The sequence below is a fragment of the Roseimaritima sediminicola genome (genome assembly GCF_009618275.1).
GTDB classification, from domain to species: domain Bacteria; phylum Planctomycetota; class Planctomycetia; order Pirellulales; family Pirellulaceae; genus Roseimaritima; species Roseimaritima sediminicola.
In genome coordinates this window covers 230,685-288,355 of sequence record NZ_WIAD01000001.1, presented here as the reverse complement: position 1 = coordinate 288,355, position 57,671 = coordinate 230,685, and the positions used below count along the sequence as shown (strand labels likewise).

Below are 57,671 nucleotides of genomic sequence, written 5' to 3'. Positions count from 1 at the left end.
GGCCTGGATCATGCGGTCCGCGTCGAGGTGGCGGGACCTTTGGGAGATCATGCCTGTGCCTACAACCGCCAAGCCGAGGTGCGGATTCGTGGCCCCGTCGGGTCGGCCGTCGCCGAAGGCATGCGCAGCGGCGCGGTGCGCGTTTACGGCGGCGCCGGACATGGCGCCGGCGTGGCGATCCGCGGCGGAACGCTGGCCGTCTATGGTCATGCCGGCGACCGGTGTGGCGCAGGACTGGCCGGCGGCGAGATCTTTGTCCGCGGCAACGTCGGCACCGCGGCCGGTGTGGGAGCGTTGGGAGGCACGATCGTGATCGGTGGCAACGCGGGACCGGGGCTGGGGGCGGCGATGAGCGGAGCGACGATCTTTGTGCGGGGAACGGTGGCGTCCCTGGCGCCCGATGTCGTGGAGGCTCCGCTGCGCGAACGCGAACGGTTGCGATTGGGGCTGTTACTGATCAACGCCGCGATCCGTGGCGATGCAAAAGATTTTCGGCGGATCATTCCACGGGCGATGTTCCAGCAAGAAACGAATCGGCCTCGCGGCGAAATCGATCCCAGTTGGCGGTGAATGCAGTGACAGACAACGGAGGTGTCGCGCCGGTGAGTGTTTCACCGTTGCTGGACGAGATCGGATTACTGCCCCCGCCCCTGGCGACGCCATGGGAGGATGGGGCCGAGTCGGCTGAGGAAGAAGCCGTGCCCGAGCGATGGGCGGCCGCCCCGCCGTTGTTCTGGTACGACCCGCCCTGGCATTTTGTGCCGGCCCCTACGGCTCGTCAGATCGCTTCCACGGTCGATGCCGTGGGCATTCCGACGGCGGCGTTGGGATGCGAGTTGGGCGAGGAAGACATTGGCGATGTGATGCTAAGGCATTCCATTGCCGCGGTTCGTCCGGACCGTTATGGCCTGGCGATCGGTGATCTGAACGCTGCGGCCGTGGTGGATCTCCGCCTGGCTCGTTCGCGCGACGCTCACGGTCGGTTCGCCTACGGCCGGTCGCAGCTGCAGCGTTGGTTGGCCGAACCGACCGGCGAAGACGAAACCCTGGATCTACCCGACAGCGTTCCCGCCCCGGGCTGGCCGCCCGAACTGACCTCGCTGGGTGAGCTGGCGGGCAAGTTCCGGCAGTACCGGGCTTTCCAACGCCGTGTGCGCTGTGCCGTTTCGATCACGCCCTACCGGATCTTTGACGAGCTGGCCGCGGTGCTGGAAGCCAAACCCGATATCGTCATCCTGCGCATGGATGACAGCGACGAATTCTCCGGCATTCGACTGGCCAGCGTCATCGCCGCAGCGCTGGATGTGATCCGAACGCACCACCGGGCGACTCGGCTGTGGGTCGTGCCGCCGTGCGAGCCGACGCCGGACGACTGCGTCAAAATGCTGGCGTTGGGCGTCGAGGCGGTCGCCGTCGATTGGTGGTGTCAACCGTTGATCAACGCTGCGATCCAGCAGGGGGGAACGCTGACCGATGCGCCGGCTCAGCTTCGCGAGCACGTGCTGGACATCCTGAGCGAGCGGATGGAGCGGATGGTTGGATTGATCCATTCGTGCGGGGCCAGCGGTCCGGCCGAGCTGCGTCCGAGCCATCTGTATTCGCCCAGCACGACCATCGCCCGACGCCTCGGGATCTCCAGCCAGACGTAGTGTCGCCTTTCGCTCCGCCGAAAGTAGCTTAAAAACCCAAGCTACTTTCGCGGAGCGAAAGGCGACACTTGGCTACTTTCGCGGAGCGAAAGGCGACACTTGGCTACTTTCGCGGAGCGAAAGGCGACACTCGGCTACTTTCGCGGAGCGAAAGGCGACACTTGGCTACTTTCGGCGGAGCGAAAGGCGACACTTGGCTACTTTCGCGGAGCGAAAGGCGACACTTGGCTACTTTCGGCGGAGCGAAAGGCGACACTTGGCTACTTTCGCGGAGCGAAAGGCGACACTTGGCTGCTTTCGCGGAGCGAAAGGCGACACTTGGCTGCTTTCGCGGAGCGAAAGGCGACACTTGGCTGCTTTCGCGGAGCGAAAGGCGACACTTGGCTACTTTCGCGGAGCGAAAGGCGACACTTGGCTACTTTCGCGGAGCGAAAGGCGACACTTGGCTGCTTTCGCGGAGCGAAAGGCGACACTCGGCTAGGACTGGTCGTCCCACCAGGCTTCGGGCGACTTCCAGTCGGCTTTCGGCTCGGCGGGTGTTTCGGCTTCCGCTTCGCCTTGGAACCAGAGCTCGCCCGGGGTGGCGGTTTCCGCGTGAGCCAGCACAGGACGCCGAGGTGCCGGCGCCGGCTGTTCGGGTTCGCGTTCGTACCACATCCAGTCGATCGAGGGAACTTCCCGGTCGGCTACCACACGCAGCGGGACCGGCTGAGGATGCCGGACCACCGGTTCCTCGTGAACCACCGGTTCGTTGGCAACGACCGGTTCTTTGGCGACGACCGGTTCTTTGGCGACGACTGGTTCTGGGCGAACGACGGGCGGCTCGACGACGGGCAGGGGCGCTGGACGTACCACTTCCCGCACCACAACCGGTTCGGGTTCGGGCTCGGGTTCGTGCTCGGGCTCGGGAGCTGGCTCCGGTTTGATTTCGGCGACTGGTTCTGGGGCAGGCTCCGGTTCCGGTTCCGGTTCCGGTTCGGCGACCGGTTCCGGTTCCGGTTCCGGTTCCATCTCAGCTTCGGGCTCGGGCTCGGGCTCGTACGAAACTTCTTCTTCGAATTCCTCTTCTTCGACTTCCTCTTCTTCGTAGAGCTCGGGTTCGAGGATGGTTGCGGCGCCGGGAGAGCCTTGTTCCGGTAGCAGACGCACTTCCTCGCCGATCTCGTGGAAGATTTCGGCGATGTGTTCGTGACAGGTGAACATCATCACCTGGTGTCCGAGTTCGGCGAAGGTCTGCAGGGTGCGGGCGGCGTGCAGGGCGCGTTGGCGGTCAAAGTTCACCAACACATCGTCCAGGACCAGCGGCAGCATGACGCCGCGCCGTGCATAGGCGGCGGCCAGCGACAATCGCAAGGCGATGAAGACGGCTTCGCGAGTGCCTCGGCTGAGCACCTCCAGGGGCAACGAATCGCCATCGGCTCCGTCGATGTTCAGACGGTTGGTGCCCAGCGGCGTCCAGATCCGCGTGTACTTGCCGTCGGTCAACTGAGTCAGGAACGTCGATGCTTCTCGCAGCGTCTCGGGTTGCCGTTCGTTCTCGACGGTCCGGCACACGTCCTCCAGCAGGCAACTGGTCATGGCCAGCGTTTGCCAACGTCGCGCGAGGTTTTCGATCTGGCGTTCCACGCAACCCAGTTCCAGTTGGGCGGTTGCCAGGCGATGATCCTCGGCCAACTGTTTCATTTCCTGAGACAATTCTCCCTGCTTGGTCCGCAGTTGGTCGATGCGGCCGTGGGCCTGCGAGATCTGCTGCGTGAGGCGATCCCAGCGGTCTTCCAGATCGGTCTGCTTGGCGCCGTCGAGCTGCTGCAGGACCTGGTCGTAGTCGACCTGGTTGCCGATCATTTTGCGGAACTGTTGCTGCAGTTTTTCCAGCTGGTCGTTCAACTGATCCAAGCGACTCTTTTGCTCGACCAACTGATCGAACTGTTCGGCGGTGGCCACGCCACAGCGGGCCCATAACGATCGCCGATTCTGTTCGCTTCGTTCGATCGATCGCTGCAGGGCCGCCTGTTGCCGCTTGTACTGATGATCCTGTTCGATCAATTCGCGGCGGCGTTTGATCCAGTGCTGTTGGCGAGCCAGTTCTTCATTCAACTGATTCAGCTGGCCCAGCGGATCCTTGCGCAGCGGCGCCGTGGCGGCCGCCGGCGGTGCGTCGTCCGTGTCGTGTGAGGCACGTCCGTTCCGCGCGTCCTTGGGCGCCCGAGCTTGCTCTGGTTCGTCCCCATCGGCCGCTGCGTCGGCCGCGCCGGTCTCGGGGCCGACGGCTTCCAAGTACAGGCCTTCGATGCGTTTGGCCAAGGCCTGCAGTTCACGCTGGCGTTGGGCGCGTTCGCTTTGCAGTTGTTGAACCCGCTGGCGGCTGGCCATCAGCGTTTCGTAACCCTCGCTCAACTTCCGCACGCTCGATGGCGACATCGATTCGCTCAGCCCCAGCTCTTCCAGGGTGCTCTGCCATTTGTTGCGGGCATCCTTCAGGGCGATGGAAGCCGATTCGGCGCGCTGGCGACTGGTCGCGGCGCGTTCGGTCGCGGCCAGATGTTTGTGATACACCGGTAGGGCGGCTTCCAGCTGGGCCAACAGCTCTTCGGCTTCGCGCAGCCGCGTCTCGAGCGTGCCGTTGCCCGGAGGCAGGCTTTGGTGCAGGTCGTTGCGTTCGGTTTCGACTTCGCGAATCTGCAGCCGCAGCGTATCGATCTGACGCTCGCAGTCCTCCAGATCCAACGCCGTACCGCGGTCGCCGCGTTCGCGGATAAAGTAGTACCAACCCAGCGCCAACACGCCGAACAGGATGCACAGCATGCCGGTGTTGTTGGAGGGTTGGGCCACCATGGCCGTAAAATTGAACAGGTGGAACAGGCCGTACAGGAAACTCATCCCGCCCAGCACGAAGGGCAGGAACAGCAGGATCGTCCGCTCCACCGGCAGGGCTTGGTCGGTGGCCAGGTCCAGCGATTCCTTTTCCAGGTCGCGGTAGTGGCGTTTGAGTTTCTCCAGGTGTTCGTCGGTCTGGATGCACTGGCGAATCAAGGCGATCGATTCGCCTTGACGCTTCAGTGCCTGCTGCAGGTCGGAGGCTTGGGCGTGCTGGAGGACGTCGCGGAGGCGGGCTTCCAGCTTTTCGGCTTCCTGTTTGTCGCGCAGCCCTTCGTTGCGAGTTTGCCGCAGGCGGAAGGTTTGTTCTTTGACTTCGCGGGCCGGTCCGGCCAGGGCGGACAGGGTGGCGCGAGAGAGATCCGGAACGGCCGACGATTTGCCGTCGAGCAGGGCTTGGCGTTGGTCTTCTTCCAGCCCCAGTTTCTCCGCATCGGCGGCCAGTTGTTGTTCCGCTTTGTTGATCTGGGTATCCAGCGAGTCGATCTGTTCCTGGATGGCTTCGATCCAGGTGCCCTGTTGGCTGGCCGCTTCGATGCGTCCCTGCAGGTCTGACATCCGGCGGCTGAGCGGCAGCTGGTCGGCCTTGTCGCGCAGATCGCGGCGGCGCTGTTTCAGTTCCGCCAGTTTCGCGGTGCGTTCCTCCAGTTGGGCATCCAACTGGGCGCGTTGCGACGGCGCATCGGAGGGCAGGTCCTGGGCGGTGGCCAGGGCTTGGATCTCGGCTTGCAGGTCGTTTTGCTGGGTCCACAGTTCGTGGACGGTGGTCGCCACTTCGACCGTTTTCGCGTCGCCCTCCCAGCGCTGGACGCGTTCGCCCAGCTGGGAGATTTCCTGTTGCTGGGCGCGGCGCTGGATGGCCAGCTCGCTCCAGCGGCGGCCGTTGCGGGTCAGCGTTTCGATCTCGTCACGCAATTTTTCGCGGCGCCGCATCCAACCGGCCATCCGGCCCAATTCTTCGTCGTCGGCGACCGTGGGCCCGATTAATTTTTGTCGGCCGGTCTTCAGGGTGCGAATGCAATCGACCAACGAGACGCGGTCCAGCCCCGAGGACAACTTGTAGAGTTCATCGGCGGCCGCCGTATCGTCCAGCGTGCTCAGCTCCTGCAATTCGCGCAGGCCGATGGCGAACACATTCTTGAAGATCGATTCATCGATCTGGCCCAATAGGCTGCCCAGGCGATGCTGGCCCTGGCTCAGACCGTCGGCACCGGTAACCGACAACTGGCCGATACTGTCGGGGTCGGTTAATTGGGCGCGGCGACGGATCTCGTAACCGCCGCCGGGACCGGTCACGCGGAGGGCTCCGCCGGGTTGGCCGCCGTGGATGGGCGGCAGGTAACGGCTGCGACGCTCGGGCGTAAAGCCGTACAGCATCGCGCGCACGAACTGCATCAGCGTGGTCTTGCCGGCTTCGTTGGGGCCGTAGAACAGCGTCATGCCTTCGGGCAGTGAGTCGACCGAAAGCCCGGTCCACACGCCAAAGCCATCAATTTGAATGTCTCGAATTTTCACCGGGGGATCCTCCCGTGCCGGTGGGTGGTTGCAGTCCGTTCGCTACATCGTGCAGCGAAACAGCAAGTCGGAATCACGATCAACTGAGGTTTACCTTTCCGCCCCGAAGCATTTCGACGCCCAACAGAGCGGCTTCATCCAGCAGTTCGCGGCGGGCGGCTGCCGTGGGTTCGGCCAGCAGGGTTTCCATGCTGGCGGTCAATTGGTGGTGCTCTTCGGTCATCGGTTTCAAGTTCAGTTCCGCCGCGTCGCTCTTGCGATGCTGGTCGGAGACCCGCAGGAAATCGCCCAGGATCGTGTCTTCTTCGTGCCAGCTGGTGGGATACTTGGCGGGCGGGCGAACGCGGAGGCCCACGGTCCAGGCGGCCGGTTTGCCGTGCCCGTGTTCCTGACGCAGCCATTTCAGCAGCTGGGCCGGATCGCCCACCGCTTGCAGGGCTTCGCCACCGGCCAGCGAGAGATCCCAACCGATCAACAGGTGGCGGTCGCCGTGTTCGTGCTGCAGCCGTGCCAGCCGCCCGCTCAGCACGCTGCGCAGATCGCTCGCACCGGCCAATTCGCTCGCGTCCAGTTTGACGTTGCAGTAGCGAAAGCTGTCGCAGTCGTGGTGATACACGCGGCCGTTACCATCGCTGTCGACATCGACCAAGGCGTAGCCATGGGCGCCGGGTTCACGCAGGCTGCGACCTTGAGGGCTGCCACAGTAGACCGCCCCGACCGCGGCGGCTTGGTCCAGTTCCTCGCGTTGGTGTCGACCGCCCAGAGCCCAGTAATCGAAACGGCCTTCGGCCAGGGCGTCGGGCATCGCGCCACCCACCGCTACGGCGACCGTAAACTCGTCGCTGGGGTCTACGCGATAGGACGGCACGTGGATGTTCGAGCGGCCCTCGCTGCTGCGGCCGACCACCGTGCAAATGGTCTGACCGCTGCGCACGACGGGAACCGCTTCGGTGCGGTCGCGGGGAAAGAGGGTGACGTTCTCGGGCAAGGCGATCGCTTCGGGCCATTTCTGCGGATCGTCCACTTCGCCGGCCGCCCAAAACACCGGAATCTGCTGTTCGTCCAGCTTCTCGAACTGCTCGACCAACAACGCGATGCCGCGCGGTCCGGCCAGGGTTGGGTGCAGCAGGTCGCCGGCGAGCACGACGAAGTCGACGTTTTCCAACAATGCCGCTTCGAATACCGATTCCGCGGCCCGCCAGGGGGCTTCGGCGAGGGCTTCTTGAAGATGCGATGGCAGTTCATCCAGATCACCCAGGGGGCGTTCCAAATGAAAATCGCTCGCGTGCAGAAACCGAAATGATTCGCCTGTCATCGTTCCCTCCTTGGAAGTACGTGGCGAAAATCGGCGGTCAAGGCGCGATCCTGCTGGCCATCGCCGACTACGACACGCCCGGCAGTCTAACGCAAGGCGATCGCTCATACCAAGAGGTTTTTTGCACGTTCCTCCGGAAAAGGCTCAAGTCGACCCGTTCAGGCCGCGGCGATCGCCGCGGCCTCGACTCAGGCGGCTCGCTGGCCCGCCGCGACGGGCTGCCGGGCCGCCGCGGCTGGCTGCCGGGCCGCTGCGGCGGTTTCGCCCAGCAGCTCGGGGCGATAGCTCGGCACGACCTGCTGCAGACGTTTGCGAACCGCAAGGCCGTCGCCTTCGGCCAGCTCCAGCAGTTCGCCCACATGCTGCAGGATTTGCAGACGCGGCATGGTCATGCTGTCGGCGACCAGGATTTTGGGATAGGGGGTCGGCCGCCGCGTTTCCTCTTCGGCATACAGTTCCTCGTACAGTTTCTCGCCCGGTCGCAAGCCACTGATCTCCAGCTCGATATCGACGCCCAGCTCCAGGCCGGAAAGGCGGACCATGTCGGCGGCCAGGTCCATGATTCGCACCGGTTCGCCCATGTCCAGGACGAAGATTTCGCCGCCGCCTCCGACACAGCCGGCTTGGATAACCAACCCGCTGGCCTCGGGGATGGTCATGAAGAAACGCGTCATGTCCGGATGCGTGATCGTCAGCGGTCCGCCGGCGGCAATCTGACGACGAAACACCGGGATCACGCTGCCGGCCGACCCGAGCACGTTGCCGAAGCGGACGGTGACAAAACGGCATCCGGCGGACGACGCATTCGCTTCGCCGGCAAAGCGATTCGCATCCAATGACTGGGCATAGAGTTCGGCGACGCGTTTGCAGCATCCCATCACGCTGGTCGGGTTCACCGCCTTGTCGGTGCTGACCATCACGAAGGTTTCCACGTCGTACAGGCGAGCCAGGTCGGCCAGGTTGCGGGTGGCCCCGATGATGTTCTTGATCGCTTCGCCGGGATGTTTTTCCATCAGCGGCACGTGCTTGTAGGCAGCCGCGTGAAAGACCAGCTCCGGCCGGTACTGCTCGAACAAGGCTTCCATGCGTTGGCGATCGGTCGCGTCGGCGACGATGATTTCGATCGTTCCCTCGGCGTCGGCGGCCGCCAATTCGCGTTCCAGAAAGAACTGGCCCGTCTCGCTGCGGTCCATCAACAACAGCCGGGCGGGCTGTAGTCGCAGCAGTTGCCGCGACAGTTCGCTGCCGATCGAGCCACAGCTGCCGGTCACCAGGACGGTTTTGCCGCGGACCCAGTGGCGGACGTCGGTATCGTCCAGCGACACGCTCTCGCGGCCCAGCAGGTCTTCGATCGCCACACTGCGCGGCGTGAAATCGACTTTGCCTTCCACGATGCGGTTGACCGCCGGCACGACCTGGACGCGGATGTCCGCTTGGCCGCACTGCTGGACGATCTGACGAACCTGGGCCCCGGACAGTTCGCCCGAAACCAACAGCACGGTCGTCGCGCCGGCTTGCCGAGCCGCGTTGGCGGTGTTCTCGACCAAGCCCAACACGGGCACGCCGGCCACCTCGCGATGCAACATCCGGCGGCGATCGGTAACCAGTCCGACCGGACGGTAATGGGAGGGGGTTCCGCTGCACAGCGAGCGCAGAAAGACTTCGCTGCAGGTCGCATTGCCGGCGACCAGGACGGCTTCGGCGGGGGCTGCCGGTTCGCGGGGGGATTGTTCGTGGCGAAAACGACGCCGTTCGCGCCGCTCGCGAAGCCACCGCCGCAGCGTCGGATAGCCGCCCAGCATGATCAGGGTCAAGCAGGCATCGATCAAGATCACGCCGCGTGGCAGACGCACGCTGGGCGAGACGAAGAAATTCGCCGCGGCGACCATGGCCGTCGCCAGAACCACCACGCCGCCCAGGCGGATACCGTCTTGGAGGGTAAAGTAGGCGTGCCAGCATCGGGCCAGCCGGGCAAAATAAAAGACCGCGGTTTTGACGGCCAACACCAACGGGATCATCATTGCCAGACGCTCTCCGGCGCCGGCCGGAAGCCGGCCGTCGTAGCGCAACCAGAATGCGGCCAGCAGCGATACGGCGAGTGTCGGCAACAGCCAGGCCAAGGTGCGAACGCGGCGAGTGACCGTGGGCCAGAAGCAGCAAGCAAGCGGAGGGGCGGGAAGCTGTGGAGCCATAGCAGGGCCAGCGAGTCTGGGAACGATGCCAATGTGGTGGGTGGGTAGCTTCTAGCACACAGCGGCGCTTGTCCCCAAGGCTAATTTTGGCAGAATGTCCTTGACGGGGGTTCTTCCCCCCACGGTTCGGGTTTCGCCGGTTCCGACGCGGGGATATAACCTAGGGTTATAGGCCCGACGTCTGGTCTTGTCGCTGCGTGGTCGTAGCCGTTACAGCCGATCCTGCCGTCCAATCGATCGCGTCGCATCCGCCAATACAAGCCAGAATAAAGACACTGGCCAGACCAACACCACCGAACATTTATTGCAATAGCCCGGCCGGCCGCAGCGAACTACTTCCCTGCGGCTTCGACCGGCTTCTGATTAGAAAGCGTAAGCACAGAACATTATGAACATGTCCGATCACTGGAAATCCCTCACCCGCCTGCTCGGGGCACCCGACGCCGCAGAGCCACCGAAAAAAGCAAAGTCCACGTCGGCCAAGCCCGCTGCGAAAGAAGAGAAATCGCCGCCCCAGGACGATGCTGAGGCCGCCGCGGAGGAAGAACACACCTTGGCCCCGCCCGAGCCGCTGGAAAGCCGCTCCAAACCCGAACCGCACGTCCTGGACGAACTGCAGCAGGTGCCCGATCGGCAATCCCTGCCCGGTTTCGGTGACGACGCCGACGTGCCGGCCGATAACTCCTGGGACGCTCTGGTTCAGGATCTGGGGATCGCGGCCGATGCCGAAGCCCCCGATGCCGAAGCCCCCGCGGCCGACAACGATCGCTCGGAAAAATCGGCTGCGGCTCCCGCGAAAAAGGACCAATCCGCCAGCGGTTCCCGGCGGTCGGGACGGCCCAAGAAGGACAAACCCTCCGAGGGTCGCGCCAAGAAACCCCGCCGCGGCCGCAGCAGCGGCTTCGGCGGCGAGTTGCTGGATGACTTGGACGATTCGGAAACCATCGCCGACGACAACCTGCAAGAACCGGTCGACAGCGAAAACGTCGATGCGGCCATGGATGAATTGGAAAGCGATGCTTCGTCCGTCGCCGAGAAAGCGGAGCCGAAGGCAAAGGCGGAGGACGCCGGCGATCGTTCGGCTGCCGAGCTGGAAGACGACGATTTGTTCAGCGGGTTCTCGGGACATCGCAAGCGTCGCGGCAGCGATCCGCCGCAGGAAACCGAAACCGCCGAAGCCTCCCCGCGACGGCGAGGCAGCCAAGGACGTCGCGAATCAGGCAAAGACGATGCCGGTCCGGAGAACTCGTCCAGTCGCGTTTCGGCCCGCCGCGGCAGCGAACAGGACGACTCGAACGACGAACCGGCGGCGGAGCGGAGCGGGCGGCGGCGACGAGGGGCCGGAAGTGAAAGTGAAGATGAGGGCGGCCGCGGCGGACGACCGCGGCGCCGCGGTCGGCGTGGCCAGCGGCAGCGGATGGGCGCGTCGGATCTGGGAGATTTGGACGAGGACGCATCGCCGGTGGATCTGGAGGACGACGCCCTGCCGGCGAACCTGTTCGCCGATGACGATGCAGACGACCAACAGGACGACGCCGGAGTTCGCACGAGCCAACGCCGTGACTCGGACGACGATGACGAAGTGCCTCGTCGCCGACGTCGCCGACGCCGGGGCCGAGGTGGCCGCGGCGACCGTGGTCGCGACGACGTCTCGGCCGATAATGGTCGAGACGACGACGATCGCGACCGCAACGGACGTGACGAGCCTCGCGCCGAACGCAGCCGGCCGGCTATCGACGCCGTCTTTGATGACGACCACGAAGACGCCGAAGAGGTCACCGAGATGCGCCGCGGTCGACGACGACGCTCGCGGCGTTCACGCGGCGACGAAAGGAACGAATCGCGCAGCGAGCGGAGCTCGGCAGCGGCGGGTCGCGCCTCCGACGACGACGAGGAACCCTTCGTGCCGACCCGTCGTCAACGCGACGTGACGACCTGGGAGGAAGCCGTGGGGATTCTCATCTCCAGCAATATGTCCAGTCGCAAGAACGACTCGCGAGGTCGCGGTCGCGGTCGTGGCAGACGCCGCGACTAAACGGTCCGATCGCGACCGTGATCCAATACCCCGGTCCCGCGCCGTCGCCAGCCGACGGCGCGAGCGGGCTGTCGATGTCGTGAGCCGTTTAGGCGATAGCCTCGGTTCACTGCGCCAGCAGTTTCTCGGTCGCCTGTTCGATGCCCACGGCGGTGAGGAAGATCCGCCGCACGATTCCCGCTTGATCGATCAAGACGACGAACGGAAAGGACGTGACGCCGGTTTGAATGGCTAGCGGGTTTTCGGTCCCCTGCTGCAACGGATCGGGGCTGCGGAGACTGGGCCAATCCAGACGGAACTGGCGTTCGAACTGGGCCAGGGATTGCGCTTCCAAATCGACATTAACCCCCAGAATCGCGACCTGGTTGGGGTGTTGGTCGCGGATGGATTCGAGCAGCCGAAAGACGGAGATCGATTCGGGATGCTCGGCCGCCCAGAACGGCATCAAGACGACTTGGCCGCGAAGGCTGCTGTAATCAAACGGAGCCCCCGTGGTATCGGGTAGGTCCACCTCCAGCGGTTCGCCGATGATCTCCTGTCGCGCCCGGTAGGTCGCCAGCACGGCCTGTTGTTCGTAGCGGAGGTCCGCGTCTTGGACGTCGGCAAACCCGTCGCGGATCACTTCGTAGGTGGCCTCGGCAAAGTCTTTCATACCGCTGACCTCGAAGTGCAGAGCGGCTTCGGACAGGTACCGCAGGGCGCCCAGATCCGCGGCGTCGCGAACCAGGTTCTGCGCCTCGCTCTGCCATTCGCTCGGCGTCACCGCGCGGTCCTGCTCGAGGTCGCGGCGCAGCGCGTCCAGCACGTCGTAGCGTTGGGCATTGGCCAGGTCCGCAGCCATGGCCTGGAGATTGGGGTCGGAGTGGGAGGCAAACGCGGTGACCATCGCTTCACGCACCTCGCGGGCCGCGGCCGAGTAGCCGTACTGGTGTAGGACGCTGCGGGCCTGAGCCATGCTCAGCAGGGCGGGCATGCCCAGGGCGTCGGGGGTGCCGGCCAATTCGCCAACCAGATCCACGATCGGCTGCGGGTCGTTGCTGACCTGCAAACGTTCGATCGCGAAACCCAACAACACCAATCGGCTTTCGGCGGCCAAGGTCGCGTCGGCGCTATCGGCCAGGGTCCGTGCGTACTGCTGCAGCGGGCCGGCCCATTTTGCATCGCCCAGCGCCAGCAGATGCGACAGCGCCTGCAGCTTGCCGCGTTTGCGCTGCATGACCGTCTCCGGGGGCAAGTCGTGCAGCTTCGCCAAACGGTTAGCCGCTTCCAGTTTTAATGTCGCCAGGCGTTTGGTTTCGGCCAGGATGGCATCCCGCGTGTCGAACTGAGTCTGTTGGGTTGCCACCCGCTGCATCTGGCGGTCGATCTGTCCGAGGGCGTCGAGCAACTGGTCGGCCGAGGCATCGGCCGGCAATTGAAACGTGTCGGCCGTCCTCTGGCGGATCGAGGGCGGATCAGCCGCCGGGGCGGGAACCGACTCAGGCCCGGAACCAGCCGAGCCGGAACCAGCCGAGCCGGAACCGGCCGGTGCGGGAGACTGGTTCGCGGCCAGCAACCGGTCGTCCTGGTCGGGGGGCTGCGCCGCGGTGCCGGCTCGGCCGGTTTCCGGCGACGACTCCAGCGACGGTGCGGACGTATCGGCGGCCTGCGGATCGGCATCGGAGGCGGGCTGGCAACCGGCCAACAGCGACCCGGCCACCAGGACCAGAACCGCAGCGGCGTAAGAACGGACGGGGGCGGCAGTGCAGCCGAAGACCTGTCGCGGCATCGGGCATCCTTCCAGCGATGAAGAGCTTGGGTGATAATACCAGGACGGCTCGGCCCTAGGATTGACCCGTCAATATATCTTGTTTATCCCGTTTTGTCCGTATTCGACGAGTGCATTATGCGACCCGGCCTTCAGCTTTCCTCGCGAGCGTTAACGCTTTCGCTGATGGGCGCCTGCTTTTTGACCCTGGGGATTCTGTTGGTCTACACGGTGTTCTACGGCCGCGGCCACGACAAACCGCTGCCGGTGGAAGTCTCGCTGGAAAGCCGCCTGGTGGACGCTCAGGGCGGGCGAGGCAAAGTGATGACCGACGTGGTGGTGGTCCGCAACCTGACCCAGTCGGATCTGCCGCGGGTGACCCTGGATCTGAACGGCCAGTACTTTCTGTATCAGGACGCCCCGCTGAAACCCGCCGAGGATTTGGTGGTTCCGCTGTCGATCTTCAAGACCAAGAGCAATCAGAGTTTTGTTCCGGGCCGTTATCCGGTGACCGAAGTGAACGTCACGGCCCAGTTGCCCAGCGGTGCGCGCGGCGTCGCCGAAGTCCGTTTCGAACCCTGACGACGCGGGCCCGCCACGGGAAAACCGCTGGCGACCTATCGCCCCGGTTCTTCCTGCAGGTATTGGTCCAGTTGGTTTCGCATGTGCCACTGCACCGAACCCTCGGGAAACTCTTGAACGTCTTTCAGGTATTCACGCATCTGGTCGACTTGGCGTTGCCAGCGGTCGCGGGGCGCATCGGGGGCGGAGGCCGGCGGCGGAGTGTAACGGCGCTGGCGGGCGGCGCGGATCTGCGCATCGCGAGCCAGCGCGGCGGCCTGGTACTGTTGATCGTCCAGTTGGTCGGCGTGATGCACAAACCGCAGGGCCAACTCGTGGGATTGGGCGGCCGAAAGCGGCTGTGGGGCGACCGCGACCGGGGCTTCTTCGGCAGGCCGAACCAGCGTCTGTTCGGCACCGCGCCAGGAGCCCACGATGGACAGGATCGTCAGGGCCAGCAGGCCCAGCTTGATCCGTTTGCGGCGCGAAAATGCGCTCGGTTCCTCGTGGGGGTCGGCAAGCGGTGAGGTTGCGGTGGGCAGATCGTGCACGGCTTTTTTCTACTGAGTCAGAATGGTGGGAAGGTTGTTGGCGACTTCGCGGAAGGTGTCGATCAGCTGCAGTCCGTCGTCGGCGTGATAGTGTGCGCCACCGCCGATCCGGGCCACGTTCTGCATCCGCTCTGTGTCGGCACCGTCGGTGAAGGTCACCGTGTGGATGGTGACCTGGCTGGAGCTGGCGATCGAAGTGGCCACGTTGACCGGATCGATGCCGCGGTTATGCATCCCGTCGGTCATCACGACCATCGTTTTGGCGGCGTAGGGTCGGGCGTACAGTTCGTTCATGACAGCCGACTGGCCCTGCTGCATCCCCATCCCGATCGCTGTGCTGCCGTTGGGCCCGAGCGTCGCTAGCTCGGCCATCACGGCGTCGTAGTCGGAGGTCAGATGAAGATCCAGCGAGCCCGAACTGGCATAGCTGGCCAGGGCCACGCGTTCGGTTTGCGGGGTGCCGTCGAGCACTTCCAGAAACGCGGCGACGGCCGAGACCAGGTTGTCCCAGGGCATCGGCGGTGCCTCGCCCAGTTCGTAGTGTTCTTCCCAGGCCCAGTCCTGGTACTCGTATTGGTCGACGCCCGGGGCATAGTAGTAATTTCCTTTTCGTACGCGCAGCTTGCCGGCCGCGACCCCGGCCACCAACGTCGACGTGTACCAGGGCGATTTGCCTCGCGGCCAATCGTATTCTTTCCACGACATCGACCCGCTGCGGTCCAAGACCAGCACGATGTCGCGGTCCACCTGCATCGCCACGGCGCTTTGCTGAGGCTGGAAGATCGCTTCGCTGACAAAACCCGACATGATCATGTTGACCGGCCCGCTCTGCGAACCGACCACCCGCCGGCCCGCCACACGCACGGCGTTGGCCGTTTCACCAGCGACCACGTCGGCGATGCTGACCGGTGTGAAGCCAAACTTCGACGGCGAATTGACCATCGGCGTGGCCATGCCGAATTCGATGTCGCCGTTGGCCGCGGTCGACAGCCGCAGCGGCGAACCGGCCACGGAATTCTGGGCCGCGGTGATGCGGGCCGCTTCCTTCGCCATATCCACATCCTGATACTCGCTCAAACCACGGCCGCCGGCGCGAGCGGCTGCGTCGGTGGCCACCATCAATTCGGTTCGCGTCAATTGCATGTAGGCGCTGTTGATCGTGAACACGGCCAGGATCGCCAGCACCGGCAACAAAAAGGCCAACAGGACGAGCACCGAGCCGCGACGGCGACGAGAGTGGCGAGGAGCATTCATGAGATCAGACCTGGGGTGCGAGAAGACGATCGAGAAGCGGTCAATCGTTGGGGTTGTAGAAACCGTCGTAGCGTTCGGTTTTCATGGTCGCGATCGCTTCCAGTTCTTTGTTGCCGGTAAACAGCGGGAGGAACAAGGCGTTATCGTCGATGGGAATCGTGACGCGGACGCGGACGTTGCGAGTTTCGTCGGTCAGCGGTTCGCCGCCGTTGACCACGACCTCCGCATTCTGAGTGCTCAAGATGCCCAGCACGCGATTGGCTTCGGCCCTGGCGTCCTCGGCCGTACCGCCGGGGATCATCGCCGTGCGAGCGGCAAAGTAGGCGGCGTCCTGGACCAGATTGCGCATCATGTTCATCCGCGTGAATTCGATGCACACAAACACGATCAGGATCATCACGTTGGCGACCAAGGCGAACTCCACCACGGCGGCGCCCCGCCGCCGGCGATGTCGTCGTCGACGCCTAGGGGGCGGTAGGAAGCTGGGAATTTGCATGGACAAGTGCTCGACAAAGCGGGGGTGATGCTGCGTTAGACGTGCGACCTACTGACCGGCGTTGGAATACTCTTTGCGCATCGTGACCTGCGCTTGAAGCTGTTTGTTGTTGAAGAACTGCGTCGCGGAAACCAGATTTCCCGCGGCCGGTGCACGCACCGTGACCGTAACGTGCTCCATCGTTTCGGCCCCTTCAAAACCGGGGGCGGAGATCGAAACGACATCCCCGGCGTCGTAGACGATGTTGCGTTCGTCCAACAACTGCAGGACGCGGGTTCGGACCAACGCGTTGGTGCCGCCCTTGGGCGCTCCCACGCGGGCCCCTTCGTAGGCGGCGACGGTCAGCGATTCACGCAGGAACATGGCGCTGCAGATATCGATCGTGGCCACGCAGATAGCGATCACGATCGGAAGGCAAATCGCCAGTTCGGCCGCGGCAACGCCTTGGCGGCGAGCAGAGTTTCGGCGTCGGGGGGCATACATTTGCGTCGGTTCCAAGTTCCAATGAAGACTACTCATTGGGAAACCTAGCTCAGCTTTGCCACCGGGGCGGCGGCGCCGATCGCAATTCGGCGAGAAAAGAGGTTTGCCGGCGCCTCGGACGGGGTAGCCGCGTACAGGTCGTAGCGATGTTGCGGAAGAATCGGCCCGCTCGCGGCCAGCCCTCTCTCACTGCCGGTGGTGCCGGCAGCTCAACAGTCCGTCGGTTCTCTGGCCAGCTCAGTCCTGGTCGTCCAGGATGTCGACGGCGGCGAAACGTTGGCCTTCCAACATCGCCAGGCTCGCTCCGCCGCCCGTGCTGACGTGGCTGACCTGGTCGGCAAAGCCCAGTTGGTCCACGGCCGCCGCGCTGTCGCCGCCGCCGATGATGCTGGTCGCATCGCTGTCGGCGACCGCTTGGGCGACGCGCTTGGTGCCTTCATCAAAGGGCGACATTTCAAACACGCCCATCGGACCGTTCCAAACCACGGTCTTGGCCGAGGCGATGATGTCGGCGTACTGCTGGGCCGTCTTGGGACCGATGTCCAAACCTTCCCAGCCATCGGGGATCTTGCCGGCGTCGACCACCTGCTTGTTGCAGTCGCTGCTGAAGTCGTCGCCACAGTGGGTGTCGACCGGCAACCGCAGTTTGTCGCCGCCGCCGCTGATCAGGGTTTCGGCCAAGCCCACGTAGTCCTTTTCGACCAGGCTCTTTCCGACCGAACCGCCTTTGGCCAGGGCGAACGTGTAGGCCATCGCGCCGCCGATCAAGACGTAGTCGCAGATGTTCAGCAGGTTCTCGATCACCTTGATCTTGTCGCTGACCTTGGCGCCGCCCAGGATCGCGACGAAGGGCCGCTGGGGATTCTCGATCGCTCCGGACAGGTACTCGATCTCTTTGCCGACCAGATGACCGACGACTTTGGGTTTGTCGCCCATCGCCTTGGGAACGGCGAACATCGAGGCGTCTTTGCGGTGACAGGTGCCGAAGGCGTCGTTGCAGTAGATGTCGGCCAGGGCTGCGAGTTTCTCGGCGAACGACTCATCGCCGGCTTTCTCGCCCGCGTTGAAACGCAGGTTTTCCAGCACCGCCACCTGGCCGTCGCTCAGTCCGCCAGCCTTCTCCTGGGCTTCCTGGCCAACGGTGTCGCTGGCGAAGGCGACGTCCTGCTCGAGCAATTCGCCCAAACGCTTGGCGACCGGGGCCAGACTGTATTTGCTGTCGCCCGCATCGCCCTTGGGACGCCCGAGGTGGCTGATCAATACCAGCTTGCCGCCACGCGAGATCACCGACTGGATACTCGGCAGAGCCATCCGGATGCGGCGGTCGTCGGTGATCTGGCCGCCATCGTCCAAGGGAACGTTAAAGTCCACTCGCATCAAAACGGTCTTGCCGGCTACGTCCACCTGATCGATTGTTTTTTTGGCCATCTCAGCGTGCTTGATTGGAAGAAGAAAACGAAAGCATTGTCCGGGAGCAAATCTTGGAGGCCATTATCGAAATGCACCAGGCATTGCCTACCCCCGGTTCCTAGGCCCTCGGTTGCCGCCAAAGCGTCCCCTGATGACGGAAAACGATCATTTGATGCGCGATATCTGTCACCTGGTGACAGATATCGATCACGGTTGCGGCGCACACGAACAATGCGTTTTCGAATCCATCCTCAGGCCGGTTATCCTCAGGCCGGTAATCCTCAGGCCGGTAATCCTCAGGCCGGGGGCAAGCGTTGGGAATCCCGCGAGTCGGCCGGTGGGTCGTCGACCGAACGCACGCCTTCGGCGTCCACCACATCGCTGGTCGGTCCGCGCTGCCAGGGCGTGGGCCCGCCCTCGGAGGTCTGCCACGAGCCGACTTGCAAGTGAAAATGGTTCTTCAGCCGGGCGGCCAAGAACACGCGGACCCAGCGGCGCGACCAGGGCACCAACAGCAGAAAACCGGCCACATCGGTCAGGATGCCGGGGGTCAGCAGCATCGCGGCGGCGAACACGATCAGGAGTCCCTCCTGCAGTTCTTTCGCCGGCATGCGGCCCCGGGCGATCGCGTCCTGAAACCGGCGCCAAGTCTGCAGCCCCTGGCTGCGGGCCAGGAGCGATCCCAGAAAACCGGTGACCAACACCAATAAAATTGTCACCCCTAAGCCGATCTCGTCGGCCAGTTGCCACAGCAGGTACAGTTCGATCAGGGGGATCAGGGTGAAGGCGAGCAGGATTCGCCACAGCATCGGGTCGTCTCGGAGTAAGGAGGAAGCCACTTCGCCCGCCGTCGGTGCCACAGCATCGATTCCAGCGAACAGAACGCGGTCGGTTTACTGTACCGCAATCGGCTAGGGTTCCCCAGTCACGCCCCCCGTAGCCGAAGTCGCCAGACTTTGGACCTTTTCGCCGCTTCCATCCAATCTCTGGCGAGATCAGCTACACCGCAACGTGACACCCGGACGCAGCTCCCGCCTGGATCGACTTGCGGGCCCCGCGCCGAAAACGCTACAAACGCTTTCCTGATTATTGCCGTCCTTAGTTCTTGGATTTTCAATTCCCTCTCTTCACTTCAGCGGAGCTGCGATCGATGGGACGCCTCGGTACGTTTGTCACCGGCATGATCTGCGGCGCCGGCTTGTTGTGGGGGATGTTGCATTACCACGTGGTACGTTCACCCGAAGGGTTCTACTTTGTGCCCAAGATCAGCAAGAGCCTGTCGGAACCCTATGTGGATATCCGCGGGTTTGAGCTGAGCGACTGGAAGCAGCATCGCAGCTTGGCCGCGGCGATCGTGCAGAACAATCAAGCGGAGCTGTTGGGCGACTCGTCGCTGAACACGTTCCGGTCACAACTGCGTTCGGCCGTCGATCTGTTGCTAGGCAGCCCGCCGTCGTCGTCGCCGGCGGCGGGCGCTGGCGACCCAAGCTTCGACTTCTTCGAGACCGGGGCCAGTACGCCCCTTCAGTAAACGCTGGCCGGCACTGGACCAGGCAAAGCGAGTGATATCCCGGTGGATCGCAGCCGGCGATTCCATCGCCAGTTTGTTGGGGCTGCGGCGATGGATCGCAAACAGGATCAAGGCCTGCCAGGGTTGCATGTCGCCGATCGCGTGCGCCATCCGCACCGCTTGCTGCAGGCGTTTTAACCGTGCCGGGCGAAGGTGGGGCAGCAGAGCATCGGTATCCAGAGCGATGAATCCGTGGCCATCGAAGACACCCATTTGATTCAGTCGCCGACAGGTGGCCGCATCCAGGATGCCGAGCTCCGCCAGCGGTTGCTGCAAGACGCGAAGCGGACGCCGCCGGCCGCACCGGTCGACAGCGACCGATGCCGAGGATCCCAGCGAGATCGACCGGGCTGACGCAGGTAGAGCCTCCGGACGTTCACGAGGCGTCGCTTCGCCGCCCGGCGCAGGATGCGGAGCGAGGCGTTGGAAGAGGATCACCGGGGAGGCGTCGACGGCCGGTTTCTCAGACGGAGCCGGTTTCTCAGACGGTGCCGGTGCGGTGGGCTCGCTCGCACCGCCGGCTTTGCTCGTTGGATGGGATTGTTTGCGGGGTTCGCGTCGCCAGAATCCCAACACGCGTCGCAACATGTCTCAGTCCTTTGAGAAGCTAACAAACGGGCACGACGGCGAGCGTCTTTCGGAGAGCTCGCCCCGATCCTTCACCGGCCAGCATACTCCAGCGACCACACCGGCCGCGAGAGCAACTGAGCGGGTGATTGGTCCGCATAGTCGCCTTTCGCTCCGCGAAAGTAACAGGGTCGCCTTTCGCTCCGCGAAAGTAAAAGTAGCAGAACGTCTTCGCTAACTTTCGCGGAGCGAAAGGCGACTATAGGCGACTATCGGCGACGATGCAGAGTGAAAGGCAACGTGGAACCACTAGGCTACTTCGTCCGCGACCCACTGTAGGTACGCCTCGTTGCCGTCGATCACTGGCAGAGCCAAAATTTCCGGAACATCGTAGGGATGGACCTTTTCGAGGCTGTGGCGCAGTTCGGGCAGGCGGCCCCGCGTGGTTTTGGCCGATAGCCGGTACTCGGTCTCCTCCTGAGTCTCGCCCTTCCAGCAATAAACGCTGCGAATCGGCGCGTCGATCTGCACGCAAGCGGCCAGCCGTTGCTGGACCAGATGACGAGCCACACGCTGGGCGTCTTCGGCGTTGGCAACCGTCGTGAACACCACGACGACCTCGGTAGCGGAGCGTTCCGGTGGGTTCGGAGCAGCAGACGACATGCGGTCCTCGTAGGGTAGGATCAAAAGAAACGGTGAAACGGTTCGGCGCGCCGCGTCAGGACCGGGAACCGACCGAGCTTTGCCGCGGCTTGGTAAAGGTGGCCAGCATCGCGGGCAGGATTGTCAGGTCGGCGACCAATGCGGCGGCGATGGTCAGGATTCCCATCGTAACGAAGATCTGCGTGTCCCGTGCGTCGCTCAGCAGCGCGGAACTGAACCCGACGATCAACACCGCTGTGGTCATGATCAGTGCGGTTCCGACGCCGACAAACACGCGCCGGATGGCCACGTCGGTGTCGCCACTGCGTCGGCGTTCTTCCTGGAACCGCGTGAGGAAGTGAATCGTGTCGTCGACCGCGATCCCCAGGCATACGGTAAAGGCGCAGACGCTGACCAGTTCCAGCGACTGGCCTGTGAACACTAACGCGGTTCCGGTGATGGCCAGGGGGAACAGGTTGGGAACCACGGAAATCAATCCCAACAGCAGCGAGCGATAAACGGCTGCGATTACCAGGAAGATGACGACCGAAGCGGTCCCCAGGCTGGCGGCCAGGTCCAGGACGATGCGGTACAGGTTTCGCCATCGGCTCGGCCCCGCACCGGCCAGCGTGAGACTGTACTGCGGATGCTGCTGCTCGAGCTTTTTCAGTTCGGCTTCGATTGCCGTGAACGATGCGTCGTACTTGGCGATGCCCAGGTCCTGCACGCGAAAAACCACTTCCGCCGTCCGCTCGTCCGGTCGATAGAAGGCCCGTTTGAGCGGCGGAGGCAGCAGTTCCATCAAGCTCATCCGCTGCTCTGGCGGACCCTGACCGGGCAGGGCTGACAGCAACGAATGCAGCGACAGGGGGCGGCCCAGCAACGGATCGCGGCGGATCAGGGCGTCGACCCGGCCCAGGATCGTGGCCAGCTCCGGATCGTACTCCTCGCGAGGCCGATCCCAATGCACGTACACCCGAGCTTGTTCCATCCCGCCGAGGGCTTCATCGATATGCCGCAGCGCAGCCACCGGCTCGGCCGTTTCCGACAGCGCGCTGGTGATCCGCTCGTCGGGCCGTAGCGACAGAGTGATCGCCATCAGCACCGCGGTGCCCACGATGCCGCCGACGGTGAACTTGCGGCGATGCCGCAGCACAAAGTCGACGATGCCGCCGATCCTTTCCAGGTTGCGATCGACCAGGTTGTCCCCGTAGCTGCGGGCCACGTTGCGACCCAGCGGCGTACAGCACGCCAGCGGGATCACGGTGATCACTGACAGGAACGTCAGCGTCACGCCGATCACGCAACAGTAACCGAACTCTCGCACCAGTTCGTGATGAGCAAAGGAGAGCGAAGCGAAGCCGATGCCGGTGGTCAGGCTGGTCAACGCGCAGGCCAAACCAACTTCGCCGATCGCCGCTCGTGAAGCCTCGCGCGGCGTCAACCCCGAGGCTCGCTGACGGCGGATCTGCACCATCATGTGAACGCCATCGGTGAACCCCACCATGCACAGCAAGACCGGCAAAATGACCGCATTGAAGGGCGAGTCCTGGAGGTCGAAGTAGTGCAGCACGCCCATTGTCCACAGCACGCCCAGCGTCGGCGCCAGGGCGACGATCAACACCGCGGCGATGCCTCGAAACAGGATCACGGCCATCGCCAGGGTGATGCTGTAGGCGATGATCTGATACTTCAGCGTGTCGCGCTCGTGCGCGTTGACCGTCAACAAATGAATGGGAGCATCGCCGGTGACGCGGAAGCGGATCTCCGCACCGGGCGTATCTTGAACCGCCGAGGCCGCGGTTTCTCGCAGGGTGTCCGTGCAGTCGTCATCGGCCGTGATGTACAACCAATCGATGCGAACCATCAACAACGTCGTCTGACCATCGGCGGACAGCATTTGCCCGACCACCAGCGGATGCTTGAGCGCCCGTCGGCGAGCTTGTTCGAAACGAGTGGCCGAAGCGTTGGGGCTGCGTGGCAGGATGGGCTCGGGCAGCCCAAAGACGTTCAGCAGCGGGGCTCGATCCATCCACATCACGCCGCGTACAAACGGCAACGCTTCCAGTCGCTGGACGGCCTCACGAAGCGCCTGGGCGTTGGCGGGTGTAAAGAAGTTGTCGGCTTCGCAAACAACGATCGAATCCGCCCGGCCCAGCCGCACGGGCTGGACCGAGGCTGCGGCCCGCTGTCGTGCGGATTCCTCGGCCGGTGGCGCTTGGGCCGTGTCGACTTGCCGTGGCGGAGGGTTCGGTGCCGGATCGGGCAGCAGCAGATAGGGATCGTAATGACCGATTGCCGCCACCGCCGACAGCAACACCAAGGCAAACCCACTCAGCCACGGATAGTCGACGATGGCTTGCAAGCACCTTGCAAACCAGCCGTTTGGACCGGGCGACCTGGGCATCGCCAGCTGTTCCCCTGACAACCCGTCGCTCACACCGTGTGGATGGCCCGTTTGTCGACACTCAGGGCGGCTTCGTGCACCACTTCCGCGAGCGTCGGGTGGGCGTGGCAGGTCCGCGCGATGTCTTCGCTGCTGGCCCCGAATTCCATGGCCGCGGCGGCTTCGGCAATCAAGTCGCCGGCGCGGGCCCCGATGATATGCACGCCCAGCACGCGATCGGTTTTCTCATCGGCCAGGATTTTGACGCGGCCTTCGGCTTCGCCCAGGGTGCGCGCCCGTCCATTGGCACCGTAGGGACAGATTCCCTTGCGGTAGGCCACGCCCGCTTCTTTGAGTTGTTCTTCGGTGCGGCCGACCATGGCGATTTCGGGATGAGTATAGACGATCGCCGGGATGACGTCGTAATTAACATGACCGTGGATCCCGGCGATGCGTTCGACGCAGGCCACGCCTTCTTCCATCGCCTTGTGAGCCAACATCGCGCCGCCGATGCAATCGCCGATGGCGTACACGCTGGGGACGTTGGTCTGGTAATCGGCGTTGACCTCCAGAAAGCCGCGGCGATCGGTTTGGATCCCGGCGGCGCTGAGGCCGATCTTGTCGGTGGCGGGCACCCGGCCGGTGCTCAGCAGCACGCGATCGCAGCGGATTTCGTCGCCGTCCTTGATGGCGACCACGCACCGGTCACCGTCGCGCCGCGCCGACTGGACGAACGTGCCCGTATGGATCTTCAGGCCCTGGCGTTTGAAGGTGCGGTGCGCCAGAGCGGCCAGTTCACCATCGACGCCCATCAGGATCCGGTCCATGGCCTCCAGCACGATCACCTCGCTGCCCAGGCGGTTCCAGACGCTGCCCAGTTCCAGTCCGATGTAACCGCCGCCGATCACGACCAACCGCTCGGGCACCTCTTCGTAGGAGAGCGCCGTCGTGCTGTCGCCGATCCACTGGCCGTCCTGTTCGATATTGGGTAGCGGAGCCGGTCGGCTGCCCATGGCCAACAGAATCTTATCGGCTCGAACCGTCTGCGGCTCGTCGCCCGTGACCTCGATCGTCTGCCCGTCGATCAATTTGCCGCGGCCGCGGATGCCCTGGACGTTGTTTTTCTTGAACAGCATGTCGATGCCCCCGGTCAGGGTGTCGACGATTTTGTCCTTGCGCTGCATCATCCGCGCCAGGTTCAGACGCACGTCGCCGGTTTCGATGCCGTGGTCGCCAAAATGCTGTTGAGCTTCCTGGTACAGATGGCTGGATTCCAGCAGAGCTTTGCTGGGAATGCAGCCGACTCGCAAGCACGTCCCGCCGAAACGCTGGTTTTCGTCGATGCAGGCGACCTTCAGTCCGAGTTGCGCCGCGCGGATGGCCGCCACATAACCGGCGGGGCCGCCGCCGAGAATCGCCAAGTCGAATCGATCCGTGGTCATGATTGAGGGGTACTGATCGAGGGGAGAGAAACGGAAAGCAGGGCCCTAGTCTAGCGCGATCGCGGGCCGGCGAACAGTTGGCACCAGTGCGGTGTTTACATCCGATCTTCGGGACCGAGCCGTAGCCGAAGTCGCCAGACGTTGGACCTCCCCGCCTCGATCCAATCTCGGGCGAGATCGGCTGCCCTACAACATTGAACCTGGGCGCAGCCCTAATACGAAACGGTGCTCGACTTGCGCCTCTGCGTTGCTCTATAACGTCCTCACAGGCAGGCGTTCTCTATTGTGCCCAGGTGATGTGTGATCAAACCCGAATGGAAAACTCGCGTTCGTCAGGTGGCGGGCCCGCTGTTGGCGACGATCCTGTTCGCCGGCGCCATCCGGTTGTTGGTCGGCGAAGCCAAGAAGATCAGCTGGGATGAGTTCCGCGATGCGCTGTTGGGCGTGCCGCCGGTGTACCTGTTCATCGCCGCCTTGCTGATCGCGATGAACTATATGTTGTTGACGGCCTACGACATCCTGGCCCTGCGTTACCTGCGTCGTCCGCTGCCGCTGCGGCGGGTGGCCTTGGTGGGATTTTTGGGGTATTCGCTGGGCAACAATCTGGGCACCCTGATCGCGGCCGCTCCGCTGCGTTTTCATTTCTATACTCGCTGGGGTCTGTCGCCCACGCAGATCGTCGCTTTGATCGCGTTCCTGGGGCTGACGTTCTGGAGCGGGCTGTGGTTCTTGGGCGGGACGGTGTTGGTGTTTCATCCGATTCCCTTGCCCGAGGACGTGCGGCTGCCCATCGGCACGCGCACTCTGGGCTTCGTGATGTTGACGCTCTGGATCGGCTACGCCCTGTCCTGCGCGGTATGGCACAAACCGATTCCGATCGGCGGGCTCAGGCTGCGGACGCCGCACATCGGCTTGATGGGGCTGCAGACATCGGTCGCCGCGGTGGATCTGACTATCAGCGCGACCGCTCTGTACCTGGTCCTACCGGCCGATACGATCGTGCCTTTCGGCCTGGTCTTGGCCGCGTATCTGGTGGCCATCGCTCTGGCTTTGATTACGCAAGTGCCCGGTGGCCTGGGGGTGCTGGAGCTGATCCTCCTGAAGTTGCTTTCGGGAACCGTGGGCCCGACCGTGCTCGCCTCGGTACTGATCTTCCGCGTGATGTACTACATCCTGCCGCTGTTGATCGGGGTGGTGATCATGGTGGTGCACGAACTGTGGGAGGGCGCCGAGCAGATGCGAGCGGCAGGCCGCCGCGTCGCCCCGCCGCCGCTCGAGGTCGAACGGCAGCTGCACCGCGAAACGACCGAAGTTCACCTCGAGGAGGAACGCTGGGAAGAGGACAGCGAAGACGACGCGACCGCGGCGGAAGAAACCGCCGGCGAGTCCAAGGACTCCGCCGCCGATCCCGGCAAGCCTGACGGCAAGCGGTCGTCCACAGCGGAGCCGCCGCCCGAGCCTCCAGGACGCTGACCGCAGATAAAGCCGGAACCGCTCTGCGCCGCGTTTGCCTCCAGCAAAGCCGTTATTTCCCGGCGCCGCTTGGAAGTCGCTGGGGACACCCAGCGTGGCCTGAAGCCCAATCGCTATCAAACGCCATGCATCGCCGAGCGGTGCACGTAATGCCACCGCTCCAGCGGGCTGTTTGTGATATTGCCCAGCTCAGCCGATAAAAACTCCGCAAAACCCGCGGCTGAGCCGCGATAAACTCCCTATACTGGCCTACTGACCCGCTAATAATTCATTGTTCTGTCGGTCAGAGCGGTTCCTCCCACGGTCTTAGCACTATGGATGCAATGACGGCGATTGCCGAAAATGACGTCGATTCGCCTTGCTGGCGCGATGACAGCTTTATTGGCCTTCTACACGAGGCCCGTCGCTGGGACGAGCGTGCATACCTAAAACTCGAGACAGCGTTTTTCGCCCTCTGCGAAACACGAAAGACAGACGGCAGAACTCGCAAAAAGATAGATCGCATCGCCGCCAGAGTATTCAGCTATGCAATGCTTACGTTCTCATGCCATTTCGACCCAAATGACGGCTACTCCATTCAGAACCTGGCTGAGGATGACATCTACTTGTGGCGGGAACGCATCCAGCTGGTCTTCGAGGGGTTTTTCGCCGGCAAACTGCCGAACCATGATACACTTCGTCCACAAAACCCTTCCGCCCTCGGTTCTACGGGAGATTCGGCTCACCGACAGTAGTCGACAGAACCATCGCGTGCACCCGAGTACGCGAGTCGGGCCGTCTTGAGGTTGAAAGTCTCTCGCGCGTACCGGGTGACGCGTGCCGTTCTGCCGACTAACTTATGAAGCCTGCCCCAAAATGCACGCTGGTTCCCGAATCTAAGCCTTACGCGAAAACAGTCATCCGCACCGTCCGTTTCGACGAACCCGATCTCATCATTGAACTACAGGGCGACGACTTCAGCTACCTTCGTTTAATCTTCCGCAACGTAGTTGCATTCCGCGTCATTGACGAGCGCGAAATCACTGAATTCTGGAACGCCTACAGCGCAACAAGTGGCTGGCTTTGGGAGGTCGCCGAGGGCGGCTACCTTGCACTGGAGCGTCAACGAGAATCATTCAACGTTCTCGGTTTGTCGCTACGCGAACACTTCGTCGTATGCAATTATTGCGTGAGTGTGCTATCGTGCCACTCTCCGGAATTTGTAAGCTTGGGATGCTCGCCTCCGAACACTCTCAATCGTGGGGCGACGGGATAACCAACGGATCCACACGGAGCGGCGGAGTCGTCGTTACACTGTGATCAGGTTGTTCGCCGCCGCCCGGTGATCCTTAACGTTCGCCAAATTGACTGTGTTTCCGGCGTTTTGCCTGCGTAGCCAACTTCATCTAGAATGAATGAATGGAGGAACATATGGACGCATACACTGACGCAATTCGTAGCTTAGACCCTGCAGAAAAACTGCAGCTCGTCGAACGTATTTGGGACGACCTTGCAGCGGAAAGTCGGTCTATTCCGCTACCCGACTGGGCGGTGGCGGAAGCGACTCGGCGGCGTGATGAAATGATTGCTGACCCTAAACTTGGGCTGACAGACGAAGAGGTGTGGAAACGAATCGACGATTCGCGCAATGGCTAGATCGTTACGCTACCATTCATTATTCGACACTGACGTGCTCAGCGCCGCTGATTGGTATGACGAACGACAGTCGAATCTTGGATCGGATTTTGTGAACCGTGTTCGCACTGCGGTAAATCGGTTGACTGACGACCCCGAACGCCGGACGTCTGCTGAATACGGCGTTCGCTATTGGCCGGTCGAACGTTTCCCATACGTCGTATTCTACGACCTGATCCAATTGGAAATACTGGTACTCGGCGTTATGCACACTTCGCAAGAATCAGGCAAGTGGCTCACGCGTCGCAAATAGTCTTGGCGAACCATGCGATGAACCGAAGTCGCGGAGCTGGGCGACTTTGGAATGGACAATCAACTCCCGCGACTCGGTTATCGCGGACGTTCTTGCTGTCTGTCGTTGCGCGTTCGAACGCCAGCCTCCGCGATGGTTGCTCGGTCGATGGCCCACGTCCGTGATGGATGCGCGGTCGATTGCCGGGCTTGCTAATTGTTGCTGGAATCTCCGTCTGCCCCTGTTCCTGCCGTCGGGCGAGAACTGGTCACAAATGTCGACTCCCACCTATCTTCCTACCTCCATGTTCCTACCTGTCCCTCGCGAGCAGATGGTAGGAAAATGGAGGTAGGAAAATGCACGCAGTGATTCACAGGTGACGCGGTCATTTGTTGCTTAATCCCGTTCCGGTCGGTATTCTGAGGTCGAGCCCGAGCGGCGGGGTTGGCAAGCCGCCCGTGAGTTCGATCGCCTCGCAAGAACCAAGTGGAGCATACGAGCGGCGGCATCCTCTTGTCGTGATCACCAAGTCCCGGGTCGCCGCCGTGTGACCACCGACGTTATGCCCTTAAGTCGAACGCTCATGAAGCGAACCACGATCAAAAAAACACTGGGCTTCACAGTTCTCGCGATCGCGGTGGTTACGCTTGTTTTCTGGAGCAAGATTTGCGAGACGTTTGGCCCTATGGCACAAAATGAACTGCAAGGCCTGATTTGCCACCGCGAACGCGTTAAAAAATGGGTGTGCGGATCGAAAGTCCGCGACGACATTGTCACCAACAAGTATTCTGATTGGATCGACTCGTTCACTCCCTCAGATCATGAACATGTGTGGGTCGGTCATACCTCATACCATCGCAGCCACTGGTTCGGCAGGACCTCGATAGCGTGTGGAGGGATCGCGACAATCCCAAGGATTTTTGAACATCGGAATCAGTTGGGAGAAGCAGAATCGCAGCAACTTGCCTCTAAATTCCATCGACTCGTACGGGGGCAATCGCCACATATCGACTTGGACGTATTGCACCATTTCGAGAATGCTGTGGTTGAGGATCCAAACTCACTGCTGACGCCTGACAATTCGAATTAGCCATCGGGGCATAACAAAGCCGTGAACCGGAGCACTCATTCACGAGGCAACTGAAATCAAAGCCTTCCGTTCGTGCCCGGTTACGGCAGGCGTTCTGCTCTCGAGATGTCGTCACAGAGGATGTCCTCTTGTTGGCTCTCTTGCACGCGTCCGCTAAAATGGCAGCCCGGAGATAGCCAATGCCTGATTCGAGACAAAACGACGCGAAGACCGCCGCACGTGAAGCGATCGACGAACTTCCGGATGACGCGAGCTGGGACGACGTCATGTATCGGCTCTACGTGCGGCAGAAGATCGAAGCTGGACTTCGAGACGTCGCAAATGGCGATACGCTAACGGCTGCGGAGGTACGGAAACGCCTCGGGCTATCGAATGAGGGTTGATTGGACCAGGGCCGCGCTCGCGGACCTGGAGGCGATAAATGCCTTCATCGCGGCTGATTCCCCTCACGATGCGACCGTTGTCGTCGACCGCCTAACCTCTCGGTGTACGCAGATTGCTGCGTTTCCATGCTCTGGCGAGATGGTTCCGGAGTATCAACGCGAGGACATTCGCGTCCATTAGCGTGATTCGCGGGTCTGCTTTCGGAACGCGGATGTGCCCGCTAATCTCGCGAATGGTCGCGAATAGGCGAGTGCTGGTGCTGTCCTTTGGCGCCGGTACCCGCTTCGCCTCCGTGCCTTCGTGAACTCCGTGAGAAGCCGTCATCCTGCGAGCTTGCTTGCTCATCTATCAGGGACCGCGTTAGAATGCAGTTGTCAAAACCGTTCCCGATTGGAACGGTCCGTGAACCAGTAACCACCAGATGCACGTGAGCACGGGTGGTTCGTTTGTCGGTCTGCTTGCTCCTCCTGGGCCCGTGCCACGTGATTTGCAACGTTCGTGCACTGATTGACGCTTTCCCTTTGGTGTGATCGTGGGACTTGACACAGTTGAACTCGCAATGGAGGTCGAGGAATCGTTTGGCATCACGATTCCCGATGGGCGCGCTTGCCAGATGCGTACGGTCGGTGACCTCTATTCGTTCATTCTCGAAGAGACCCGCGACCAAACACGCGTCCCGGAATCATGCCTAACGGCCGCGACGTTCTACGCTTTGCGTCGGCGGCTTGCCTCGCATGTCGATGCTGGAAAATCACTACGGCCGAGGTCCGACGTCGACGCATCGCTTCCGCGACTGAAACGGCAATGGCTGTGGGCGCGGCTTGCGCACGAAATGGACCTCCGCTTTCCTCGCCTTCGACGTCCATCCTGGGTCGTACTGCTCGGCTGTATCACTTCGGCAATGACGGCTTTTCCGGCGTACGTGTTCTTCGCTCCGACAACCGGACCAACGCTGGCGGTGTTCCTTGCTTTACTCGCCCTGGCCCTCACCGCCGCAGTAATTACACTTGCGACCGTACCACTCGCCCTGATGCCGGCCGACTCATTTCGTACATTTCGGGGGTTGGTCACTCAGTTAGTAACCCTAAACTATGCGACGCTGTCCGAACGATACGAATCGTGGAATCCAACTGACGTTTGGAACGTCTTACAGTTAATCATCGTTGAGCAGCTCGGTGTCAAGAAGGAAGATGTGACGCCAGATGCTAACTTTGTCTATGATCTTGGCTGTGACTGACACTGAACCCCGAACGGGACGTAACCATCGCATGCAACGGAGGACGGTTGGTTTGTTTTCTCGTCTGCTTGCGAGTCGTTCGCCCGTCCCCGTTGATGCTTACCGTTACTGTCGCTTGTGTTCTGTGGTGCGATCGGGGCCGGGGGGCGGTTGTCGGTAGCGCCGAGCGGTTCCGATTCGCGTCCATTCGCGTGATTCGCGGGCTTGGTTTCCGAACGGGGATGTGCCCGCTCATCTCGCGAATGGACGCGAATAGGCGAGTGCCGGTGCTGTCCTGTCGCGCCGGTACCTGCTTCGTCTCCGTGCCTTTGTGAACTCCGTGAGAAGTCGTCATCCTGCGAGCTTGCTTGCTCATCTTTCGGCGACCGCGTTAGAATGCAGTTGTCAAGAACGTTCCCGATTGGAACGGCCGGTGAGGCAGTAACCAACAAACGCTCGTGAGCACGGGTGGTTCGTGTTGGGTCGGCTCGCGCGTCCTGACCCCGCAGCCACGTGATCGTCACCGTTCGCCCATTCAGCACTCTTCCTTCCCTGCAGCCTGCGGAGCCATTGGATGAGCCGACAACCGGGCCCGGCCACGATGACTACCGCGGCAGTTGTCCTGTCCGCTGCGGTGATTCTCTCGGTTTGCGCCTTTTGGGTCGGAACTGTACCTTATCATCGGGCGCATCTGTTTTTAGTTGATCGAGGTGCGATTTCGCACGGAGATCCGTTCACGACTGGCACGCGGCGGCGAGCGTCGCTAGAAGCTCTGGCGCAGGCCGGAAGGATCCAGGTACTGACGCACCGCCTTCCTATTAGATTGGATTCGACCCAGGTCCTTGTCGGTGTCTTGAATGCCCCCCTGCCACGTCACGACATTTCCGTTGTGACCGGGGAGCAAACCACCGTCCATGTCTATTTGAAGGACGCGGACGACAGGGGACGCTGGATCAGCTATCTTGACGGGCTCGTTGCAACGTCGACGAGCAGGCGAAGATAGTTTGGTGAAACAGGGTAATGCACCTGAGCGGCGGTGGTCAGCCGATTTTGCAATCAACATGAACTCTCGCTGCGCTGTGCATTCCGACGCTACTGTCGCTAACATTTTGCGGTTTGATCAACTTGCCTGTCGTTCTGAACCCATGCGCGGTTGTTGTAAAACGCAGAGTCGCAGAGGGACGCAGAGTTGCCAAGTACAGGCCGTCCGTTGCGTTTTAGCCTTCGTTCTGGTCGCGGTCCGTGCTCTTCGTCCGCTGGCCGTGGGGCCTGTGTGCTTGCTTGCTGCGTCTACCACTGGACCGCTACAATGCCTGTCTCGCACTGTCGCGGGTTGGAACGTTCGTGTGGCATTGACCAGCAACTGCACGTGAACATGTGCGGTTCGTTTGTCTGTCTGCTCGGTTATCCTGTGCCGGTTCCAACTAGTTCTGAACGTTACCGTTGCCAGTAACCTCTCTTTGCAGCGAGTGTGCCATGAAAACTCTTGACCTTTTGCGTGATCAGTGTCAGATCCAAGAGTATGTCTGGAATCGGCTGGACAACTATGAACCGGATTGGGACTGGGCGTTGGGTGATGCGGACCGAAAAGTGTCCCTGATTGCGACAGGCTTCTCTTTCGAACAAAGCGGTTGGTTTTCGATGGTTCTCGACCGCCGGCCGCGGGCTCAGTCGGATGGTCAATGGCAATCATTGATTGCCCACAACTATCTGCCAATGCCGCACTGGAATCTGGATGACGACTACGAACTTGATGTGAAACACTACGATCCTAAATGGAAGCCTCCCAAGCATGGCTTTGATGATGAATCCGCAGCCGCACTGTTTGGCAATACAATTCGTGATGCGCTGATTCACATTCGTGAGCAAAATGGATTTGCATTCAATTTCCTAGCTCGTAGTTGCGCATTCTTTGTGGAGGAACACGAAGGCCGTTTCGGTTGGCCGGAATACAAGAAAACGCGTACTGCCGGTCGGTGCAGACCATAGCCGCGACGGGTAACGCTTGCGTGAACCGGAGTATGCGAGCCGGTGTTCTGAGGACAAAACAGCTTCCGTGCGTGCCCGGTCGCGCCTAACGATCGGTGGTCAGGTACAGTCGAGCCCCACGAGGACCTACGGTTACAATGACAATTTGCTGGATAGTTGAGTTCACACACGGGCAATTTGGGATTGCTGATATGGATGCGCCGGGCGAACCCGGCGATCTTGGAAGCGAAGCCGCCGGTCGCAACCTAGCCGTTGTGTCTGACGATCAATCCGAAGTCTCCATCCTGACGGTTCGGTACGGTCGCTACGCCAAAGTTTCTATCGACTTGTTGGAATCGGCGCCATCGCAAGACAACTCCGACTGGGACCATGTTGTCGAATGCAATCTGAATGTCCCGTCCGGTAAAGTCCAATTGTGGACAACGGTTGGGAACACCGTTTTTTCAGCCGCGACGCGTGAATCTGAAGACGCTGAAATTTCTGTCCAGCCTGCTGTCTATCGCATGCGCATTCTATTCGCGAACTTGGCTCTTATGCACGATCGCCTTGCCGGTGCTGGCCAGGAGCACTCGCGGCTATACTACGGCGATGACGCAATTCCCTCTGACGAAGAGCTTCATGCAATGGATTACTATCATTTGCTGTTGTGGCCGGTCGCGTCGCCGACGATCAAGGTTGTGAAGCAATTCCATAATGCTACTTCGTGAATCGTTCAATCGGAGCGACCATAGGACGCAGCCTCTGAAGCCAGCGTCACGGGTCGCCGTCCGGTTAAGCTGGACATTACCCGATCGAGCACGTTGGGACGCACGAACGCAAATGACTATCTGGAACTCAATGCGATGGGGCTAAGCACGCCGCAACATTTCATTCGGCTTTACTCTCCCTCCGGCTGCGCGGGAGGGTGTTGTCGCGGGGTTTCACCGAAAGATTCATGCCGACGTGCTTAGTTGCCGCATTCGACTTCATGACGCTGAAGCTGGCGATCCATTTCATCGCTCCGGCTGTGGCAATCTACGCTTTGGTGTCGGTATCCGCTCCAGTGCTGACCCTTGCCGCAGAGTCCTTGGTCAAGCTGGACGTCTCGCAGGATAAGGCGGTGTGCTTGTTTATAGTAGATGACTATTTCCCGCCGCCGGGCGAATTCGAACGTTCGCATCACGAGATTTCCCGCTAACCGTATCTTCTAGAAAAAACGACGCCTACTTCCGGTTCGTCATCGACATGGGGATTCTTGGTCGATGGCAAACCGGAGGCCTCGAACAAGATGTTCAAGGAGGGCTTGAAGGTGTACCCGTTGTCGAAAAAGGCTGACCCGCTCGGAGCTGCAGACCGATCAGGCCTTTCCCAGCCGGAACAACAAGCGAGACAATCTGATCGAAAACGAGGACGGCTCTGTGACCCTGTACTTCGGTCCCGAGGCACCGGAAGGAAAGGAGAGCAACTGGGTCCAGACCGCTGCCGGCAAGGGCTGGTTCGCCCTTCTCCGCCTCTACGGACCGCTCGGACCCTGGTTCGACAAGTCCTGGCGTCCGGGCGAGTTTGAACCTGTCAACTAGAAAGTCTGCCGGCGGTCCGCTATCCGTCGCTGCTGAACGACTTGGGCATCACCGGCCGAGCGACTGCACCGGAGTCGCTGTGCGAGCACGGGTACGGGTACGGGTACGGGCAGATCGCTGACAAGCAAGGCCTGGAACAGCGGCCATAGGCGTTGGGGAGGGGCTTCGCTGCCCGGGCTGGCAGCCTATGCCACGAGAGGACATAGGCTGCTGATCGATGCCAGTGGTTTAGAAGGCGGGTACGGAATCGCCATTCGAGGGCGAATCCCACCAGGGGAAGACAACCTGGGGTAGGTAGTACAGGACGTCGTGCAGTTGGTTGGACACCAAGCCGATTTCGCCCAAGTGGTCTGCGACATGATTAAAAGCGTCTTCGATGTCGTTGCTGACTCGGTCATACACCGATTCCAGCTGGCCGAGGATCTGCTCGAACTGCTGCGAGTGATCCACGAAGATCGGGTCAAAGATGTCGCCCAAGTGCTCGCCCAGATTCCAAATCCAAGACGAGTCCTGGCCGATCACTTGTTCGATCGCATCGAGCACGCCCGAGTAATCCAGGTCGTGCAGTTCGTCGTACAGGTCACCGACCAAGCCTTCCAGGTGGCTGCCGATTCCGTAGAAAATATCGGAGATCGCATCGTAGGGCAGGTCAAACTCGCCATCGCCCCAATCGCCATCGCCCCAGTCGTCACCGGAGCCGTTGCCGTGATCGAAGATGGCATCCAGCACGTCGGAGGCTTGATCGTGCAGCTGGCCGAGGCTGTTGGACAAAGCGCCGCGGACTTGGGAATAGGCATCCCCGAGGTGCGAGCCGATGTCCGAGAAGATCGAATCAAAGTTGTCGAGTTGCTGGTCGGCCGAGGTGAACTGGTCGCTCAGCCAGTCGTACTGGAACTGCATGTGCAAACGATCCAAGGCATCGTCGAGGGTGGATCGCAATTCTGGATTGAGCTCTGGCCGTAGCCCGATGTACAGATCGGCCAACACGTCATGGGCGGTCGACAGTCCCAGCCAGGCCGGCACGGTGGCTTGTTCGATCACGTGTTCCAACGCCTCGATCCGGTTGTGCAGCGGGACCAAGCTGCCCGCCAGGCCGTCCTGAATGCCGTGGCGGTTCAGGTAATTGATGATGGTCCAGGCGTCGGCCGGAGCCCAGTGCCCGTCGCCATCGACGTCCAGCAAGTGGTTGGACGAGCCGCCCGTGTGTTCGCCCTGACCGCCGGCCCGAGCCTGTTGATTCAGGTTGTTGATCACCTGCAAGGCGTCGTACGGGGTGACCGATCCGCTGCCGTCAACGTCCTCGGGAGCGATGAAGTTGTGGTCGACACCCAGTCCTGCGGCCAACAAGTTACGTCGTTCGAGGGTTTCACAGCCGAGCACGCGGCGTTTGGAGAGCAGTCGATTCATAGCGATTACCTGAGAAAGAGGAACAAGAAAGACGACGGTCGATACGGCACACGCGGTCTGAGCAGTGGCGTCGCCGGCACCATTCAATCCGCCCGGACAATCAGACTCCGCCCGCACAATCAGACGGCTTCGCCTAATTTTGCTAAACCCCCAGGCCCCCCGCAAGGGGCCCGCGCAAAGTCACCGGCGGGTGTCACCGTGCGGAGTCACCGAGCGGGACCTCTCGCCGCAGGCCACCGAGCGGGCAAAACGGCAAGGCTGCAAATCGGGTTCCGGCACCCTCGCATCGGCTGAAAAACCGCGTCAGGCCCACGCCCATGGGCTACAATGGCCGGATCAATCCAGCTCTGCTAACCGCGTTGGGAGGCCGTTCGGGTGGACGTCGAAGTCTTGGTTTTCCAGGTGGCCGAGCGGTTGTACGGGGTCCGAGCCGCCACGGTGGTCGAGGTCCTGCGGGCGGCGACCCTGTCCGCCTTTCCCGATCAGCCCGACGCGGTCGAGGGCCTGCTCAGGCTGCGAGGGACCCTGGTACCGGTCTTATCCATTGGCCGCTTATTGAACAAGCGAGCGGCGGCGATGCAGCACAATGATCACTTGATCGTGGTGCAGAGCGAAGCCGACACCGTCGCGTTGTTGGTGGACCGTGCGATCGATCTGATCCGCATCCACCCGGACCAACAGGTTGCCGCCCAGGCAGAGGCAGCCGAGGCGGGCGAAGCCGATTTTGCCTGGATCGATCTGATCGCGAAAACGCCGCGCGGCGTGGTCCATGTGCTGGATGTCCCGGGCGTGCTGGCTCAACCACAGCTGGCCGGTTTGGTGCACTTGGTGGCCGCCCGTTCCGCCTCGCAAGAGGATGGCACGTGAACGAATCGGTGCGTTGGCCGGCGGAGCAGTGGGAAGCCATGCTGAGGTTTATCGACCAACGCTGCGGGCTGCACATTCGCGACGATCAACGGGCTTCGACCGGCGTCCTGATCGAACGGACGCTGCGGCGTCACGGTTGCCGGGATCTGGATCAATTGCAGACGCTGCTCCGTCGCGATGGCGACGCGATGCGAGCGTTCGTCGACGAGATGACGGTGGGCGAAACCTTTTTCTTTCGCGAACCCAAACATTTCCAGTTCCTGCGAGAGACGATTCTGCCACAGGCGAACGTCCAGCGGATCGAGGCCGGAGAACGCCAGACGCCGCGGCAGGAAACGCGTCCGATCGGGTTGTGGTCGGCCGCCTGTTCGACGGGCGAAGAACCTTACTCGCTGGCCATGCTGTGCGACCAGGGCGGGTACGCCGCGCAAACGCGAATCGTGGCGACCGACATCTCCGAACGAGCGCTCGAGAAGGCCCGCCGCGGCATCTACCGCGATTGGTCGTTCCGCGGCGATGGGCTCGAACGCGCCGGTCCATACCTTCGCTCGCGTCCCGAGGGCATGGAGTTGTGCGAGTCGATTCGGCGGCGGGTGGAGTTCCGCCGTTTGAATCTGGTCGAGGACAACTACCAGCAGGTTCTCGGCGGCGCCCTGCCGCTGGATGTGATCCTCTGCCGCAACGTGTTTATTTATTTCTCCGCGGCGACGATTCAGACGGTGGTCCAGCGGATGGCGGATTGTTTGGTCGAGGGCGGATGGCTGTTGCTGGCCTCGGCCGACCCACCGCTGCCCGAATCCCTGCTGTCAGGATCACCTCTGTCGGGATCACCGCTGTCGGGATCATCGCTGTCGGGGCGGCGGCTTTTCCAAGCCGTCAGCAGTTCGCTGGGCGTTTTTTATCGCAAGCTGCCGGTAGAACCGGCCCCTGTGGAATCGGCCGCTGCGGCACCGGCCGCTGCGACACCAGCCGCTGCGGCACCGGCCGAGCCGCGACCGGCCCCAGCACAACTCGCCGACACGGCCGCGCAAACCCCGGTGACGATTCCCTCTTCCAGCTCGGTTCCTGCCTCACCGACGCCCGCCGGCGCGTCGCTGGTCGAAGCCCCCGCACCGCTCCATCGAGCGGAGGTTTCGACAGAGCCCCGAGCGACCGAACCGGCCAAACGCATCCGCGACCTTCAGGCCCGCGTACACACCTCGCCGCAAACGGCCCTCGAGCAGTGTGAGGCCGACATCCAACGGCACCCGCTGTCGGCCGAGCTGCACTACCTGCGCGGTGTCTTACTGCTGGAGACGAACCGCATCGACGAGGCCTGCCGATCGGTCCAGCGGGCGGTTTTTTTGGATCGATCCCTGGCAGTGGGCCATTTTTTACTTGGCTCCATCCAACAGCAGCGAGGACAATTAAAAGCGGCCGGGCGGCACTATCGCAACGTCTGTGAGCTCTGCGACGCCCTGCCGCCAACCGGCCCGTTGCCGCTCGGCGAAGGCGGCACGGCGGCCGAACTGGCAAATGCCGCGCGGCGACGCATCAGCCGCCTTGAATCCGGAGGGTAACCAGCGCCCATGGTTGCGGACGAGAACCCAGCCGAACGATACCCAGCCGAACACAGCATCGACTGGTCGGCGATCAAGCATCGTCTCGAGAGTGTTGCTCGCGCCATGGACGATGCCGCCGAACTGACTGTCGACCAGGCGCGGCGGGCGATGGATCGCCGGGCCGAGAGATTGGCCCAGGTGCCGGCCTCGCAGCTGGAAGAGAGCGAGGTGATCGAGGTCGTGCAGTTCAGGATCGCCGGCGAACGCTGCGCGATTGAAACGCGGTTTGTCGGCGAGGTGATGCGGCGCGAGCACGTCACGGCGATCCCGGCCGTTCCGGCTGTCTTCGTAGGCGTGACGAATCTGCGCGGTCAGATCCTGATCGTCATCACTTTGGAGCCGTGGTTGGGTTTGGGGACGTCGGTCGCGGTGGCGTCGCAGTTGTTGGTGTTGGGCGAAGACGCACCGGAGATGGCCATCATGGTCGACCAGATCGATCAAGTGGTACGTCTGCGGCGCGAACAGGTGCTGCCGCTATCGGGCGGCATGAGCAACCTTCAGGAAATCGCTTGTGGGTGCACCGCCGAAGGCCGCGTGATTCTCAGCGGCGAGGCCTTGCTGCGCTGCGACGCGTTCACCATCGAAGAAAGTGAGTGACACCATGGGCTGGAAACAACGCCTCGAGAGTGCTTCGCTGCGACTGCAGTTCACCGTGCTGACGGTCCTGGTGATTCTGGTTTCGTTGGTGCTGATGGGGGCCCTGGCGTTCCGGCAGAGCCGGCGGACCGTCACCGATTTGACGCTGGACCGGATGGTGTCGCAGACCAAGGAGATGGTCAGCACGGTGGAGCATAAACTGAAATTTACTCGCGCCGATCTGCTCAATACGATCCAGTATCCGCCGATTCCCGGGATCGTACGTTCCCGGGACAACCCCGACCAACCGGGGCAGGACCCCGCCAACCCCGGAGCCGACGTCGAGTTTTGGATCGACAAGCTGCATCAGATCTTGGCGGCGCAAATGCAGTACGCCGAGGAGCGATTGGCGTGCAGTCTGTACGATGCCGAGGGCCGCGAGATCATGCGGGTGGTGCGCCGCTCGAGCGGTCCGATATTGGCAGAGGACCGCGACCGGCCGGTTGGCGACGAACGCTTTTTTGCCCAGGCCAAGAGCACCGCGGCCGGGGCGGTGTACGTTTCGCCGGTGATTCACGATCCGGCCGAAAACACCAGCGTCGTGCACTTCTGCACGCCTTACTTTACTTCCGCGACGGCCGGCCCCGGCGGTGAGTTCCGCGGGGTGTTCGTGATCACCATCAACGCGGACAAAGTGTTTCGCGAAGCGGTCGAAGCCGCCACCGCCTCGGCGGCCAGCCGTTCCGCCACCCAGTTGGTCGTCGAGGTCGTCGATGAACAGTGGCGATTCCTGTACAGCAACCAACACAGCGAAGCCACCCCGTTCAGCAGTGACCGCTTCGACGCGCTGCGTCCGGTGCGGGCCGAGGCGCTCCAAAAACGCGGCGACAGCGGCCAGTACCGAGCCGACAACGATACCTTCCGGCAACTGATCGAGGCCGAACAACGCAACAGCGACATCGGCATGATCGCCACCCATCAACGGATCTACTACAACCGCCCCGAAGACGACAGTCGGTTTTGGGCGATCGCCACCAGCGAGGATGCGGATACCGCCCTGGCGGCGGTCCAGTCGCTGGGTTGGTCGTTCTTGTGGATCGGGGTTGCGGTCTTGGCCTTCGCCGCCCTGGCAACCTATTTGATGGCCACGCAGTTGACCCGCGGCATCTCGCGCCTGGTCGACATCGCCGATGCCATTGCCGGCGGCGATTCGCAGGCCGAGCTGCCGGCGGCCAACGGCCACGGGGAAGTCGCGGCGCTGACCACGTCGTTCCGGTCAATGACCACCAAGCTGCGACAGCACATCGCCCAGGTCAGCGCCGATGAGGCTCGCACCCAAGCCATTCTGGATTCGTCGGCCGATGCCCTGGTCACGCTGGACCAGGCCGGAACGGTGCTGTCGGTCAACGCCGCGACCACCGCCATGTTCGGCTATGCTCCCGAGGAGATCGTCGGTCACGACGCCGCCCTGCTGTGCCGCAGGCTCTGCGATAAAGGCGGGGACCACCAGGGACGCGCGCTGCAGCCCGGCGAGGTGCGGCGGGTGGGCGAGGAATCGCAGGTAGTCGGGCGCCGCAAGGACGGCAGCGAATTTCCGGTCGCCTTGCGGGTGGCCGAGATGAATTACCAGGGTGAGGAATTGTTCATCGCCACGCTGCAGGACGTGACGCGCCGAGTGGAAAACGAACGCGAGCGGTTGCAGGTGGCCGATGCCATTCGCGACGCCGTCCAGCGTCTGGCTGCGGCCAGCCGCGAGATCCTGGCCACGACCTCCGAACAGGCCAGCGGGACGCAGCAGCAGGCCGCCACGGTTTCACAGGTCGTCGCCACGGCGGAGGAAATCGCGCAGAGTGCTCAACAAGCCGCCCAGCGCGCCGATGAGGTCGCCCAGTCGGCCCGGCACACCGACGAAGTGGGCTCGGCCGGGCGGACGGCCATCGAAGCCGCCGTGGGGGCGATGGAGAACGTCAAGGAGCAAGTCGAATCGATCGCTCAAAACATGTTGTTGTTGGCCGAACGCGCCCAGACCATCGGCGAGATCACCGCGACGGTCAACGACATCGCCGAACAAACCAACGTCCTGGCCCTCAACGCAGCGGTGGAAGCTTCGCGAGCCGGCGAACACGGCAAGGGCTTTGCCGTCGTGGCCGCCGAAGTCAAGTCGTTGGCCGGACAGAGCAAGAAGGCCACGGCCCAGGTCCGCACGATCCTGAGTGAGATCCAAAAAGCCACCAACGACGCGGTCCTCTCGACCGAGCACGGTACGCGCACCGTCGCCGATGCTAACGAGGTCATCAATCAGGCCGGTGAGACGATCAACGCCCTGGCCAGCACCCTGGCGCAATCGGTTCGCACCGCCAGCCAAATCTCCGCTTCGGCAGCCCAGCAAGCCGCCGGCGTTCGCCAATTGACCGATGGTGTCCACAACATCGATACGGTTACCAAGCACAGCGTCGATGCGATTCGGCAGATCAAGGAGGCTGCCGAGAACCTGGCTGGACTGAGCAATGAATTGGCGTCGTTGACGGAAGTCCAGGAGCCGAACCTTGCCCAATGAACAATCAAGAACTCGCAAAACTATTGATGGCTACGTTCCTCGAAGAGCTGCACGAACATACGGGCTGCTTGGGACGGGAACTGCTGGCCATGGAAAAACCCCAGTCCGACCAGCAGCGACAGGAATCGATCAACCAGATGTTCCGGGCCGCGCACAGCCTGAAAGGAGCTGCCGCGGTGGTCAGCGCCGAACCGATCCGCACCGCCTGTCACGTGATGGAGGATTTCTTTAGCGAGCTCCGCGACGGCCAACGCGATCTGGACGAGTCGATGACTTCGACCATGTTGAAGACCGTCGATGCCATCGAGGAAGCCGCCGGGCGACTGCGTTCGGAAAAGCCGCTCGAGGAGGCTCCGCTGCAACAGATGATCCCCGTGCTCCGGCGGGCGGCCGACGAAGGGCGGGCGAGCGACGAAGAACGGGCGACCGACGAGGCGCGGGCGACCGACGCCGCCGCCGAGTCGGCCACCACCTCGCGGCGTGTGCCACGAGCCGGGATCGGCGCCGAGGAACTTGAAGAGCAAGCGGCGTCCCCCGATGGGGCACCGCTTGAGGTGTCTTCCGGTTCGCCCGCGGACGCGGCCGACCGGGCGACGACCGAGGCCGGCGTCACCGCGACCGCCGCGCCCAGCCCACCGGCGCCCCGCGGCGAGGGGCACGCCACGGTTCGCGTAGCGGCGGAAAAGCTCGATACCTTGTTGGCGCACAGCGGCGAACTGCTGGTCGCTCGGGGGCGGTTCGCGTATCGCGCCGAGGACGCCAACGAGTTGCGGGAGACCGCCAGCGAGCTGCGCAAACGCTGGCGCAAATCGCATGCCTTGGTCCGCCAGACATTGGCCGCGGCCGACGCTGCGAGCGAGGACCACCAATTGGTGCAGCGCAGCGAACGGTTTCTCGCGGAAACCGAACAGATGATCGGGCGGCTGACGACGCGTTTGGAAAAGCTGGCCGGAGGCATCGAAGCCGACAACCGGCACCTGAGTCAGACCTGCGAATTGCTGGACGACGAGATCTACAACGTGCGGATGTTGCCCTTTGCCTCGGCGTGCATCGGGCTGGAGCGGATCGTTCGCGATATCGCCGGCAGCAGCGATAAGAAGGTCCACTTGGATCTCGCCGATGTGGAGGTCGAAGTCGATCGGTCGGTGCTGGAAGGGTTGAAAGATCCGCTGATTCACCTGGTGCGCAACGCCGTCGATCACGGCATCGAACCGATCCAGCAGCGATGTCAAAGGGGCAAGCCGCCCGAGGCGACGGTGCGGGTTGCGGCGCGGTTGTGTGGCGGTCAGGTGGAAGTCGTGGTCGAGGACGATGGACGCGGCTTCGATCTGGAACGCATTTGCGAAACCGCGCGGCGCCGCGGTTTTGAGATCCCGGCCGATCCCCGCGAGCAGGCTCGGTTGGTGTTTGCGCCCGGGTTCTCCACGGCGACGATGATCACCGACATCTCCGGACGCGGCGTGGGCCTGGACGTCGTTCAGAACCAGGTCGAGTCGCTGCACGGGGCGGTCGATGTTGCGTTCCAGCCCGGCCAGGGAACGCGTTTTACGCTGGTGGTACCGCTGACGTTGACCACGATTCGGGCGATGTTGGTAAGCGTCGGCGCCCAGTTGTTTGCCCTGCCGACGCCGTCGGTCGAGCAGGTCGTGCGTTTTGACTACCAGGATATCAAGGCCGTCGGCGGCAGCGACGTACTGATCCTGAACCAAACGCCCACGCCCCTGGTTTCCCTGGCCAGCACGCTGGGCGTAGAGGCTCACAGCGGGCGGCCGGGCAAACGGCTGGCCGTCGTCCTCTCGGCCGGAGAGCAACGCGTCGCGGCGGTGGTCGAAGACGTGCGCTGCGAACAGGAGGTATTGGTCAAGAGTTTGGGGAGCCGCATTCGGCGGCTGAAACATTTTTCCGGATGCACGTTGTTGCCGTCCGGGCGGATTGCGTTGGTGGTCAACGTCACCAATGTGATCCGGACCGCACTGGGAATGAAAACGCGGTACATCGCCAGCAACGAGGCGCCCGAGCCCCAGGGGGCGTCGCTGCGAGTACTGGTGGTCGAGGATTCGGTCACCACGCGGACGTTGATGAAGAACATCCTGGAAACGGCCGGGTACGAAGTCGACAGTGCGGTCGACGGTCAGGAAGCGGTCGAGAAACTTGATCAGCACACCTACGACGTGGTGGTCAGCGATATCGACATGCCGCGGATGGATGGGTTTACGTTGACCGAGTGGATCCGGCAACGCGAAGACCTTGCCGAATTGCCCGTCGTGCTGGTGACGGCTCGCGGCAGCGACGAAGACAAAACGCGGGGCATCCACGTCGGTGCCAACGCCTACATCATCAAAGGAACGTTCGAGCAGCAGAATTTGTTGGAAACTGTTGGCCAACTCGTTTAAGGACGGCCCTCGCCATGCCTCGTATCTTGATCGTCGATGATTCGCCCACCGCACGCGAAATGCTGGCGGCGATCATGCAGACCGACCCGGACATCGAAGTCTTGGGGTTTGCCATCAACGGTCGCGAGGCGGTGGCCAAGGCCAAGGAACTGCGTCCGGATCTGATCACGATGGACGTAAATATGCCCGAAATGGACGGCTTCGAGGCCACCAAGGAGATCATGATCGAGGTGCCCACGCCGATCATCATCATCTCCTCTAGCGCCCGGACCAAAGAGGTGGGAACCAGCATGCGAGCGCTCGAGGCCGGCGCCTTGACAGTGATTTCCAAACCCACCGGTGTGCTGCAGCCGGACTTCCATCAGCAGGCTCGGGAAATCATTCGCAACGTCAAAGCCCTGGCCGATGTGATCGTGATCCGTCATCGCCGCCGGCGCGACACGGCCACCAGCGTGGTTCGCGAAATGACCGCGGCGATGCCGCCGCCGGTGCGGACCCAGCGGCGCGACGTTCGCTGTGTCGGGATCGTGGCCAGCACGGGTGGTCCGCCGGCGTTGGCCCGCTTGCTGCGACCCTTGCCCGCAACGTTCCCCGTGCCGATCGCCCTGGTCCAGCACATCGTGCCGGCCTTTGGCGACGGGTTTGTCAGCTGGCTGAACAGCGTCGTCGAGCTGCGCGTCAAAATGGCGGAAGATCGCGAGCTTTTGCAGGCCGGCACGGTGTACGTCGCCCCGCAGGATTATCACTTGGCCGTCGACCGCGGGGGCCGCGTATGCCTGTGTGATGAACCGGAAATCGGCGGCTTTCGGCCCGCCGGAGATTATCTGTTTCGTTCGCTGGCCGAAGCTTTCCAGGATCGCGGGGTCGGCGTCATCCTGACCGGCATGGGACAGGACGGCGTGGAAGGTCTGCGAGCCCTGCACGCGCGCGGAGGCCAGACGATCGCCCAGGATCAGGACAGCTGTGTGATCTACGGGATGCCCCGGGCGGCGGTCCGCGAGGGCGTGATCGATCATCAACTGTCCCTGGAACAGATCGCCGCCCACCTGGCGCGCTTGCCCAGTACTTGCCGAACCTGAGCTGCGCCTGCCGCGTGGGGGGCCGCGGAGGCTGGAAAGCAAGAAAACTGGATCGGCGGCTCGGCTGCACTTAGAATGGCGGGTCGGTCACCGCTACTTCAAGTTTTTTCCACGTGTGGGTGTTATGAAACAATCCTGTTTGATGTTCCTGGCCACGTTGTTGGCGTCTGTACTCGCGACCCCCTGGGCCACCGCGGAGGACGCGGCCACCGCGGAGAACGCGGCCACTGCGGAGGATGCGGTCACCGCGGAGGATGCGGCCAGCGGTCCGGCGGCGGCTGGCCACTGGGTAACGTCGATCGTCTCGCTGGGCGAGGGCGACCAGATCGCTTTTGCGACCGCTCAGGGCCTGTTGCTGCGCGAAGGCGAAGTCCACATCGCGCCGGCAAAGCATCCCAACTACAGCCGCGTCGCCTACACCCAGCCATCGGCCGTGTGGGCCGTGGCCGCATCGGCCGATGGACAGTGGTTGGCCAGCTCGGATTATCGCGGCAATTTGGCCATCCACCAGGTTTCCAGTGGAGAAACCACCCACCACGACCAGGCGTTGGAGCGGTGGACACGAGCTCTAGCGTTCAGCCCCGATGACAAGTTTCTGGTCGGCGGAAACGAGGCCGGAAAGATCATAGTCTGGAACCGAGAAACGGCGAAGGTGGAAAAGACCCACGAGCTGGAACCGCAGGCGATCATGGACGTGCGGTTTTCTCCCGAGGGAGATCGCTTGGCCGTGGCCGATGGGGCCGGGCACGTACACCTGCTAGCGTGGCCGACGCTGGAAGCACAGAGCCATGTGGAAGTCAGCGAGGATCCGCTGTGGAGCGTCGCTTTTACGGCCGACGGGATCCTGGCCGGTGCTGCCGACAACACGCTGTACCGTTTGCAGCCTGAGGGCGAAACCGCCGCAGCGGTCGATCAACTGAAAGACTGGGTCGTGGCGGTCGCCGTCAGCCGCAGCCAAGTGGTGGCCGCCGGGGAACTGAATGGCCGCGTCCAGATGTTCACGGCCGACGGCCAGACCCTGGGCCCGGCCGCCGATTCGCCCAGCGGCGTGTGGACACTGCACTGGACCGCCGATAACACCCTGTTGGTGGGAACCCGCAAGGACGGCATCCAAATGATGCGGCAATCCTGGGACTGGGTCGAAGCAACTCCACCCCCCGCGAAGCAAGAACCGGCTGAGGAACAAGCCGCTGAAGAGAAACCCGAAAAGGAGATGACGGCGGAGGAAAAGCCAGCCGAGGAAAAACCGGCTGAGGAAAAACCGGCTGAGGAAAAACCGGCCGAGGAAAAACCGGCCGAGGAAAAGCCAGCTGAGGAAAAACCTGCTGAGGAAAAACCGGCTGAGGAAAAACCTGCTGAAGAAAAACCGGCTGAGGAAAAACCGGCTGAGGAAAAACCGGCTGAGGAAAAACCGGCTGAGGAAAAACCGGCTGAGGAAAAACCGGCCGAGGAAAAGCCAGCCGAGGAAAAGCCAGCTGAAGAAAAACCGGCCGAGGAAAAGCCAGCCGAGGAAAAACCTGCGGAGGAAAAGCCTGCTGAGGAAAAACCTGCGGAGGAAGAAACGGCTGAGGAATAAGGGACCGTTCGGAAAGACGACGGGGGCCTCGGCCAGAATCGCGGAGCCGGGGGATGCGGTAGCGTCTGGGGCAACCCGGGATGATCCTGGGCTGGCTCGGTGCTCGCCGTCGAGGTCGGCTGTGGTAGAATGCCACCAGCGTAGCTCGGCTGTCCCAGCCGAGTCTCGTTGTTCGCGGCTCGGAGAGCCGTGCTACTTTCAGAGCCGTGCTACTTTCGCGGGCTGGAAGCCCAGATCACGGGTTCCGCGATTACTACGAATTGATTCCGCCAGATGAGCACTGAACAGCAGGTCGACGAGGAAGCGTCCGAGCAACGCCGGGCGGGCAAGTACGTGGTCCGCTGTGGGGCGATGCGCTCGTTGTGCGTTTGCCGGGCCAAGGCTCCGCTGCGTTATGGCCAGCGGGTGATCGCGCGGACGCCCCGCGGGATCGAACTGGGCGAAGTGCTCTGCCCGGCCACGCCTCAGGCCGTCGCTCACCTGGATCGTCCGCCGGAGGGCCAGGTGCTGCGGCTGTTGACGCCGGAGGACGAGAACGAATTGGCTCATCTGCACGCTCGAGCCGAGGAAGAATTCCGGCTTTGCCAGCGGGCGATCGACGACCTGCAGCTGGACATGCAGCTGGTGGACGTGGAACACTTGTTCGGCGGCGAACGGGTCGTGGTGTTCTATCTGGCAGAGAACCGCGTGGACTTTCGGCAGTTGGTCAAACGGTTGGCCGGCGAGTTCCAGACCCGGGTGGAGATGAAGCAGATCGGTGTCCGTGACGAGGCCCGGTTGTTGGCCGACTACGGTGATTGTGGCAAGCCGGTGTGTTGCAACACGCATCTGAGCAAGATGCCGCCGGTGTCGATGAAGATGGCGAAACTGCAGAAAGCCACGCTGGATCCATCCAAAATTTCTGGACGCTGCGGTAGACTGAAGTGTTGCTTGCGGTATGAGTATGATACGTATGTGGAAATGAAACGCGAGCTTCCGCCGGTGGGCAGTGAAGTCGTGACGGCCGATGGCCGTGCCAGGGTGTTGGGACACGAGATTTTGGCTCAACAAATCCTGGCGGAAACCGAGGACCATCGCCGCGTCTTGATTGCCCTGGCTGATGTACTGAGTGTCACGCGGAAGCCTGCCGGTGTCGCAAAGTCCAAACAGGTGAAAACCAAAACCAAAACCAAAACCAAAGACAATCCAAAACGTCGCCAGCAAGGAAACAAGGAATGAGTGCGATTCACCCGATCAGCGAGTTACTCGATCGTGATCGTCGCTACAAATTGGAGGCGTATCAGTTTATCCGCGAGTCGTTGGCCTACGCGCACGACGTCCTGCGACTGCACGAGTTGCCGGCGACCGACTCGCCGGAAGCACGTCACATCACGGGCCAACAACTGTGCGAAGCCTGCCGCGTGTACGCGCTCGAGCAGTACGGATACATGGCCAAGCTGGTGTTGAATCGCTGGGGGCTCCACGAGACCAGCGACTTTGGCGAGATCGTCTACAACCTGATCGCCATCGAGCAGATGAAGAAGAGCGACTCGGACCGCCGTGAAGATTTCGACGACGTGTACGATTTCGATTCCGCCTTCGAACCCCAGTTCACCGCGATCGCCGCCGACGAAGTCTAGCAGAGTCGCCTTTCGCTCCGCGAAAGTAGCGAGAGTCGCCTTTCGCTCCGCGAAAGTAGCTAGAGTCGCCTTTCGCTCCGCGAAAGTAGCAGAGTCGCCTCCTTACAGGCTGGAAGCCTATGCCACAGAGTAGCTACGGTTCGTGACCGTGCCGGGCAGATGAGGCGCTGCGACGCGTTGCATGTCGCTCCGGTGCAAGTATCTGCCCCCTCACCCCCGACCCCTCTCCCCCAAGGCTTCACTCGCTGACGCTCGCGGCGCCTTGGGGGAGAGGGGAGGAAGCGAGTTTATGGCTCCCACTCGCTACTCGCCACTCGCCACTCGCCACTCGCTACTCGCTACTCGCTACTCGCTACTCGCTACCAGCTACTAGCTACTAGCTACTAGCTACTAGCTACTAGCTACTAGCTACTAGCTACTAGCTACTGGCTACTCGCCACTCGCTACTCGCCACTCGCCACTCGCCACTCGCTACTCGCTACTCGCCACTCGCCACTCGCTACTCGCTACTCGCTACTCGCCACTGGCCACTCGCTACTCGCTACTCGCTACTCGCCACTCGCCACTCGCTACTCGCTACTCGCTACTCGCCACTGGCTAGTTGCTTGGCCGGGTGGCGACTTCCAGCGGCGGCAACACACCCAGGTAGCTCATCAGATCGCTGATCTCTTTCAGGGTCAGCTGGTCCAGGCCGCCCGAGGGCATGATGCTGCTGTTGCTGGGCAGGATCTGGTCCACTTCGGCCGAGGCCACGGTCGTGGTGTTGTTCTTGGCGTCGCGGATCTGCAGTTCGCCGCTGCCGGTTTCGGAGACCAGGCCCACGTACACTTTGCCGTCGAGCGTCAGTACTTTCTTGTTCATGTACTGGTCGCTGATGACGTGCGAAGGATACAGGATCGATTCCAAAACCTCGCGGCGGGTAAAGCGTCGCGAGACGCTGGTCAGATCCGGGCCCACCGACTGGCCTTGGTTTCCAAACCGGTGACAGGAGGCGCAGTCCGCTTTGGCAAACACCTCGCTGCCGGCTGCCGGGTCCCCGTGCCGACCTTCTTCGCTTTCCAGGTACTTTGCCAATTGGTCGAAGTCCCAGCGAGCGTCCTCTTCGGCCGAGGGCAATTCCGCGGCCGGGCGGTCGGGATAGGTTTTCGCATACCAGCGTTGCCAGATTGCCATCGAAGGATCGCTGGACTCGCTGCGCTGCAGGCCGGTCCAGTGCGACAGCAGGTCCTGGGCCGGTTTGGTCGACTGGCCTTCGCTCTCGAACTGCAATCCCAGCAGGATGACTTGCCGCAGCGCTTCGGGGTCGTCGGTGGCGACCGCTACGGTTGTCAATTGCTTCAGCACGTCCTTGGCCGCTTCGCCTTCCAGGATGTTCAGGCTGCGAACCAGGTAGTCCCAGTTCTGGCCGTCGGGATGCAGAGCCAGGCCCATCGCGACGGGTTGTCGCCGTTCGGGATCGGTACGCCAGATTTTTCGCAGGTACGACATGGCGTCTTCGTCACCGGTCATCGACAGCATGGCCACGATGCCTGTGCGCAGACGCTTGTAAACGTCGCGGGTGTGTTCCGGACCGGCGATGCTCTGGTCCAGCTCGATCAGCAGCTCGGCGGTCTCGGCGTCGACCGGCTGGGGCAGTTTGTACATCGAGGCCAAGGCGGCATTGGGCCAGGCATCGCCCTGCTCGAGGATGGCCATCGCGTCGTCCAAGGTCAGGTGCTTGGCAAAGTCGCGGGTGACGTTCATCAGGTACAGCGGAACACTGCTGCCGGCGTCGTCTTTGGAGGCCTGTTCGTAGAATTTCAGCAATTCGAACCGCTGCTTGGCGGTCCACCGATTGGTCAAGTACCGCATGTGCATCGCCACGTGGACCCGGTCGGCCAACGGGGCATCGCCTTCGAGGTAATCCAGGGCGCGATCACCGATCGAATCGGCCCGCAGGTAGGCGGCCAGCCGCATCAGTTCGCGGTTCATCCGCGAGTCGCCCGAAGGAAACTCCTCGGCGATTTGATCTCGCAGCGGCTGTACCTGTGCCGGATCGATCTGGCCGCGAGCGAGGGCTACCTGCATGACGCGGAGCAGGTCCACGAAATCGGCATCGCTGAGAAACCCGTTCATCAACTGGCTCAGCCGGCTCAGAACCAACAAACTGTTCGCCTCGGTGGGCTGGACCGTCACCAAGGCCAACGAGCCCAGGATGGCGACTCGGGGGTGTTCGCTCTGCAGAACCTCGCGTCGCCACTGCTCGGTGGGCACGGATTCCAGCACGCGTCGCGCGACAAAGGCCAGCGTGCGGTCGTTCTCTTCCAGCAGCGGCAGCAGAGCATCGATGGGCGGCTGCTGGCCGGTGCGGAGCATCGCTTCACAGGCCATCCGGCGGACCCGGAGGTCGCGGTCATCGAGCAACGAGACCAGCTGACGCTCGGTTCGTGTCGAAGGGTGGACGCCCATCATGTAGGCCGCTTTGGCGCGGACCACTTCGCTCTGCGCCCGGCTCAGTTCAACCAACAATTCCTCGCTGGGCTGGGGGCCGAACAATTCCATCAGCTCCAGAGCTCGGGTGCGGTAGTGGGGCGGGTTTTCGTCGCTGTAAGCAACGCCGGCGACCAGTTCGGCCCACTGCGAGCCCAATTCTTTTTTGATGCCGGCCAGCGTCTGACGGCTCCAAGCGGCCGACGGCTGCGGTTGGCGGATGGCCGCGGCGATGCCCGTTCCCAAGTTGTTGACGCGTTCGGGAATCGGCCCTTCCCAGACGACGCGGTAGATTCCCCCGGCGGTCTCGCGGCCTCCGGTGCAGAAGTACAAGGCGCCGTCGGGACCGACGGCCAAGTCGGTGACGTTCAGCGGTTCACCCTGCAGAAACACCTGGCTGTCGGCGACGTAGCTGGCGCCGTTGGCTTTCAGACGCACGTTCAAAATCCGGCCCTCGGACCAGTCGGCAAGAAACAGGCTGCCGTGGTAGCGGGCGGGAAAGGTGTAGTGTTCGTAGCACAGCGCGCCGCTGGGCGAACCGCGGCCGGTATCCAGAATCGTAGGTAGGCGATCGGCATAGAATTCCGGCCACTTGGCCCATCCGCTACGCCAACCGAATTCGCCGCCTTCGGTGACATCGTACAGGGCCGTGGGACGGTACCAGGCGGCACCGGCGTCGGATTCCATGTCGCTGTCGTGAATGAAGAGAGAGCCTTCGCTGTGGAAGGCCAGGTCGTAGGCGTTGCGCAGTCCGCCGGCGATGCGTTCGACTTTGTCGCCACTGACGGTGGTGCGGATAACCGTGCCGCCGGGCGCTTTGACGCCGCGGGCGTGCCCGCCGGGATCTTCATAGCGAGGTCCGACCAGATCCCCCTCGTAGGTTTCCGGCAGGGTTTCACCGCTGCCCGCTTCGCCCACGACCTGCATGTGGTTGCCGACGCTGACGTACAGCATGCCGTCGGGTCCCAGAACGATGCCATGGGGGCCGTGTTCGCCGGGGGTGCCTTTGAATTTAAGGATGGTCTGGACTTTTTCCAGCGTGCCGTTCCGGTCCGCATCGCTCAACCGATACAGTCCCGTGCCATCGGGGCCTTGGCCGGTAACGAAGACGTCGCCATTGAGAGCCAGGATGCCCTGACAGGATTCCACCTGGTCGCAGTACGTGCGGACTTCGTCGGGGATTCCATCGCCGCTGCGGTCGAACATCAACAACAGCGGACCGCGTTCGCGGGCGGCGATGATGTGGCCGAATTCATTGAAGGCCATGGCGATCAGCGAACCGGTTTGTTCGTCGTCGAACAAACGCTGTACGCCGAAGCCGTCTTGAATCTGAAAGCGTGCGCTTTCCTGATGCTCGGTCGCGCTGGCCACGTCTTCCTGTCGGTCCCAGGGGACCGTGCTGCCCAGCATGCCAAAGCTCTGGGCCTGTCCCCAGCGGGAATCGTTGTAGGTGGGGGACTGCCACATCGCGGCGGCTTGCCGAGTCGTCTTCCAGGTTTCGTCGGTGCTGAAGGTGTACCATCGCGAGGTGCCCTCGGGCTGGATGCTGATCCGGGCGGCCAGGGCCGCGGTCGTGCCATGCGTATTATCGACCCGAACCGAGACGACGTTGCGTCCCCGAACCAGCAGTGAGGAGATGTCGTAGTCGGTCATTTTTCGCGCCGACCGGCCGGTGCCCACGCGGCGACCGTTGACGTACAACTCGTACGCGTCATCGGCAGCGATCGTTACCTTGCCTACCGCATCGGCACGCAGGTTGATGCGTTTGCGAAAGAAACAACTTGTCCCGGTCGGAATCTGTTCTTTGGCGACGCCGGCATCCCAGATCCATTGCGCTTCGGCACCGCTGGCCGCCGGCGCCGTCGGAAACAACAAAGTCGCCAGGCCGAGGCCCAACAAGCCCCACCACGAGCGTATCGAAGTGCCGTCCATGGCAGCGATTCTCCCAAGCGTTCAGATAAAAAGTTTGCTAATTGCGATGGTTTCCCGAGGGCAACCTAGCGAAAGGTCGGCTTCGGCGGCAAGAGGAACTTGCCGGCCCCCCGCTTGGCAGCTCGGAGCGGCGCCGCGACAGCTGGTTCGGCAGGCGGCTCGTCGCGGTGGCTCGTCGCGGTGGCTCTGCCGGAGTCCACTCGATATGATTGGATGCTGCAGCGAAGGTTCCCACTTTTCACCCGCCAGCCCGACTGGTTTTGACGGATCGCTTGTTCATGTCGGCTTCTTCTACACAACGACGCTTGGCTCGTCCGCAATCGTCCGCCCGGGCGGATGCGGCCCGCACGCAATCGGCCGCCAGTCCGCCGCGGCGGACTGGGTGGTGGGCCGGCGCTGTGGTCCTCGGTGCGCTGCTCGTGGCGGTTGTGTTTGTCGCGCTGCAGACGCCCGAGCGGGCGACGCCGGCCCAGGTGGGCAGTCAAAGGGTCGTGCCCGAGCGGTACGATGCCGAGCGGGCCTTTGGGTATTTGGAAGAGATCTGTGCCATTGGTCCCCGCATCAGTGGGACCGAGGGCATGCATCGTCAGCAGGAGATGCTGCTGGACTTTTTCCGTCGGCAAGGTGCGGAGGCCGAGCTGCAGTCCTTTCCCGCGCGGCATCCGCTCAGCGGCGAAACGCTGACGCTGGCTAATCTGATCGCCCGCTTTTACCCGGAACGACCGAAGCGGTTTCTGCTGTGCGCCCACTACGACACGTTGCCGTTTCCCGATCGCGACCCGATCAATCCACGGGGTGTTTTTCTCGGTGCCAACGATGGGGCCAGCGGTGTGGCGGCCCTGATGGAGCTGTCGCATCACTTAAACGAACTGCCCGCCGATGTGGGCGTGGACATGGTGTTGTTCGACGGTGAAGAGTTGGTTTACGACAACAGACGCGATCCCTACTTTTTGGGATCGACGCATTACGCGCGAGAGTACGGCGCACACCCGCCGGCGATTCCTCTGCGAGCCGGCATCCTGCTGGACATGGTCGCAGACGCCGAGCAGCAGTTCTATCTGGAGAAGAACAGTTGGCACTATGCGCGGCCCGTGGCCCGCGAGGTCTGGGATCTGGCCGGTCGGTTGGGCGTGCGATCGTTCAAGTCCCGCGTCAAGCACGAGGTCCGCGACGACCATCTGCCGCTGAACCAAATTGCGCGGATTCCCACGATCGACATCATCGACTTTGATTACCCCAGACCCGGCCCGCGAGCGATGTCGTACTGGCACACCCAGCAGGACATCCCGGAAAACTGCAGTGGCGAGTCGCTGGCGGCGGTTGTCTACGTGGTGCATCAGTGGTTGCTGACGAAGTAGGTCCGCGAAGGAGAGCCCTGGCATGATCACGGCAAGTTTTATTTTGGCCGTCCTGCTCCTGGCGCTGGCCGTGTATCTGGAACGGCGGCAACGCGGCGGGCCTCAGGTGGGCGGCAAAGATCCGGCGTTCGATGACGATTACCTGACGGCCCGGATCCGCGGCCGCCGCGGGGTCCACGGCGTGTTGGTCTTGATGGCGGTGATCATCGCCGTGGCCGCCTGGGTGGGCCCCGGGCCGCTGTGGGCCGCGCTATGGATGGCCGTTTTCGGACTGCTGGTGTTGGTGGTCTTTCTGGCGATGGCCGATGCTTTCCGGTCCCGCAAGTATCTGCAGCGGAAACTGCCCGAGCTGCGCAAGCAGATGCTGGGCGATTCCGCCGCGGGCGGCTCCTGCTCGTACGCTCCGGACAGCGAAGCCGCCGAGGAGTGACTGTGGCATAGGCTTCCAGCCTGTGAGGCGTCGCCCTCCTCGGCTGGGTCAGCCGAGCTACTTTGGCGACGGGCGCTCCTTAGCGGCGGGCGGCTGGGGATTGCTTTCGCTCGCCGGCTCGCGGCACCCAGCCGGCGATCTGGCCTTTGCCGATCAACGCCAGCTCGGCTTGGCCTTCCAGCGAGGCGTCTTCGTTGAAGACTCGGGCCTGCACACGGACGTGGTCGCCGCTGGGCACCGCGTCGCTCCAGCGGATCGCGACGTGCAGGCCGTCCTGAACCGCGTGGCGACGCATGTCGGCGATCTGTTGGGCGTCGAACTCCCAGTACCCCAGCGATCGGGGCCCCGGCGATTGGGGCGGCGACGCCGCGTCAGCGGGTTCGGCGTTATCGGGTTCGGCGCTGACGGATTCGTCGGCACCGGAAGCGTCGCCCTCGGCGGCCAGCGGATCGAAGATTTCGATACCCAAGCTGGCGTCGATTTCCACTTGACTGAGATCCAGCACTTTTCCCGATTCGTCAACGAAGTGGACCACCAGGTACACGCCGTCGATTTCGGGATCGCTGTCGAAGTTATGTCCGCCGGAGAAGGTTGGATTGATCGATAGGCCGGCCGGTTCGGGCAGGGTTTCCGGCGTCATGTCGGGCAAAGGAATCTGACCCATCGGCGGTTCCGGAGGCGCATCGGCGGCCGGCGGCGGAACGATTTCGCCCATGTCGATGTCCGGCAATTCCAGTTGGTCCATGTCGGGCGGGATCAGATCGGGCGATTGCGGTTCGCGTGGCCGGCCGCCCGGGACGTCGATACGACGTTCTTCCAGGTCGCCCGCCTGATCGCTCGAAGGCAGGCCACCGGGCGGCGGCAGAAGGGTTGCGCCGGGCGCGTCCTCTGCCGGCCTCTGGGGGCTCGAGGGCGACGGCAGGACGTCGCTGACGCCCCAGTCGGCTTGCGGGTCGGGCGTGGGCTGTACGGCCGCCGCATCGCCTTGTTCACAGTTCTCCACGGCTCGGCGGAGTTTGCTGCGCAGCACCTTGTTCTCGTAGTCGGCCTCGTACAGCTGGTCCTCCAGCACTCGGACCTCGTTGATCAGCTGGTCGGTATACAGTTCGCGGTGCGGTTTGCTCTGACAGCCAAGGAGCGCCCCGCCACATAGCGCGCCGAGCACCACCCGCAGCACAGTGCGGTGGATCAGGGCGACGGCTCGCGGGATTGGCTTCGTGGCGATCATGCAATCGGTTCAGCGGGTATGGCGGGTTGCGACCGATGCGAACCCATGCCGGCTATCGGTGCCTCGATACCAGCGCCTCGTGGCGTGGGTCAAGATAAATTGCGTCCTTGGCGGCCTCTGCCACGGGCACAACTGTCGTAATCGTTACAAACCATCACACGGTGCGTGTCCGGCATAACGAGCCCGACCCTTATTTGCTTTTCGACTCGGCTTTTCGGCCGAGACGTCCGATCTGAACCTTTGTCGGTGGAAGAGTGCAGTCACTCGTCCGTCGCTCGAAGAGGTTCGGGTCGATCGAACATGCTTGTGGGGATTTGGATGTTCGGTCGGAATTGATTCTCGCGGATCAGATAGAACCAGACGGCGGGAAGGTGAGTGTTTGGCACCTTCCCGCCGTTTTTTTATGCCGCCCCATCTCGTGCTGGGGGTATCGATTCCCCGGGGGACGGGTCGGCGGAGCGCTGTTTCGAAGCTTCGGCGGCTTTTGGTATAGCCACCGATGGGTTCAGGACCAGTCGCTTTAGGACACACCGGAACAGGACGCATCAGGACGATGGACGTGACCGAACAACAATCGCCCGGAGACGGCTCGCTGCGGATCTACGAACCGCTGGAGAATGAATCCAGTCGCGCCGTACGGTTCATGATCTGGGCTTCGTTTATCGCCCTGTTGCTGGTTCCGGTCGTCACCTTGATCGACGTGCCCATCGCTCGCTGGTTCGACGGGGATCCCTTTCCCAGCGACGTCGACAACGCGATCCAGTTGACCGAAGCCTATTCCCACGGGATCGGCGTGCTGTTCATCGTGATCGGGATCCTGACCCTGACGCCCCAGCATCGCTGGTGCACGCCACGGCTGACGACGATGGCCCTGGGGGCCAGTGCCGTCGCCACGATCGTCAAGATGTTTGTGCTGCGTCCACGGCCCAGCGCGATCAACCTGCAACTGGCTTCGGGCGACGCGGCCTGGTGGTGGCGTTTTGACTGGAAACTGGAACAGGTGGCGGCGTTTGATGCCGGGACGCGAGCGTTCCCCAGTGGCGGCACCGCAACGGCCGTGGCCTTGACGGTGGGCCTGTCGATGCTGTTTCCCCGCGGCCGCTATCTGTTCGTCGTGTTCGCGGTCCTGACGATGTTGCAGCGGATGCAGTCCGACGCCCACTTCTTCAGCGACGCGATCGGCGGTTTGGCGTTTGGGTTGGCCTGGAGCGTCGTCTGCCTGCACCCGCGACTGTTGGGTGCCCTGTTCGATCACATGGAACCCGAGAGCCTCTCGAAGCGGCCCACCGGCTCTGCGGAACCACGACAAGCGGCATGAGGTAATCGGCCTGGCCGTGCCGGCGACAGTGCTTTGGCCGGGTTTGGGGTGGCGCTGGAGTACGGGGTGAGACCGCTTAGCGAAGCTTCTGGAAGGTCGAATTCAGGCGACCCAGGTACGCGCCGGCCGCGGGCAGTTCCTTGGCCAGTTTGGCTTTCAACGAGTCGATCTCGGTATCGGCTTTGGCCAGTACGTCGCGAGCGGCCAGTTGTTGTTCGCCGAGCCAGCTCTGCAGCTCGCGCATCTGTTGCCGATGCTCCGCTTCGATGCGCTCGCGCAGCTGTTGCTGGGAAGCGGCGATCTGGGCGGTCATGGCGTTTCGCATGCCGTCGGCCAGAGCGCCCGAGAGGTTCGTTGCGATGGCCATGTCCAGGTCCTGCCAGGTGCCTTCAAAGCTGGCCTGCACCTGCACTTCGTCGATGTCCTGCAGGCTGGTCTGCAGCGAATCGATCGCGCTCAGACCCGCCAGTTTCTCTCCGGTTTCCAGACGCACCTGAGCGTTCGCTTGCCGCGAGACCAGTTGGCCATGCATCTGGTCGTCCAGGGTTTCGATCTGCACGTACAGTTCCAGCGGGCCACCGTCGATGGCCAATTGAGCCTCGTCGGCATTGCCGATTTCGGTCCGCGGAAGGGCCAGCTGGGGCCAGTGGGCGGTCAACACGTCGCGCGGCGGCCCGCCCTGGGAATCGTAGTGTCGTCTAAAGTCCACCCGCACCGTGCGCGGCCCTTCCAGGCGAAAGCGGGCGCGAAGCGGTTGTTGAAGTCGGCGGGTTTGTGGCGTGAGGTTCTCGAGGATACCGGTGAGGGTGTACGACTCGCGATTGACGCTCATCACACCGTCCAGCTGACAACGCTGGATCAGAAAACTGGGTTCGGGCGGCGTCTGGACCAGACGGATGTCTTCACCCCGCGGCCGCTCGGCGCCCTCGGGGCTGGCAACCGTCCAGTCGGC

48 protein-coding genes (2 of these 48 cut by a window edge) are annotated in these 57,671 nt (G+C 62.6%); 30 read left to right on the top strand and 18 right to left on the bottom strand.

Annotation, left to right across the window (positions count from 1 at the left end; translation table 11 throughout):
* Window positions 1–570 carry the 3' portion of a tributyrin esterase gene (locus tag GE027_RS23260; RefSeq protein ID WP_153555291.1) on the top strand. 174 nt of this gene lie to the left of the window's left edge, so only the last 570 of its 744 coding nucleotides appear in the window; its start codon lies off the left edge, out of view; the stop codon is at window positions 568–570.
* A 32-nt stretch (window positions 571–602) separates the two neighbouring features.
* The gene (locus GE027_RS00965; protein ID WP_153555290.1) at window positions 603–1,649 is read left to right on the top strand and encodes a hypothetical protein; all 1,047 of its coding nucleotides are present in this window, start codon (window positions 603–605) and stop codon (window positions 1,647–1,649) included.
* A gap of 477 nt (window positions 1,650–2,126) precedes the next feature.
* Here the strand turns inward: GE027_RS00965 and GE027_RS00960 are convergent, their stop codons facing one another.
* The 3 genes from GE027_RS00960 to GE027_RS00950 all read right to left on the bottom strand — a co-directional run bounded on the left by GE027_RS00960 (window position 2,127) and on the right by GE027_RS00950 (window position 9,548).
* Window positions 2,127–6,041 carry an AAA family ATPase gene (locus tag GE027_RS00960; RefSeq protein WP_153555289.1) on the bottom strand — a complete coding sequence of 1,305 codons (3,915 nt, stop codon included), beginning with the start codon at window positions 6,039–6,041 and terminating at the stop codon, window positions 2,127–2,129.
* A gap of 79 nt (window positions 6,042–6,120) precedes the next feature.
* Complete coding sequence (locus tag GE027_RS00955; RefSeq protein ID WP_153555288.1) at window positions 6,121–7,356, bottom strand: metallophosphoesterase family protein; 1,236 nt, start codon at window positions 7,354–7,356, stop codon at window positions 6,121–6,123.
* Window positions 7,357–7,544: 188 nt separating this feature from the next.
* On the bottom strand, window positions 7,545–9,548 hold the full coding sequence (locus tag GE027_RS00950; RefSeq protein WP_153555287.1) for a polysaccharide biosynthesis protein: 2,004 nt from the start codon (window positions 9,546–9,548) through the stop codon (window positions 7,545–7,547).
* Between the two features lie 388 nt (window positions 9,549–9,936).
* On the opposite strand from GE027_RS00950, the gene GE027_RS00945 reads away from it, so the two are divergent.
* Window positions 9,937–11,583, top strand: a complete 1,647-nt coding sequence (locus tag GE027_RS00945; protein WP_153555286.1) for a hypothetical protein — start codon at window positions 9,937–9,939, stop codon at window positions 11,581–11,583.
* Window positions 11,584–11,689: 106 nt separating this feature from the next.
* Here GE027_RS00945 and GE027_RS00940 read toward each other — a convergent pair whose 3' ends face one another.
* A complete protein-coding gene (locus tag GE027_RS00940) occupies window positions 11,690–13,351 on the bottom strand; it encodes a TlpA family protein disulfide reductase (RefSeq protein ID WP_153555285.1) in 1,662 nt (553 codons plus the stop codon).
* A gap of 117 nt (window positions 13,352–13,468) precedes the next feature.
* On the opposite strand from GE027_RS00940, the gene GE027_RS00935 reads away from it, so the two are divergent.
* The gene (locus tag GE027_RS00935) at window positions 13,469–13,912 is read left to right on the top strand and encodes a hypothetical protein (protein WP_153555284.1); all 444 of its coding nucleotides are present in this window, start codon (window positions 13,469–13,471) and stop codon (window positions 13,910–13,912) included.
* 35 nt (window positions 13,913–13,947) lie between these two features.
* Here the strand turns inward: GE027_RS00935 and GE027_RS00930 are convergent, their stop codons facing one another.
* From GE027_RS00930 to GE027_RS00905, 6 genes are all read right to left on the bottom strand, one after another.
* A complete protein-coding gene (locus GE027_RS00930; RefSeq protein WP_153555283.1) occupies window positions 13,948–14,442 on the bottom strand; it encodes a hypothetical protein in 495 nt (164 codons plus the stop codon).
* 9 nt (window positions 14,443–14,451) lie between these two features.
* Window positions 14,452–15,696: a VWA domain-containing protein gene (locus tag GE027_RS00925; protein WP_153555282.1), complete on the bottom strand. Its 1,245-nt coding sequence runs from the start codon at window positions 15,694–15,696 to the stop codon at window positions 14,452–14,454.
* Between the two features lie 40 nt (window positions 15,697–15,736).
* Complete coding sequence (locus GE027_RS00920) at window positions 15,737–16,192, bottom strand: TadE/TadG family type IV pilus assembly protein (protein WP_153555281.1); 456 nt, start codon at window positions 16,190–16,192, stop codon at window positions 15,737–15,739.
* A 48-nt stretch (window positions 16,193–16,240) separates the two neighbouring features.
* Window positions 16,241–16,675, bottom strand: coding sequence for a TadE family protein (locus GE027_RS00915; protein ID WP_162006517.1), 435 nt, complete (start codon window positions 16,673–16,675; stop codon window positions 16,241–16,243).
* A 237-nt stretch (window positions 16,676–16,912) separates the two neighbouring features.
* Window positions 16,913–18,103 (bottom strand): phosphoglycerate kinase, encoded by a 1,191-nt coding sequence (locus GE027_RS00910; RefSeq protein WP_153555279.1) that lies wholly within the window; start codon window positions 18,101–18,103, stop codon window positions 16,913–16,915.
* 278 nt (window positions 18,104–18,381) lie between these two features.
* A complete protein-coding gene (locus GE027_RS00905) occupies window positions 18,382–18,894 on the bottom strand; it encodes an FxsA family protein (RefSeq protein WP_153555278.1) in 513 nt (170 codons plus the stop codon).
* A gap of 341 nt (window positions 18,895–19,235) precedes the next feature.
* Between GE027_RS00905 and GE027_RS23255 the strand changes: the two genes are divergently transcribed.
* Entirely contained in the window at window positions 19,236–19,616 is a 381-nt protein-coding gene (locus tag GE027_RS23255) for a hypothetical protein (RefSeq protein ID WP_237607148.1), read from the top strand.
* Here the strand turns inward: GE027_RS23255 and GE027_RS00895 are convergent.
* The 4 genes from GE027_RS00895 to lpdA all read right to left on the bottom strand — a co-directional run bounded on the left by GE027_RS00895 (window position 19,524) and on the right by lpdA (window position 24,692).
* Complete coding sequence (locus tag GE027_RS00895) at window positions 19,524–20,243, bottom strand: DUF4332 domain-containing protein (RefSeq protein ID WP_153555277.1); 720 nt, start codon at window positions 20,241–20,243, stop codon at window positions 19,524–19,526. The genes GE027_RS23255 and GE027_RS00895 overlap by 93 nt on opposite strands.
* Window positions 20,244–20,531: 288 nt before the next feature.
* On the bottom strand, window positions 20,532–20,885 hold the full coding sequence (gene cutA / locus GE027_RS00890) for a divalent-cation tolerance protein CutA (protein WP_153555276.1): 354 nt from the start codon (window positions 20,883–20,885) through the stop codon (window positions 20,532–20,534).
* A gap of 55 nt (window positions 20,886–20,940) precedes the next feature.
* Window positions 20,941–23,271, bottom strand: a complete 2,331-nt coding sequence (locus GE027_RS00885) for an efflux RND transporter permease subunit (protein ID WP_153555275.1) — start codon at window positions 23,269–23,271, stop codon at window positions 20,941–20,943.
* Window positions 23,272–23,300: 29 nt separating this feature from the next.
* A complete protein-coding gene (gene lpdA, locus GE027_RS00880) occupies window positions 23,301–24,692 on the bottom strand; it encodes a dihydrolipoyl dehydrogenase (RefSeq protein WP_153555274.1) in 1,392 nt (463 codons plus the stop codon).
* Window positions 24,693–24,992: 300 nt separating this feature from the next.
* Here lpdA and GE027_RS00875 point away from each other — a divergent pair, with 300 nt between their 5' ends.
* From GE027_RS00875 to GE027_RS00815, 13 genes are all read left to right on the top strand, one after another.
* A complete protein-coding gene (locus GE027_RS00875) occupies window positions 24,993–26,165 on the top strand; it encodes a putative bifunctional lysylphosphatidylglycerol flippase/synthetase (protein ID WP_237607146.1) in 1,173 nt (390 codons plus the stop codon).
* A gap of 314 nt (window positions 26,166–26,479) precedes the next feature.
* Complete coding sequence (locus GE027_RS00870; RefSeq protein WP_153555273.1) at window positions 26,480–26,899, top strand: Imm41 family immunity protein; 420 nt, start codon at window positions 26,480–26,482, stop codon at window positions 26,897–26,899.
* A gap of 104 nt (window positions 26,900–27,003) precedes the next feature.
* A complete protein-coding gene (locus tag GE027_RS00865; RefSeq protein WP_153555272.1) occupies window positions 27,004–27,420 on the top strand; it encodes a hypothetical protein in 417 nt (138 codons plus the stop codon).
* 155 nt (window positions 27,421–27,575) lie between these two features.
* On the top strand, window positions 27,576–27,800 hold the full coding sequence (locus GE027_RS00860; protein WP_153555271.1) for an addiction module protein: 225 nt from the start codon (window positions 27,576–27,578) through the stop codon (window positions 27,798–27,800).
* Entirely contained in the window at window positions 27,793–28,092 is a 300-nt protein-coding gene (locus GE027_RS23695; RefSeq protein ID WP_153555270.1) for a type II toxin-antitoxin system RelE/ParE family toxin, read from the top strand. The genes GE027_RS00860 and GE027_RS23695 overlap by 8 nt, the downstream gene beginning before the upstream one ends.
* 562 nt (window positions 28,093–28,654) lie before the next feature.
* Entirely contained in the window at window positions 28,655–29,161 is a 507-nt protein-coding gene (locus tag GE027_RS00850; protein ID WP_153555269.1) for a hypothetical protein, read from the top strand.
* Window positions 29,162–29,340: 179 nt separating this feature from the next.
* Entirely contained in the window at window positions 29,341–29,544 is a 204-nt protein-coding gene (locus GE027_RS00845; RefSeq protein WP_153555268.1) for a hypothetical protein, read from the top strand.
* Window positions 29,534–29,725, top strand: a complete 192-nt coding sequence (locus GE027_RS23690) for a type II toxin-antitoxin system RelE/ParE family toxin (protein ID WP_153555267.1) — start codon at window positions 29,534–29,536, stop codon at window positions 29,723–29,725. The genes GE027_RS00845 and GE027_RS23690 overlap by 11 nt, the downstream gene beginning before the upstream one ends.
* A 352-nt stretch (window positions 29,726–30,077) precedes the next feature.
* On the top strand, window positions 30,078–30,782 hold the full coding sequence (locus tag GE027_RS00835) for an acyl carrier protein (RefSeq protein ID WP_153555266.1): 705 nt from the start codon (window positions 30,078–30,080) through the stop codon (window positions 30,780–30,782).
* A gap of 1,455 nt (window positions 30,783–32,237) precedes the next feature.
* The gene (locus GE027_RS00830) at window positions 32,238–32,750 is read left to right on the top strand and encodes a hypothetical protein (protein WP_153555265.1); all 513 of its coding nucleotides are present in this window, start codon (window positions 32,238–32,240) and stop codon (window positions 32,748–32,750) included.
* 137 nt (window positions 32,751–32,887) lie between these two features.
* Entirely contained in the window at window positions 32,888–33,457 is a 570-nt protein-coding gene (locus GE027_RS00825; protein WP_153555264.1) for a hypothetical protein, read from the top strand.
* A gap of 227 nt (window positions 33,458–33,684) precedes the next feature.
* Entirely contained in the window at window positions 33,685–33,927 is a 243-nt protein-coding gene (locus tag GE027_RS00820; protein WP_153555263.1) for a hypothetical protein, read from the top strand.
* Window positions 33,928–34,060: 133 nt separating this feature from the next.
* The gene (locus GE027_RS00815) at window positions 34,061–34,309 is read left to right on the top strand and encodes a DUF1214 domain-containing protein (RefSeq protein ID WP_153555423.1); all 249 of its coding nucleotides are present in this window, start codon (window positions 34,061–34,063) and stop codon (window positions 34,307–34,309) included.
* A gap of 228 nt (window positions 34,310–34,537) precedes the next feature.
* Here the strand turns inward: GE027_RS00815 and GE027_RS00810 are convergent, their stop codons facing one another.
* Window positions 34,538–35,716: a dockerin type I domain-containing protein gene (locus GE027_RS00810; protein WP_153555262.1), complete on the bottom strand. Its 1,179-nt coding sequence runs from the start codon at window positions 35,714–35,716 to the stop codon at window positions 34,538–34,540.
* Between the two features lie 375 nt (window positions 35,717–36,091).
* Between GE027_RS00810 and GE027_RS00805 the strand changes: the two genes are divergently transcribed.
* From GE027_RS00805 to GE027_RS00765, 9 genes are all read left to right on the top strand, one after another.
* Window positions 36,092–36,583 carry a chemotaxis protein CheW gene (locus GE027_RS00805; RefSeq protein ID WP_153555261.1) on the top strand — a complete coding sequence of 164 codons (492 nt, stop codon included), beginning with the start codon at window positions 36,092–36,094 and terminating at the stop codon, window positions 36,581–36,583.
* Window positions 36,580–38,142 carry a CheR family methyltransferase gene (locus GE027_RS00800; protein ID WP_153555260.1) on the top strand — a complete coding sequence of 521 codons (1,563 nt, stop codon included), beginning with the start codon at window positions 36,580–36,582 and terminating at the stop codon, window positions 38,140–38,142. Before GE027_RS00805 ends, GE027_RS00800 begins: the two co-directional genes overlap by 4 nt.
* 9 nt (window positions 38,143–38,151) lie before the next feature.
* Window positions 38,152–38,781, top strand: a complete 630-nt coding sequence (locus GE027_RS00795) for a chemotaxis protein CheW (protein ID WP_153555259.1) — start codon at window positions 38,152–38,154, stop codon at window positions 38,779–38,781.
* A 4-nt stretch (window positions 38,782–38,785) separates the two neighbouring features.
* Complete coding sequence (locus GE027_RS00790; RefSeq protein ID WP_153555258.1) at window positions 38,786–41,317, top strand: methyl-accepting chemotaxis protein; 2,532 nt, start codon at window positions 38,786–38,788, stop codon at window positions 41,315–41,317.
* Entirely contained in the window at window positions 41,314–43,710 is a 2,397-nt protein-coding gene (locus GE027_RS00785; RefSeq protein ID WP_153555257.1) for a hybrid sensor histidine kinase/response regulator, read from the top strand. Before GE027_RS00790 ends, GE027_RS00785 begins: the two co-directional genes overlap by 4 nt.
* A 14-nt stretch (window positions 43,711–43,724) precedes the next feature.
* Window positions 43,725–44,789 carry a chemotaxis-specific protein-glutamate methyltransferase CheB gene (gene cheB / locus GE027_RS00780; protein WP_153555256.1) on the top strand — a complete coding sequence of 355 codons (1,065 nt, stop codon included), beginning with the start codon at window positions 43,725–43,727 and terminating at the stop codon, window positions 44,787–44,789.
* A gap of 124 nt (window positions 44,790–44,913) precedes the next feature.
* Complete coding sequence (locus GE027_RS23250; RefSeq protein ID WP_237607144.1) at window positions 44,914–46,365, top strand: WD40 repeat domain-containing protein; 1,452 nt, start codon at window positions 44,914–44,916, stop codon at window positions 46,363–46,365.
* Window positions 46,366–46,638: 273 nt separating this feature from the next.
* Window positions 46,639–47,583 carry a PSP1 domain-containing protein gene (locus GE027_RS00770; protein WP_237607142.1) on the top strand — a complete coding sequence of 315 codons (945 nt, stop codon included), beginning with the start codon at window positions 46,639–46,641 and terminating at the stop codon, window positions 47,581–47,583.
* On the top strand, window positions 47,580–47,984 hold the full coding sequence (locus GE027_RS00765; RefSeq protein ID WP_153555255.1) for a Minf_1886 family protein: 405 nt from the start codon (window positions 47,580–47,582) through the stop codon (window positions 47,982–47,984). The genes GE027_RS00770 and GE027_RS00765 overlap by 4 nt, the downstream gene beginning before the upstream one ends.
* 597 nt (window positions 47,985–48,581) lie before the next feature.
* Here GE027_RS00765 and GE027_RS00760 read toward each other — a convergent pair.
* The gene (locus GE027_RS00760) at window positions 48,582–52,385 is read right to left on the bottom strand and encodes a HEAT repeat domain-containing protein (RefSeq protein ID WP_153555254.1); all 3,804 of its coding nucleotides are present in this window, start codon (window positions 52,383–52,385) and stop codon (window positions 48,582–48,584) included.
* A gap of 278 nt (window positions 52,386–52,663) precedes the next feature.
* Here GE027_RS00760 and GE027_RS00755 point away from each other — a divergent pair, with 278 nt between their 5' ends.
* Together GE027_RS00755 and GE027_RS00750 are read left to right on the top strand one after the other, a co-directional pair.
* On the top strand, window positions 52,664–53,743 hold the full coding sequence (locus GE027_RS00755) for a M28 family peptidase (RefSeq protein WP_153555253.1): 1,080 nt from the start codon (window positions 52,664–52,666) through the stop codon (window positions 53,741–53,743).
* Between the two features lie 22 nt (window positions 53,744–53,765).
* Window positions 53,766–54,173, top strand: coding sequence for a hypothetical protein (locus GE027_RS00750; protein ID WP_153555252.1), 408 nt, complete (start codon window positions 53,766–53,768; stop codon window positions 54,171–54,173).
* A gap of 79 nt (window positions 54,174–54,252) precedes the next feature.
* On the opposite strand, the gene GE027_RS00745 is transcribed toward GE027_RS00750, so the two are convergent.
* Window positions 54,253–55,401, bottom strand: a complete 1,149-nt coding sequence (locus GE027_RS00745) for a hypothetical protein (RefSeq protein WP_153555251.1) — start codon at window positions 55,399–55,401, stop codon at window positions 54,253–54,255.
* A 559-nt stretch (window positions 55,402–55,960) separates the two neighbouring features.
* On the opposite strand from GE027_RS00745, the gene GE027_RS00740 reads away from it, so the two are divergent.
* The gene (locus GE027_RS00740) at window positions 55,961–56,719 is read left to right on the top strand and encodes a phosphatase PAP2 family protein (RefSeq protein ID WP_162006516.1); all 759 of its coding nucleotides are present in this window, start codon (window positions 55,961–55,963) and stop codon (window positions 56,717–56,719) included.
* Window positions 56,720–56,795: 76 nt separating this feature from the next.
* Here GE027_RS00740 and GE027_RS00735 read toward each other — a convergent pair whose 3' ends face one another.
* A protein-coding gene (locus tag GE027_RS00735; RefSeq protein ID WP_153555249.1) for a TIGR03545 family protein crosses the window boundary here: on the bottom strand, window positions 56,796–57,671 show its 3' end. The gene runs 888 nt beyond the window's last position; the window shows 876 of its 1,764 coding nt (coding positions 889–1,764); its start codon lies off the right edge, out of view — the gene reads right to left on this strand; it ends in the stop codon at window positions 56,796–56,798.

Bases quoted from the DNA above. Each gene is read 5' to 3' on its own strand.
- GE027_RS00955 (WP_153555288.1), bottom strand. From the start codon at position 7,356: ATGACAGGCGAATCATTTCGGTTTCTGCACGCGAGCGATTTTCATTTG.
- GE027_RS00950 (WP_153555287.1), bottom strand. From the start codon at position 9,548: ATGGCTCCACAGCTTCCCGCCCCTCCGCTTGCTTGCTGCTTCTGGCCC.
- GE027_RS00945 (WP_153555286.1), top strand. From the start codon at position 9,937: ATGAACATGTCCGATCACTGGAAATCCCTCACCCGCCTGCTCGGGGCA.
- GE027_RS00940 (WP_153555285.1), bottom strand. From the start codon at position 13,351: ATGCCGCGACAGGTCTTCGGCTGCACTGCCGCCCCCGTCCGTTCTTAC.
- GE027_RS00935 (WP_153555284.1), top strand. From the start codon at position 13,469: ATGCGACCCGGCCTTCAGCTTTCCTCGCGAGCGTTAACGCTTTCGCTG.
- GE027_RS00925 (WP_153555282.1), bottom strand. From the start codon at position 15,696: ATGAATGCTCCTCGCCACTCTCGTCGCCGTCGCGGCTCGGTGCTCGTC.
- GE027_RS00920 (WP_153555281.1), bottom strand. From the start codon at position 16,192: ATGCAAATTCCCAGCTTCCTACCGCCCCCTAGGCGTCGACGACGACAT.
- GE027_RS00915 (WP_162006517.1), bottom strand. From the start codon at position 16,675: ATGTATGCCCCCCGACGCCGAAACTCTGCTCGCCGCCAAGGCGTTGCC.
- GE027_RS00910 (WP_153555279.1), bottom strand. From the start codon at position 18,103: ATGGCCAAAAAAACAATCGATCAGGTGGACGTAGCCGGCAAGACCGTT.
- GE027_RS00905 (WP_153555278.1), bottom strand. From the start codon at position 18,894: ATGCTGTGGCGAATCCTGCTCGCCTTCACCCTGATCCCCCTGATCGAA.
- GE027_RS23255 (WP_237607148.1), top strand. From the start codon at position 19,236: ATGGGACGCCTCGGTACGTTTGTCACCGGCATGATCTGCGGCGCCGGC.
- GE027_RS00895 (WP_153555277.1), bottom strand. From the start codon at position 20,243: ATGTTGCGACGCGTGTTGGGATTCTGGCGACGCGAACCCCGCAAACAA.
- cutA (WP_153555276.1), bottom strand. From the start codon at position 20,885: ATGTCGTCTGCTGCTCCGAACCCACCGGAACGCTCCGCTACCGAGGTC.
- GE027_RS00885 (WP_153555275.1), bottom strand. From the start codon at position 23,271: ATGCCCAGGTCGCCCGGTCCAAACGGCTGGTTTGCAAGGTGCTTGCAA.
- lpdA (WP_153555274.1), bottom strand. From the start codon at position 24,692: ATGACCACGGATCGATTCGACTTGGCGATTCTCGGCGGCGGCCCCGCC.
- GE027_RS00870 (WP_153555273.1), top strand. From the start codon at position 26,480: ATGGATGCAATGACGGCGATTGCCGAAAATGACGTCGATTCGCCTTGC.
- GE027_RS00865 (WP_153555272.1), top strand. From the start codon at position 27,004: ATGAAGCCTGCCCCAAAATGCACGCTGGTTCCCGAATCTAAGCCTTAC.
- GE027_RS00860 (WP_153555271.1), top strand. From the start codon at position 27,576: ATGGACGCATACACTGACGCAATTCGTAGCTTAGACCCTGCAGAAAAA.
- GE027_RS23695 (WP_153555270.1), top strand. From the start codon at position 27,793: ATGGCTAGATCGTTACGCTACCATTCATTATTCGACACTGACGTGCTC.
- GE027_RS00850 (WP_153555269.1), top strand. From the start codon at position 28,655: ATGAAGCGAACCACGATCAAAAAAACACTGGGCTTCACAGTTCTCGCG.
- GE027_RS00845 (WP_153555268.1), top strand. From the start codon at position 29,341: ATGCCTGATTCGAGACAAAACGACGCGAAGACCGCCGCACGTGAAGCG.
- GE027_RS23690 (WP_153555267.1), top strand. From the start codon at position 29,534: ATGAGGGTTGATTGGACCAGGGCCGCGCTCGCGGACCTGGAGGCGATA.
- GE027_RS00830 (WP_153555265.1), top strand. From the start codon at position 32,238: ATGAAAACTCTTGACCTTTTGCGTGATCAGTGTCAGATCCAAGAGTAT.
- GE027_RS00825 (WP_153555264.1), top strand. From the start codon at position 32,888: ATGACAATTTGCTGGATAGTTGAGTTCACACACGGGCAATTTGGGATT.
- GE027_RS00820 (WP_153555263.1), top strand. From the start codon at position 33,685: ATGCCGACGTGCTTAGTTGCCGCATTCGACTTCATGACGCTGAAGCTG.
- GE027_RS00810 (WP_153555262.1), bottom strand. From the start codon at position 35,716: ATGAATCGACTGCTCTCCAAACGCCGCGTGCTCGGCTGTGAAACCCTC.
- GE027_RS00795 (WP_153555259.1), top strand. From the start codon at position 38,152: ATGGTTGCGGACGAGAACCCAGCCGAACGATACCCAGCCGAACACAGC.
- GE027_RS00790 (WP_153555258.1), top strand. From the start codon at position 38,786: ATGGGCTGGAAACAACGCCTCGAGAGTGCTTCGCTGCGACTGCAGTTC.
- GE027_RS00785 (WP_153555257.1), top strand. From the start codon at position 41,314: ATGAACAATCAAGAACTCGCAAAACTATTGATGGCTACGTTCCTCGAA.
- cheB (WP_153555256.1), top strand. From the start codon at position 43,725: ATGCCTCGTATCTTGATCGTCGATGATTCGCCCACCGCACGCGAAATG.
- GE027_RS23250 (WP_237607144.1), top strand. From the start codon at position 44,914: ATGAAACAATCCTGTTTGATGTTCCTGGCCACGTTGTTGGCGTCTGTA.
- GE027_RS00770 (WP_237607142.1), top strand. From the start codon at position 46,639: ATGAGCACTGAACAGCAGGTCGACGAGGAAGCGTCCGAGCAACGCCGG.
- GE027_RS00765 (WP_153555255.1), top strand. From the start codon at position 47,580: ATGAGTGCGATTCACCCGATCAGCGAGTTACTCGATCGTGATCGTCGC.
- GE027_RS00760 (WP_153555254.1), bottom strand. From the start codon at position 52,385: ATGGACGGCACTTCGATACGCTCGTGGTGGGGCTTGTTGGGCCTCGGC.
- GE027_RS00755 (WP_153555253.1), top strand. From the start codon at position 52,664: ATGTCGGCTTCTTCTACACAACGACGCTTGGCTCGTCCGCAATCGTCC.
- GE027_RS00750 (WP_153555252.1), top strand. From the start codon at position 53,766: ATGATCACGGCAAGTTTTATTTTGGCCGTCCTGCTCCTGGCGCTGGCC.
- GE027_RS00745 (WP_153555251.1), bottom strand. From the start codon at position 55,401: ATGATCGCCACGAAGCCAATCCCGCGAGCCGTCGCCCTGATCCACCGC.